Origin of the sequence: Massilia sp. S19_KUP03_FR1 (genome assembly GCF_036688685.1) — a bacterium.
GTDB lineage: Bacteria > Pseudomonadota > Gammaproteobacteria > Burkholderiales > Burkholderiaceae_D > JALYUM01.
Window position 1 is genome coordinate 1 of record NZ_JAQQPS010000016.1, and the last position, 57,671, is coordinate 57,671.

Here is a 57,671-nt window from a genome sequence, read left to right on the forward strand (position 1 = left end):
TCGACGGCCACCCTATTTTTGCATGCTGGATCGAGGTCGATGAAGCTGCGTAAAGAATCTGCAATTGCAAGGAAATGCGCCATGCCTGACACGGGTTATCTCTATTTGACGGTGGACGAATTGTGCGCCGGTGCACTGGTTCACCTGATTTCCGGCGTCGACGCGCAACACGGACTGGCCACTGCGCCTGGCGCAGTGGCCACCCACATCACCGGCTATACCGAGTGGGTCCGCGAGGGTGGGCGCTTGCTTACCATTGGCTGGGACTGGCAAATGACAGCCCATGGCGAGAGGGTTTGCCTGCAACGGATCGGCGCGCCCAGCAGCAACCTGATGCTGCAATCGCGGGCGCGGCGCGACCTGGGACACGCCCGAACTGTCGAGTTACTCAAGGAATACCTCGACGGGTTCAACTGGCAAGCAGCCACGCTGTGCCATATCAGTACGCGCTATGGCTGAAGGGAGGGTCGAAAAACCTGCCACAAAAAGTGGCAATTTCAGCGATAATAACGCCCTTGTGCTCACAGCGCGCAGCGGGGCACGCCCTGCCAGTCATCCATTCAAGCCAAGAAGGTCCCCATGTTTTCCGCCCTGTCCCACCCGAGCCTGCGCCATTGCCGCCGGCTGTTTCTGCGCAATTACGAAGTGATGATCAACATCGGCGTGCACGACTTTGAAAAGCTGGGCGAACAACGTTTGCTGATCAATGTCGATTTGTACATCCCGCTGGCCGAATCGACGCCGCGCATGGACCAGCTCGACGAAGTAGTCGATTACGATTTCATTCGCACCACCGTCGCCAGCCGCATGGCGCGCGGCCACGTACAGTTGCAGGAAACCCTGTGCGATGACCTGGTGGCCGCGATGCTGGCGCACCCGCGCGTGCGCGCCGTGCGCGTCTCGACCATGAAGCCGGACGTGTATCCCGACTGCGAAGGCGTCGGCGTGGAAGTTTTCCAGATCAAGGATGAAGCATGAACAATGCTGTCGCCATTGACACGCCGGTGAGCGCGCGCGTCAGCGAAAAAACCACGCTGGAAAACAACAAGCTGCACAAGCGCCTGTGCCGCCTGGTGGGCCAGGCCATCGGCGACTTCAACATGATCGAAGACGGCGACAAGGTCATGGTGTGCCTGTCCGGCGGCAAGGACAGCTACGCCCTGCTCGACATCCTGCTGACCCTGCGCGAACGCGCGCCGATCCACTTCGATATCATCGCCGTCAACCTCGACCAGAAGCAGCCGAATTTCCCGGCTGAAATCCTGCCTGCCTACCTGGAAAAACTGGGCGTCGATTTCCACATCGAAAACCAGGATACCTACAGCATCGTCAAGCGCCTGATCCCGGAAGGCAAGACCACCTGCTCGCTATGCTCGCGCCTGCGGCGCGGCATCTTGTACCGTGTCGCCGATGAACTCGGCTGCAACAAAATCGCCCTCGGCCACCACCGCGACGACATCCTGGAAACGTTCTTTTTGAATATGTTCTTCGGCGGCAAACTGAAAGCCATGCCGGCCAAGCTGGTCTCGGACGACGGCAAGCACATGGTGATCCGCCCGATGGCGTACGTGAAGGAAGAAGACAGCGAGCGCTACGCCGCCGTAAAAGGCTTCCCGATCATCCCGTGCGACCTGTGCGGCTCGCAGGAAAACCTGCAGAGAAAACAGATCAAGAACCTGATGCGCGAGTGGGAAAAGAAATATCCAGGACGCGTGGAGAGCATTTTCTCGTCGCTGTCGACCGTTGTGCCCTCGCATTTGATGGATCGCGACCTGTTCGGTTTCACGGATTTGAAAACCGATGGCGTGGCCAATCCGTTGGGCGACATCGCCTTCGACGAGGAACCGTGCTCGACGCCGGCGCCAGGCGTGTTCGCGATTCAACCGGTCGACTAATAATGCAGACGCTGCCGCTGCGCTTGACTCCCGGACAGGACCTGCGCCTGGCGATCGAGGCGGCGCTCGGCAGTCACACGGCTGCCTTTGTCCTGCAAGGCATCGGCAGCCTGTCGGTGGCGCAGTTGCGCTTTGCCGGTGTCGACCTGGTCACCGAACTGCGGGGCGACCTCGAAATCCTGACTCTGGCCGGTTCCATCTCGCCCGATGGCGCGCATCTGCACATGAGCGTCTCGGATGCGCAGGGCCGGGTCGTCGGCGGCCATGTGGCCGCGGGATGCATGGTGCGTACAACCGCCGAGCTTTTGCTGGCCATCTTGCCCGACCATGCGTTCAGCCGCGAAACCGACCCCGACGGATCGGGGTTTCGGGAACTGGTCGTGCGCTCCCGGCGCGCCTGAGCCTGGCGAAACAGGGACGGTCATGTGCTGCCGCAGGCCAAATATGCGACGAAATATTGTCAAAATATTTCGCAAATACAACATTCGATAGACTGAGGAAATCTATCGAACTATATTCAGGACTTACCCACCAAAAGAAATCAGGTAAGTCATGCAATGGTTTTACAACCTCAAGATAGGCAAAAAGCTGATCCTGGCTTTCTCCATATTGCTCGCAATGAGCTGTGGGCTGGGCGTCTTTTCCATCAGCCAGTTGGTCAAGGTCAGCCAGGCCTCAAGCGACATTGCCGAAAACTGGCTGCCGGCCGTGCGCCATCTCGGTCAGATACAAGCCTCGTTGGCGCGCTACCGTATTTCGGAAGGCAACCACATCCTGTCTTCCGAGGAAAGCGAGATGCAGGACGTCGACAAGTCCCTGGCCACGCGCCTGACCACGCTGGCCAAACAGCAGGCGGCGTACGAGAAGCTGATCTCCGAGGCCGAAGAAAAGCGCGTCTATGCCAGTTTGCAAACCGCCCTCAAGGATTACCTGGAGCACAGCCGCCAGGTCGCGGCCCTTTCGCACGCGGGCAAAAAAGACGAGGCGCGCGCCATGTTTCGCGGCGCCTCGAACAAGGTGTTTCGCCAACTAAATGAACAACTCGAAGCCCTGGCCAAGATCAACGATGACGGCAGCCAGGCCTCCGACGACTCGGCGCGCGCCACCTTTGGCACGGCACGCCAGCTGATTTTCGCCACCCTGCTCGGGCTGGTCGTGGTCGGACTGGGCCTGGCCCTGTTCGTGGCCCGCACCGTGGCCACGCCACTGCAGCAGGCGGTCGGTATCGCACAACGCGTTGCCGCAGGCGACCTGAGCACCAACATCGGGCCGGGCGGCGCCGACGAAACCGGACAGTTGATGACCGCGCTGGGCGCCATGAACGCCAGCCTGCTGCAGGTCGTTGGCAAGGTCCGCAGCGGCACCGACCTGATCGCCACCGCCTCCGCCGAGATTGCCACCGGCAATCTGGACCTGTCCAGCCGCACCGAAGAACAAGCCAGCTCGCTCGAGGAAACCGCGGCGGCCATGGAGCAGATTACCGCCACGGTCAAACAGAACGCCGACAATGCGCGCCAGGCCAAGGAGCTGGCCGAATCGGCATCGAGCGTGGCCGGGCATTGCGGCACCGTGGTCGGCCAGGTCATCACCACCATGGAATCGATCAGCGCCTCGTCGCGCAAGATCGTCGACATCATCAGCGTCATCGACGGCATCGCCTTCCAGACCAATATCCTGGCGCTGAATGCCGCCGTGGAGGCGGCCCGCGCGGGCGAACAGGGCCGCGGCTTTGCCGTGGTGGCCTCCGAAGTACGCAACCTGGCGCAGCGCAGCGCCGCCGCTGCCAAGGAAATCAAGACCCTGATCGACGATTCGGTGGTGCAAGTCGGGGCCGGTACCACCCAGGTGCAAAGTGCCGGCAAGACCATGGCCGACGTGGTCGACAGCGTGCGCCGCGTCACCGAGGTCGTGGCCGAGATTACCGCGGCCAGCAGTGAACAAAGTGTGGGCATCGATGAAGTCAACCGCGCCATCATCCAGATGGATTCGGTGACCCAGCAGAACGCCGCGCTGGTGGAGCAAGCGGCGGCGGCGGCGGCATCGATGGAAGAGCAGGCGGCGGCACTGGCTGAAGTGGTCAGTGTGTTTCAACTCGTACCACAAGAACGCATCACACAACGGAGACTCGCATGAACTACACCACCTTCGCCGGCGCCCTCGTGGCTACCCTGGCCGTCACTGGCCCGGTCCTGGCGCAATCAAACATCGCCATCTACGGCATCCTCGACAACGGCATCGAAAACCTGACCAATACGGCGCCGGGCAGCGGCGCGGTAACCCGTGTCAGCTCGGGCGGCATGAACAATTCGCGCTTCGGATTTCGCGGTACGGAGGACCTGGGCAACGGCTTGAAGGCGGTGTGGCAACTCGAAGGTGGCCTGCTCACCGACACCGGCAACTCCGATGGCGGCCTGTTCCGGCGCCAGGCGAATGTCGGCATCGAAGGCAGCTATGGCCGGCTGGTGGCGGGACGCTCGTTCACCACCACCTACGACTTCATGGTGCCGTTCGATCCGATGTCGTATGCGCCGTATTATTCGTGGGCGTCGGGCGGCAGCGCGTCGAACGTGAGCACCTACAGCATGACCACCAGCGCCGACAATTTACTCAAGTACGCGCTCGAGAAGGGCCCCTTCAAATTCGGCGCCAGTTATGCACTCGGCGAACAGTCCACTGGCACTGCCGACGGCGCCAAATACCAGGCTGGGGTCAGCTACAGCAACGGCGCCCTGTCGCTGGTGAGCACCGTTGAACGTGCCAACGGCAACAACGTGGCCGCCACGGCCCGTCACGACAAGGCCAGCGTATTTCATGTCGGCGCCATGTACAGCAGCGGTGCATTCAAGTGGCAGCTGGCCGGGCGCAGCTACAAGAATGAGCCGAACAACGCCACCCTGCGCGCCGTGCGCGCCAACCTGTACTGGGCCGGCCTGACCTGGCAAGCCATGCCGGCCCTGCTGCTGACCGGCGCCGTGTACGACCAGGACGTCAAGAACCTGGCCACCAACGCCGATGCCGACCCGGTCATGTACGTGGCACGCGCACGCTATGCCTTATCGAAACGCACCGACCTGTACCTGACCGCCGCCAAGGCCAAAGCCAAACACGGTAAAACCGTCAGCCTGTCGCGCAACGAGGCCGGCTTCGCCGACACCCAGCGCGGCATCATGACCGGTATCCAGCATCGTTTCTGACCGTTTCAATAAGCACTCGCCGTCGGCCGCACGATGATCTCGCTGACATCGACGTCCGCCGGCTGCCCCACCGCGAAACTGATGGCGCGGGCAATTGCCTCGGCCGGAATCGCTTCCTGGCGAAACGCGCGCATCGCGTCGCGCGCCACCGGATCAGAGATCGATTCGGCCAGGTCGGAGGTGGTCACGCCGGGCGAAATCACGCTGACCCGAATGTCGGCGCCCACTTCCTGGCGCAGCCCCTCGGAAATGGCGCCCACGGCAAACTTGGTGGCGCAGTAGACCGCGGCGGTCGGACTGACCGCATGACCGCCAATCGACGAAATATTGATGATCTGTCCGGCCCGCCGCGCCTGCATGCCCGGCAACACCGCGGCAATCCCGTGCAGCACGCCGCGGATGTTCACGTCGATCATCTGGTTCCATTCATCGACCTTTAACGCCTCGAGTTTCGACAGCGGCATCACGCCGGCATTGTTGATGATAACGTCGATGCGGCCGTGGATGTCTTCGGCGAACGCGGCGAACTCGCGCATGCTCTCCAGGCTGGTCACGTCGAGGGCGAAGCAATCGGCCGTGCCGCCGGCGGCACGCAGCTCGCTGACGATGGCCACCAGGCGCCCGGTGCGGCGCGCACCCAGCACGACGCGATGGCCTTCGCTGGCCAAATGGCGCGCCGTGGCTGCGCCAATGCCGCTGCTGGCGCCAGTAATCAGGATGACTTTGGATTGGATAGGGGAAGTCATGATGGCGTCCTTTGCATGGCTGGTGATGAAGGCACCGATCTTGAGGCCGGCGGCGCCACGCGGCCATACCCATTCCAATGCAGTTCTTGCCCGATCCTCTACACGACATCGGCAAAGGTGGCGCTGGCCCGCGCTTTCATGGATCATTCCTCTCATCGACGATGAGCAACAACGAGGAAGCACGATGAACCACATGGCCACCATGATTGCCCGGCTGGCGCCTGTCGCCGGCATGACACTGACCGCGCTGGACGGCGTCACGCTCATGCGCGCGAACGGAACGACCGCGAAAGCCCCGGCGCTGTACGATCCGTGCATCTGCATTGCCGTGCAGGGACGCAAGCGCTGCTATCTTGGCGACAGCGCCTTCGCTTTCGCTTTCGATGCCCAGCATTACATGGTGCTGTCGGTGCCGCTGCCATTCATGAGCGAAACCGAAGCGACTGCTGCCGAGCCCTTGCTGGGCCTGATGATCCGGATCGACTGCACCCTGCTGGCCGACCTGCTGGTCGCCATCGAGGGTGACGAGGCGCCGCAACAGGCCCCCGCCACCGTCATGACGACCCGGCTCGACGCACGCATGGAAGCGACCGTGCAGCGCCTGCTCGAAACGCTGGCCTCGCCGCTGGAAGCGCGCGTGCTGGGCCCGGGCCTGGTGCGCGAAATCTTCTACCACGTCCTGATGGGCGAGCAAGGCGGCGCCATGCGCGCGGCCTTGACCCACCAGGGGCACTTCGGCAAGATCGCGCGCGCCCTGCGCCGCATCCACCAGGACTACCAGAGCGATCTGAACGTGACCAGCCTGGCGTGCGAGGCGAACATGAGCGTGCCTGCCTTCCATGCCCACTTCAAAGCCGTCACGCAATGCTCGCCCATTCAGTATGTGAAAGCGGCGCGGCTGCACAAGGCCAGGCTGCTGATGGTGCGCGGCGGCGTGACGGCTGCCAGCGCCAGCGCCCTGGTCGGCTACGAAAGCGCGTCCCAGTTCTCGCGCGAATTCAAGCGCATGTTCGGCCGCAGCCCGGTGGCCGAAGCGCAGTTCATGAAGCACACGCTGGCCCTGATGCCGGCCGCAGAAGCGGGCCATGTGCGTGTAGAACTGGCAGCTTCATAGACAATAAATTCTATCGCATCCTCACACGAGAATGCAGGTTCAGGCCCGGCAACACAAATAAGTAGACAATTATGTCTATGTTGGTTACGCTTCTTTCAAAGGAGCGTGCCATGAACCCGACAACCACCATTCCGAAGCCCACCGCAGCCGAGCTGGATCTGCTGCAAACCCTGTGGCCGCTGGATGCCGCGACCGCCAAACAGGTGCACGCGGCCATGCAGGTCGAGCGCCCCGACGTCACCTATGCAACCGTGCTGCGGCTGATGCAGATCATGCACGGCAAAGGCATTCTGATTCGCGACGCAAGCGAGCGCGCGCACGTGTACGCGCCGGCCCAGGCCCAGGACAGCTTGCAGACTAACTTGCTCAAGGACCTGATCCAGAAGGCCTTCGCCGGTTCCGCCAAGGCACTCGTGCTGGCAGCTTTGCGCAGCGGACTGTCCAAAAAAGAACGCGCCGAAATCGAACGCCTGCTGAAAGATGAGCAGCCATGATGGCCACCCTGATCGGCCACCTGGGCGCGACCTTGCTGGACTTTATATGGCAGGGTGCCCTGATCGCCTGCGTGGCCGGGATCGGCATGGTGGCGCTGCGCAAGCGCCGGCCACAAGCACGCTATGCCCTCGCCTGCCTGGCGCTGCTGGCCTGCCTGGCCTGGCCTGTGGCGGACCTGCTTGCGCGCCTGCATGCCCCGGCCCTGGTCGACGGCACAGCGGGACTTGCCCTGCGTGCCGGCACCGGCGCGCTGTACGCCCTGGTGCCGCTGCACTGGCCGCAGGCGCATCCCGGCGCGATCGTGCTGGCGTGGGCAAGCTGCACTTGTGCGATGGCGCTGCGGATGCTCGCTGGCCTGTGGTGGATCGCCAGGGCCGCGCGCAGCCCATGCGGCGACGCTGCATGGCAGGCACGCATCACCAGCATGGCCGGCCGCTTCGGCATCCGCCGCACGGTGCGCCTGCGCGTGGTCGACGATATCGCCAGCCCGGTCACGGCCGGCTGGCTGCGCCCGGTCGTGCTGCTGCCCGCCAGCCTGCTTACCGGCATGCCGCCCGAGTTGCTGGAAGCCTTGCTCGCCCATGAACTAGGGCATGTCAAGCGCGCCGATTACGTCGTCAACCTGCTGCAGAACGTCATTGAAACGCTGTTGTTCTATCACCCTGCGGTGTGGTGGCTGTCGCGCTGCATCCGCATCGAGCGCGAACGGATCGCCGACGATCTGGCCGCGCAGCACGTTGGCGCGCACCGCCTGGCACGCGCCTTGTCCGAACTGGAAAAACGCCAGTTTTCACACCACGACCTGGCGCTGGCCGCCAATGGAGGAGAGCTCATGTTTCGTATCACCCGACTGCTGCGTCCCGCACCGCAAGGACTGAACTGGAAGGCGGCGCTGCCCGTCCTGGGATTGACTGCCGCCCTGATTGCCGGCTGCGCCCAGGTAGCGCCGGCACCGCCCGCCAGCGTGACAAGCGCCGCCACCCCCGCTGTCGTCCAGTTCGCCAGCTGCCCGGCGCCGGTGTATCCCGATCAGTCGCTGCGCGACCGGGACACCGGCACGGTCGCGCTGGACTTGCTGGTCGGCGCCGACGGCACAGTGCGCGACTCACGGGTCAACCGGTCCAGCGGCCACCTGCCGCTTGACGAAGCAGCGCGCCTGGCTATTGCCAAATGCAGCTTCAAACCCGCCATGGAAAACGGTCGCGCGGTGCAGAGCTGGGTACCGGTCGCGTACCTTTGGACCTTGCAATGAGGGGCGCAGCACTTTCCGCTGTCGTGGCGACCGCATGCGCACTGATGGCGGGCGCCGCGCCGGCCAGCGACCTGCCGCAGTTTCCGTTCGTGCATACCAGTGGCTCGGCCTATATCAACGCGCTGGCCGATATCGGTGAAATCGATATGGAACTGTCCTCGCCCGACCAGAACGCGGACGCGGCGTGGACTGCGTTGGAGAGCCGGCTGACCGAGGTGCGGGCGCTGCTCGCGCAACAGGGTCTGCCCGTTGCCGATGTCGACGTGCAAAGCATCGTGCGTGGCCCACGCAAGCAGGACGGCACGCCAGCGGCCAACCCGGCGAACTTCTACACCAGTTGTACACTGCACCTGACGGTGCGCGATGTATCGAAATGGGCCGGCCTGGTGGCGCCGCTGCTGAAGATGCCCGAGGTGACCCAGTTCAGCGTGACATTCTCGCGCAGCGATCGGCGCCAGATCGAAACCGAGCTGGTAGCCAGCGCACTGGCCGATGCGCGGCGCAAGGCGGACGACCTGGCGCGTGGTGCCGGCCGCCAGCTTGGCCAGGCAAACGGTGTCGCGCTGGCCCCGATCAGGAATTTGTCGGCGCTGTTCGGCTTTTCCAGCGCCGAAGGGTATCGCCAGCGCCGCCCCAGTATGGACGCAGGCGATTACACGCTGGTCGCGCCTGTCCGGCTGGTGCAGGATGTGGACGTGATCTACAAACTGAAATGATGGCGCCGCACTACCTCGGTCAGCATTCGGCACCGGCCTGACAACGAAAGCGCGTCGCAGTTCTCCCGCGAAGGCTTGTCAAAATTCCAGTATATTGCGGCATGCACCGCGTCGGATGCGGCGCGCCACCGTCAACCAGGAATGCAATGTCAGCCTTCGATAAAACGTCCCCGAAACCGCCCACGATTGCTTTCACCGGCTACCAGAAATTCGTCGCCGGCCTGCTCGCCTTCCTGCAATTTGCCGTCATCCTCGACTTCATGGTCATGTCGCCGCTGGGCGCCGTCATCATGCCGTCGCTGGGCATCTCGCCGGCCAAATTCGGCATCGTGGTGTCTGCCTATGCGTTCAGCGCCGGCCTGTCCGGCTTGCTGGCGGCGGGCTTTGCCGACCGCTTCGACCGCAAAAAATTGCTGCTGTTCTTTTATGTCGGCTTCCTGTGCGGCACCCTGTGGTGCGGCCTGGCGCGCTCATTCGAAGCGATGCTGGCGGCGCGCATCGTCACCGGCCTTTTTGGCGGCGTGATCGGCTCGGTGCTGCTGGCCATTGCCACTGACCTGTACGCACCCGCCCTGCGTGGCCGCGTGATGGGCATCATCCAGACCGCGTTTGCCGCCAGCCAGGTGATGGGCATTCCGGTCGCCCTGTACCTGTCGAACCATTTTGACTGGCACGCGCCGTTCTTCCTGATTGTCGGCGTCGGCGCGGTGGGCGGCATGCTGCTGGCCTGGAAACTGGAACCGGTCGATGCCCATTTAAAAGGGCAAACCAGCGCGAATGCCTTGCAGCACCTGGTCGCCACCGTGACCGACCGGCGCCACCTGCCCGCGCTGGCCACCACCTGCCTCCTGGCCACCGGCGGCTTCATGCTGATGCCGTTCAGCAGCGTCTTCACCGTGAACAACCTCGGCATTGGCATCGAAAAACTGCCGACGATTTATCTGATCACGGGCCTGTGCACGATTTTCGTTGGCCCGCTGATCGGCAAGCTGTCCGACCGATTCGGCAAGATGCCGGTGTTTTATTTCGGCAGCCTGGTGACCATCGTCATGGTGCTGACCTACACCCACCTGTCCATCGTGCCGCTGCCAGTGGTCATCGCCGTCAACGTCGTCATGTTCCTGGGTATTTTTTCGCGCATGATTCCCTACCAGGCGCTGGCGGCGGCGGTGCCGGAAGCGGGCATGCGCGGTTCCTTCAATGCGATCAGCGCATCGTTGCAGCAATTGTCGGGTGGACTGGCGGCGGTCATCGCGGGGCACCTGGTGAGCACCGGTGCGGACGGCAGGCTGCAGGGTTTCCCGCTGGTCGGCTATGTCGTGGTCGGCACGACGATCGTGGCGGGGTTTCTGGTGACACAAGTAAATAAGGAATTGCAATCGCGCGAGGCAGCGCCGGCCTGATGCTGCCGGCGCGCCTGGCGCGTCGCGTTAGCGGTTGGCGATGTACAGCGTGATTTCAAAGCCAAAACGCCAGTCGCTGCATTCAGGTTTGGTCCATTTCATGGTGGTCTCCTTGATTCGTGATGGGATGGGCGAGCAATTGCACAGAGTTACCTGCAATATCCGTGCCTCCCCAAGAGGCATAGCGGCGCACGCTGCGGACGTGGCGGCGCTGTGTCAAAAGTGAACAGGCAGCTGGCGACGATGGGACACTTGCACGCCGCGCGCCAGCCCGGGGCGCTCGACCAGCAGGTGCAGCACGCCTGCCACAACGAATGCCGCCAGCAACTTGAGCGCCAGCGCCGGCATGGCATCCAGGTCGGCGTGTGCATCCACCCAATAAAACACTTGCTTGTTGGTCAGGTAGAGGCAATACGCCAGCGTGGCCACCGCCCGCGCGCCAGGCCAGCGCCAGTGCGTCATGGCATCGCTGAGGACCGCGCCCAGCAGGCAGGCCAGACTGGCCGACAGCAGGGGAAAGCCCAGCATGGCGCCGGCAGCGCTGGTGAAGTCGAGCGCGAGGCTGGCCGCCATCCCGAGCGCGCCGAATAGCAACAACAGCCAGCCGCGCGCCATCAGCGCCGTCCACCAGCGTCCCCTGAACACGCGCACCGACGCCAGTACCACGCCCATCCATAAGCCGTCGAGCCGGTTCCAGGTCGGGTTATAGATGCGCTCGACATAGGCCAGCACCCCATCGCCGCCGGCGGCAATGGCGGGCGCCACGGCGTCGTACCAGGCCCAGCCACGCAGCACGATGCCGCCAATCAGCAAGAGGACGGCACACCCCGCGACCCGGCGCGCATCCGGCGCACGCGCAAGCAGCCACACTACGGCTGGCAGCAGCAGATAAAAATGCTCTTCGACACACAGCGACCACGCATGGGAAAACGCGCGCTGGCGGGCGTAGTCGGGCAACAGGTTGGTAGTGAATGTCAGGAATTGCCACAACGGCGCCATGGCGTCGCTTTCGCGCCAGGCCGGCACGGCCAAATAAAGTGCCAGCACGGCGAGATAGGCGGGCAGGATACGCCAGGCGCGGCGCTGGAAGAAAAGGCCCCAGTCGGGCTGTCGTCCGGCGCCATACGGGCGCAGCACTTGCAGCCCGATCAGGTAGCCGCTCAGCACAAAAAACAGGTCGACGCCCATCCAGCCGTGGTGCGTCCAGGCCGGCAAGCGCAGGTCGGAACCGTCGAGATGGTAAGCCATCACCCACAGAATGGCGACTGCGCGCAGGAAGTCGATGCCGGCGTGACGGTGGCTTATCGGCGTCCGGTTTTGGGCGTATTCTGTGTGATCAATCATACAAGGAGAACCGTCGTGGATCGTCATGTTACTTTGTTTCATGCACCCAATACCCGCTCGGCAGGCGCCCGGGTTTTATTGGAAGAACTGGGCGCCGATTACGCCCTGCATACGGTCAACTTCAAAAAAAACGAGCAGCGCGACGCGGCCTATCTGGCGGTCAATCCGATGGGCAAGGTGCCGGCCATTGCGCATGGTGACGCGCTGGTCACCGAGCAGCCCGCCATCTACATTTTTCTGGCCGACCTGTATGCCGACCGCGGCCTGGCGCCGGCGCTGGACGATCCCCTGCGCGGGCCCTATCTGCGCTGGATGGTGTTTTATGGTTCGAGCTTCGAGCCGGCGCTGATCGACAAGTCGCTCAAGCGCGAACCGGCACCGCCGTCGTTCTGTCCGTATGGCGACTACGACACCATGCTGGGCACCTTGACGGCGCAGTTGCGCAAGGGGCCGTATCTGCTGGGTGAGCGTTTTACGGCGGTCGATGTGCTGTGGGGGATGGCGCTGGGCTGGACCGTGGCGTTCAAGCTGGTGCCGGAGTTGCCCGAGATTGTCGCGTACGTGAAGCGGGTGAAGGAGCGGCCGGCGGCCATCAAGGCCGCCGCCCTGGATGCAGCCCTGGCGACGGAGCTGAGCGCGGTTTAGCACGCTCAGCATAGGCCCCGGCTTTCGCCGGGGTGACGGTTTTGCATTTAGTGGGTACTGCTCGGCGCCACGTCCATGCGCATCACCGGGTACAAATTCAAACGCTCGTCCCACGAGGTGTGGCGGCGGGCGAAGAATTCGAGGCGGGCATGCGGATTTTTCGCGAAGGCGGGGTCGGTGGCAACCTTGTTGCGGAACGCGGCAGCCAGCGCCGGGTCGGCCGCCATCTGTTCGCGCGCCACGTCTTCGGCCACGTACTCTTCCATGTATTCCTTCGGCTCGAAGGCATTGTTAAACAGCCCCCAGGCGAGCAAGGAATCGGGCGCCAGCGGCTCAAACATCGCCACCACGAGGCGCGCCTTCGGCTGCGCGACCGGCACGAACAGCGCACCTTTTGCCACCTTGCGCGACTCGGTTTTCCAGCTGCCCTTGAGCGCCAGGCGCTGGTGCGATTCCACCGATTTCACGCCAAACGTGGCGACGTCGGCGCGGAAGGTTTCGACCGGGGCCGCATCGATTGCCGCACCCAGGGTCCGGTACACGATGCCGTGCTGGGCCAGCTTGCGGCCAACCATGGCGGCGAACGCGGCCGGCACCAGGTAGCCGGCGCGCGGCGCGTTGACGACCAGGTCCGGCACCACCTCGTCGCGCAGCGGCACGTGCCAGACCTGCGGCGTGGTTTCGTCGTAGTGCGTCATCAGCATGCCGGACACATCCGACATGCTGCGCGTGTAGGCATAGCCCTTGAAGTCGACCATGGTGGTCTTGTCGGTGGTTTTGTAGGTCAGCGTGACCGGCTGGCCGCCCAGCGCCACGGCGCGTGCATCGGCCGCAGCGGCCATCTGCTGCCATTGTTTGCCATGCGCGGCAACCTGCTCGAGCACCGACACGAAGGCGTTGTGGGTAATCCGCACGCGGGTCGGGTAATCTTTCCACGAGTGGGTTTCGACCAGCATCGCCAGCCGGTTGCGCAGCTGAAAATAGCCGGTCGAGAAGCGCGGGTCGGACACGCCATCGACGAAGCCCGAGGCCGGATCGTCGGTGGTGGCGAACGACATGTAGTAGGCCTGCGGCATCGAGCCCTGCTTGCGGATGGTATCGATCACGCCGTCGCGCCAGGCGATGCCGGCCGCGCGCAATTGCGGGTCGCCCGAATACACCGGCTCGACCTGGATCGACACATCGTGCTGGAACTTGGCGCCGTCGGTGACGTGCAGGTCGACATAGGCGATCGGATCCCAGGCATTGACCAGCGCCAGCATGGCCTGCATTTCCGGCGCGTCGGCTTTGACGTAGTCACGGTTCAGATTGAAATTCTGCGCCGTGGTGCGCCAGCCCATCTCGACCGGGCCGCGCTGGTTCGGGCGGTTGTTTTTGGTAAAGCGCTCGTGGCCGTCGACGTTGAACACCGGCACGAAAATCAGCACCTGCTGGTCGAGTGCACCCTTGGCCAGTTTGCCCTCGAGCATTTCGCGCAGGGCCTGGAAGCCGGCGTCCTTGCCATCGATTTCACCGGCGTGGATGCCGCCCTGGATCAGCGTCACCGGCAAGCCGCGTTGCTTGGCGGCCTGCGCCGTGAACGCGCCGCTGCGCGTGGCGACCAGCGCCAGCATCGGCCGGTTTTCCGGCGTGCGGCCAAATTCGATGCAGCGTACGGCGCCTGGATATGCCTTCTGGAACGCCGCGCACAGTTGCTCGACTTCTGCATAGCGGCCGGTGGCGGTGAAGCCGGAGCGTTCGGACACGGTGCTCAACTCTGGCGCGGACAAGGCCAGGGGCGCGCCGGCCATCAGGACAAGCAATAAGGCGGGACGAATCATCGAACGGACTCCGGCAAAGTGACAAAGAGTTAAATTATAGTCGTTGCCGAATTAAAAATTGCCGAAAAAAAAGCCAGCTTGCGAGGCTGGCTTTGGCGGTGCTCAGAGCCCGCTTACCGGGCGCTGCGCACAATCGACAGGCCGGACACGAATGGTCGCACCATCTGCAGCGGCGTCGTTGCTTGTGCGGTGGCGCTGCTTGAGGCCACCGGGCAGACGCCGGTGGCGCGGTACTGCAGCGCCGCGGCCAATAAACCTTCGCTGGTGTCGCCCACGGCATGCTGTAAGTCGTCCGCCACCGTGCAGGTCGGCGCGAAGCCATCGGCATAGTCGCCGAAACCCTTCTGGTTGACGCCCTGGAACTGGATCGCGAAATAGGTCGTGCCGCAGTTGTCGACCGGGGTGAAGGCGTAGGGTTTGCCGCAGGTCTGGCCGCCGATCAGGTCAACTTGCACATCCACGCCGCGCAGGCTGTTGATGATCGATTCGCTGGCCGAGCAGGTGTCGCCCGTGGTGATCAAGGTCACGCGTTTCAGGTTCAGCGTCGGCAGTACCGTGCCGGCTGGCACCGTCGTCTGAAAGCCGTAGGCGGTCGAGCGGAACTCGTACGCTGGCTGGTCGGCGTAGCGGTCGTTGAAGATCGGCTTTTCGAACACCTTGCCTGACGTTTGCGCCGGGCCGGCGATCATGTAGGCCAGTTCGCTGGCGATGAACAGCAGGCCGCCGCCGTTGTAGCGCACGTCCAGCACCAGGTCGGTCACGCCGGCCGCTTTCAGGGTCGTGATCGAGTCGATCAGCGCACGCTCGGACACTTCGTTGTGGCTGTCGAACGTCAGGTAACCGACCTTACCGGTGGGCGTATCGATGGTTTTGGTGTTTTTCACCGGCGCCGATGTGACGGCCAGGGCCGTCAGGCTGACGTCGATGGTGGTGCCGTTGCGGTCGAGCGTGAGGCGGTGGATCTCGTTGGCTTTTTCCGGAAACAGGCCGGCGTTGATCTTGTCGACCGTGGCGGCGTCACTGCCGTTGACGAAATCGTAGCCGTCAACGGTCAACAGCTTGTCGCCGCGGCGCAGGCCGGCGGCCGCTGCCGGCGAGCCGGGTTCGACAACACTGGCAACCCAGGTGCGCGGAATATTGGCGCCGGTATTGCGCGACCAGCTGATGCCGTAGCCCAGTTCCACGCCCTGACCCGACAGGGCATTCCACTCGGCGGTGGTGTAGGTGAAATGGTATTTGTCCTTGGCCGCGCCGGACGCGGTCATCAAGGGTGTTTTCAGTGCGTTGAAGTAATCGATGGCGGTGCTGTAGTTCAGCGGGTTCAGGCTCGGCACTTCCTTGTACCAGAGATAGGTCTGGTCGATCCAGCCGCGCAGGAAGGTGCGCTCGTCGGTCAGGGTGCCTGCCTTGTCCGGGTAGCCCTTGCCAGTGAACGGGTCGATACCCGAGCGCGGCGCGGCGCAGAAATTCTGGCTGGCCAGGTATTTGGATGTATCCGGTGTCGGTGTCGTTGTCGACGGCGTTGGGGTGGGCGTCATGCTGGACGGCGTCGCGGACGACACCCCCGGGGAACCACCGCCACCGCCGCAACCGGCAAGCAGGGCCGCGAAGGCAATCGGGAGCAGGCAAAAGCGCGTGTTGGTCAATCGACCAGTGGGTTTGGCGGTTGGTTTCATTAGAGAATTATAGTCGTGGCCGTTCCAAAATAGGCGCTCCGGAAAGCAACTTCTGCGCGTTTTCGGGCAACTTTGTTGCTACCCCGCGTCACGAATTGCGTGACTTGTTGTAGTGGCATTCGGTTATGCTGACGAAGTGGCACTTTTACCAACACTGCAAGGAAAATCATGACAATCGAACTCACCCTGCTGGCATGGACGCTAGTGCTGGCGCTTGTACAAATCGGCCTGGCGGGCATGCTGCGCACGCAGGAAACCGGCACGGCCTACAACGTCGGCCCGCGCGACCAACCGGGCCCGCCCACGCGCCCGATCACCGGCCGCGTGCAGCGCGCCCAGGCCAATCTGTTCGAAACCCTGCCGCTGTTCATCGCAGCGGTGCTGATCGCCCACGTGGCCGACCGCGACGGCGCGCTGACGTTATGGGGTTGCTGGATGTATCTGATTGCCCGCGTTGTGTATCTGCCCCTGTACGCGTTCGGGATTCCCGTGGCGCGCACGCTGGTGTTCATGGTCGGGACGACAGGACTGGGGCTGGTATTGGCGGCGATTCTGGGCGGCGCATAATCGGCATAGCGGGCAGCTAAACGTAGCTGCCCCACTGCCACACCACCCGGCATGCGGGTCCGCACCGGGCGGTTCGAGTAGTTGAGGTCAAGTGAGGCGAGGCATGCCGAGGGCTCTGTCGCGTTGTTGATCAAACGGCGGAATTCCCCTGAACGGCACTGTGCCGCTCAAACTGGACGGATCATTCCTGCCAACGCAGAAAATTGGTCGGCGAATGACATGGCTTCGGCGCCTTTGATTGCGAACTGGCCCTTGCGGATCATGTGTATCAGTTCGATGCCGGCGAGCACAGAGCCGGCGGACCGGAACGATTTGAAGTTGAGCATCGGTCTGTTCACCCGCTTGATGGCGCGGTGATCCTGTTCGATGATGTTGTTGAGATATTTGACTTGGCGCACCAGGGTCGGCAGGGAGCGCCCAGCGTTGATGGCATCGAACGCCGCCTTGTTGGCGCCGCTCTTGTCCATCGCGACCCTTTCCGGATCGCCGTTCGCTCCCATGGCCTTGTCAAAGAAGCGCTTCGCCGCGGGCATGTCGCGCTTCGACGTCAGCAGGAAATCGACGGTCTTGCCTTGCTTGTCGACGGCGCGGTAGAGGTATTTCCAGACGCCCTTGACCTTGATGTACGTCTCGACCGGGCGCTTGTGTTTCCGGGCCATCTTCTCGATGAGCGGTAGGAAACGAATCGCCCATCGGTTGATCGACGAATGGTCGACCGACACGCCGCGCTCTTCCATCATTTCCTCGAGGTGCCGGTAGCTCAGCGGATAAGCGGCGTACCAGCGGATGCAGACCAGGATCACGTCGATCGGAAAGCGCATACCTTTGAAGTTGAGCATGTCGATCGTCCTGGATTTGGGCACCGCAGTTTACCCGAACGGCCTGCCGGCGTCCGCTAACGCGATACGCGACAGAACCCGAAAGAACCATTGCGCGTCACTGTTCGATCATGCATTTCACAAATGCAGTCAAACAGGTCGTTGTCATAAAAGATTTTTACTTTCGGTTATTCATGTAAATTTAACTAATTGACAACAACATTCTGTTTCTTTATGATCCGCCTCGTAGTAACTAACACAGTGAGAAGAATTGATCTTGCTGTAAATGTTGAAGTACGTTTGATTAAGGAGATGAAATGAATAAAAGAGGAATTTTGTTGGCTCTATTGCTGGCACTGTCTGGTTGTAGTTCTGGTAGCGGCGATCCAGATACTACTGCGACACCAGCACCCACCGCACCAGTTGATGCTGGCCTGTCAGTTTTTCATGGCATTACAGTTCCACCTGATCCAGGATCTGCTGCTGATACAACAATTGCAGGTGTCGACACTGATCGTAATGGTATTCGTGATGAGGTGGACAGGTACAATGCTCAAACGTATGGTGCTGATCCTGTGAAATATTCCGGTGCCCAGTTGGCTGCCAAGACTAAGCAAAATCTTCTTGTTACTTCTATCACAGACATTAATGCTGCGACCGCTGCTGTATATGCAGAAGCTGACTCTGGCGCGTGCCTGGTCGATAAATTCCCATCAGACAATGTAACTGCAATCCATATCAACGATGATATGGTTCTTCGAACATTTAATACGCAGCAACGACAGCAGCAAATTAAAAGTTTGATGTTCAAAGTAGGTCAATTTACGCGTAGCTCCCAAGGAGTGGTATGCAAATGATTTATTTTAAAAAAATACTGCGAATATTTCTTGTTTTTACAATGTTGTCCGCGCAATTAACTGCCTCTTTTGCGCAGACCGTCAATGTGTGCTCTCAGGGTGCGATCCTATACTATCTTAATGGTGTCAATAAGCCAATTCCATCACAAGTTGCTGTCGACTCTCGAATATTAGGCAGGGAAGTCAGTTTAAAAAACATGAGTGGGTACAAAGAGACAAGTTACCTATATAACCCATCAGATACTATCGTGATGGATGTGTTATGGGAACTGGCAAGTCAGATGACGGCTAGGCGTAACGCATCGATTGTCGACACCTTTGTGCAGGCAGGACTCAGTGCATGGGGTATGGTTACAGATATGACAGACGCAGAAAAGGAACAGGTCAGAAATAAGATAGCAACCGCTGTTCTCCAATACAATTTAAGTACTACCTTCACAGTTAATGGATCTAGCACCACTACTGCAGAATTAGTTAAAAGTTTTGAAAATACTGTGGCAGGACAACTGAGGAATGGAAATAAAGTTATTATTGTTTCTCATTCTCAGGGAAATATGTTTGCCAATGATGTTTATACAGCAATAAATGCAGATCTTAACCAAGACATTTCACGCGGATTAGCTGTTGTTAATGTTGGAAATGCAGCCGCTAAGGCATCTTCTGGCCTTTACGTCACAGGCACTCAAGATTTGGTTATTAATGTTGCAGCGCGAGCACTTGCTGCAACGATCGGGGCTCAGCAGCCGATGGCTGCGAATTTTGACGCTGCTGGTGCTTGGAGCATCGATAGTACGGGTCATGGGTTCACGGAGATATATCTCAGTCATGCCCTGCCATCAGGGACGTCTGATGCTAACTCACTAGCCTCTAAGACTTTATCACTTATCCAGCAAGCAATTAATGTTGCGATTGATCCTAAAAAATTAACTAGCGATGGGCCTATTACTGCAACGCTCACTTGGGCGAATTATGGCGACGTTGATTTGCACATTTATGAGCCCGGTGGTTCGCATGTGTGGTATAAAAATGCAATTGGGACGATGGGGAAACTTGATCTCGACAATACGCGTGGTTTTGGTCCAGAGCATTATTTTACATCTTGCTCACAAGAATTAGCAGTTGGGCACTATATATTTGCTGCGAATTATTATCAAAGTACTTTTGGCGTTGGTCCTCAGCAGGCCACAATAGAGATAAAAACATTGAAAGGCACACAAAAATCCATAATTACCCTTCCTTTGGCGCAAGGGGATTCAGGACTACCAACGAAAATGTTTGATGTGGAGGTTACGAAGAGCCAAACTGGCAGTTACAGTTTTGCCACTACACAACTTTAAATACATTTATTTTTATTAGACCCGCCTATTAAGGCGGGTTTTTTTCAATTTTAATTTTAAGATCAACAGCTTTTATGGGTGATGCCAGGAACAACCGGAAGCGGATCGGTTCTGTCGCATTAGCCCCCTCTGTCAGGAAAGATGTCGCGTCACTTGAATCACTTTAATCCATCCGGGGGCGGAGCGAAGACATGCAGTGAATCAGTATCCAGCAGAACGCAAGGAAGCTATTCTTCGTCAGATGCCGCCGCCGGAGAACAGGCCGGTATCGGCGGTTCTGTCGCATTAGCGAAGGTTCTGTCGCATTAATTTTTTTCGGCGCGGTTGGCATACGACATGTGGGCTTGGGCTCTGTCGCGTTGTTGATCAAACGCCGGAATTTCCCTGGAAGAGCAATGTCCCGCTCAAACTGGACGGACCATTTCTGCCAGCGTGCAAATTGGTCTGCGAACGACATCGCATCCGTGCCGTCAATCGCGAACTGGCCTTTGCGGATCAGGTGGACAAGCTCAATGCCGGCGAGAACGGAACCGGCGGCGCGGAATGATTTGAAGTTGAGCATCGGCCTGGTCACCCGCTTTATGGCGCGGTGATCCTGTTCAATGATGTTGTTGAGATATTTGACTTGGCGCACCAGGGTCGGCAGGGAGCGCCCAGCGTTGATGGCATCGAACGCCGCCTTGTTGGCGCCGCTCTTGTCCATCGCGACCTTTTCCGGAGCGCCGTTCGCTCCCATAGCCTTGTCGAAAAAGCGCTTCGCCGCGGCCATGTCGCGCTTCGCCGTCAGCAGGAAGTCGACAGTCTTGCCCTGCTTGTCGACTGCGCGGTAGAGGTATTTCCAGACGCCCTTGACCTTGATGTACGTCTCGTCCATGCGCCAGCTGCCGCCGACCGGGCGCTCGTGTTTCCGGGCCATCTTCTCGATGAGCGGCAGGAAACGAATCGCCCACCGGTTGATCGATGAGTGGTCGACCGACACGCCGCGCTCTTGCATCATCTCCTCCAAGTGACGATAACGCAGCGGGTAGGCCGCATACCAGATGCACACCAGAATCACGTCGATCGGAAAACGCATACCTTTTAAGATGACCATGTGGATTCGCCCTGGATTCGGGCACCGGAGTTTACTCGACCGGCCCGCGGGCGTTCGCTAATGCGACAGAACCGAAAAAACCCGCCAGGCGGCGGGTTCGGTTTTTATGCGGCGTGCGCGCCGGATGGCTCGCCCACCGGCGACGGCGAATGAAACGCCGCCAGCAGCGCCGCTTCCTTCTCTTTCGCCGTTTTCAAATGGCGTTCCTTGACGTGGCCATAGCCGCGGATATCTTCCGGGATACTGGCGATGGCTACGGCTTGCGCCAGGTTCTCGCCGTTCAGGCGGGTCAATAAACCGCCCACCGTGCGGCGGTAGTCGGCAATCAGCGCCCGCTCCATCTTGCGCTCGGCCGAATAGCCGAAGATATCCAGCGGCCCGCCACGCAAGCCCTTCATCTTCGCCATCAAACCAAACGCCTTCAGCATCCACGGGCCGAATTCCTGCTTCACCAGGTGCCCCTGTTTGTCCTTCTTCGCAAACAGCGGCGGCGCCAGATGGAATTTCAAGGTCACGTCGCCTTCAAACATGGTGGCGATTTTTTCCTTGAACGCACCATCGGTGTACAGGCGCGCGACTTCGTATTCGTCCTTATACGCCATCAGTTTGTAGAAATACCGCGCCACCGCTTCCGACAAACGCGTGCCCTGGTTCAGACGCGCTTCGGCCGTGCGCACTTCATGGACGAATGACAGGTATTGCTGCGCGTACGCCACATCCTGGTAGGCCGTCAGCAGTTCGACGCGGCGTTTCATCAAGTCGTCCAGGGTCTGCGTGCGCTTGAATTCGATGACTTTGGCTGGCGTCGTCATCTTCACCAGCGATGGCAAATCATGCGCGGCGGTGCGGCCCCAGTGGAACGAGGTTTTATTGAAGCCGACCGCCACGCCATTGAGTTCGATGGCGCGCAGGATCGACGCTTCGGCCAGGGGCACCTGCCCTTTTTGCCAGGCATAGCCGAGCATGAACATATTGGTGGCGATGGCGTCGCCCATCAGCGCGCTGGCGATCTGGCCGGCGTCGACGAATTCGACACGTTCGGCGCCGCAGGCCTTGACGATTTCAGCTTGCGCCGAAGCGCCCGGGAATTGCCAGTTCGGGTTGCGCACGAAGGCTGCCGTCGACGAGCCGGTGGAGTTGATGGCCGCAAAGGTGCGGCCTTCGCCCATGCGCGACAGGGCGTCGCGGCTGGCCGTGACGATCAGGTCGCAACCGATGACCAGGTTGGCGCTGCCGGTACCCACGCGTGTCGAGTGCAGGTCGGACTGGTGATCGGCAAGACGTACGTGCGACATGACCGGGCCACCCTTCTGGGCCAGGCCGCTCATGTCGAGCACGATGGCGCCCTTGCCTTCCACGTGCGCGGCCATCGCCAGAATCTGGCCGACGGTGACGACACCGGTGCCGCCGATGCCGGTGATCAAAATGCCGTACGGCTCGGCCGTGCCGGGCACGAGCGGGCTTGGCAACGCCGGCGGGGCCTTGGCGCCGGCCTCGGCCTTCTTCGGCTTTTTCAGTGCGCCACCTTCGACGGTGACAAAGCTCGGGCAAAAGCCAGTGGTGCAGGAAAAATCCTTGTTGCAGGAGGACTGGTTGATCTGGCGCTTGCGGCCCAGTTCGGTTTCCAGCGGTTCGACCGACAGGCAGTTCGATTGCACCGAGCAGTCACCGCAGCCTTCACACACAAGCTCGTTGATGACCGCGCGCTTGGCCGGGTCGGGGTACTCGCCCTTCTTCCGGCGCCGGCGTTTTTCGGAGGCACAGGTCTGGTCGTAGATCATGGCCGAGACGCCGGGCATGTCGCGCAGTTCGCGTTGCACGTCCATCAGTTCGGAACGGTGGCGCACGGTGACGCCGTCGGCCCATTTGTAGTCGTCCGGATACTTGTCCGGCTCATCGGTGACGACGATGATCGGGTGCACGCCTTCGGCCGCGATCTGGCGGCTGATCATGCCCGGATCGAGCGGCCCGTCGAATTCCTGGCCGCCGGTCATCGCCACCGCATCGTTGAACAGGATTTTATAGGTGATGTTGACCTTGGCCGAGACCGCCGCGCGGATCGCCAGGATGCCCGAGTGAAAATAGGTACCGTCACCCAGGTTAGTAAACACGTGTTTTTCGGTGGTGAACGGCGCCTGCCCGACCCAGGTAACGCCTTCCGCGCCCATGTGGGTAAACGTCGAGGTTTCGCGGTCCATCCACAGCACCATGTAGTGGCAACCGATGCCGGCCAGCGCGCGCGAGCCTTCCGGCACTTTGGTGGAAGAATTGTGCGGGCAGCCCGAACAGAAGTAGGGCGTGCGGTCGGTTTCCGGATTGGCTTTGGCCGGTACGGCCTTGAGCACCAGTTCCTTCGCTTCGAGGAAGGCGATGCGTTCCTTGACGCGCTGCTCGACCGGGTGGCCGGCGCAGTAGTGCGAGATGCGGCTGGCGATGGCGCGGGCAATTTGCGCCGGGTTCAGTTCATAGGTGGCCGGCAGCAACCAGTCGCCGTGGCCGGTGTGGGCGTGCTTGCCGTGCTTGCTCCACTCGCCGCTGTCGTCGAATTTACCCACCACGCGCGGACGCTCGCCGTCGGGCAGGTTGTATAACTCTTCCTTGAGGGCATATTCCAGCACCTGGCGCTTTTCTTCGACCACCAGGATTTCGTCGAGGCCACGCGCGAAATCGTGCACGCCGTCCGCCTCCAGCGGCCAGGTCATGCCGATTTTATACAGGCGGATGCCGATGTCGGCGGCAGCCTGCTCATCAATGCCGAGGTCGGCCAGCGCCTGGCGCGTATCGAGGTAACTCTTGCCGGCGGTGATGATGCCGATCTTCGGCTTGGGGCTGTCCCAGATGATCCTGTTCAGTTTATTCGCACGTGCATAGGCCAGCGCGGCATACCACTTATAGTTGTTCATCCGGACTTCCTGGTCCAGGATGGCGTCCGGCCAGCGGATGTTCAGGCCGTCAACAGGCAGCTCGAATTCGGTAGGGATCGTGATTTGCACGCGGTCCGGATCGAAGTCCACCACGGCGCCCGACTCGATGATGTCGGTCACGCATTTCATCGATACCCACAAGCCCGTGTAGCGGCTCATGGCCCACGCGTGCAGGCCGTAGTCGATGTATTCCTGCACCGACGACGGATACAGCACGGGAATGCCGCACGCGGTGAGGATGTGGTCCGACTGGTGCGCGGTGGAGGACGATTTGGCCGCATGGTCGTCGCCGGCCAGGATGACCACGCCGCCGAATTTGGAACTGCCGGCGTTGTTGCCGTGTTTAAAGACATCGCCGCAGCGGTCGACGCCGGGGCCCTTGCCGTACCACATCGAAAAGACGCCGTCGTACTTGGCATCCTTGAACAGATTGGTCTGCTGCGTGCCCCAGACCGCCGTGGCGGCAAGGTCTTCGTTCAGGCCCGGGTGGAAGTGCACGTGGTGCGCTTCCAGGTGTTTTTTGGCTTTCACCGCGGTCATGTCGACCGAGGTGACGGGCGAGCCGCGGTAGCCGGTGATGTAGCCAGCCGTGTTCAGGCCAGCCTTGAGATCGCGGTCGCGCTGCATCATCGGCAGGCGAATGAGGGCTTGCGTGCCGGTCATGAAGGCGCGGCCGCGCTCGAGCGTCCACTTGTCTTCCAGGGTGATGTCCTGCTCGGGCGGCGGCGCTAGCTTTGATAGATCCTGTGGTGCATTCATTGACGGTGTCTCCGTTATATTTTTTATGATTGCTCGATCAAGCGGCCGTCGCGGGGTCGGTGAGTACGCCCCGTTTTATCTGGTCCAGCTCGATAGATTCGAACAGCGCGCGGAAGTTCCCTTCACCAAAACCCTGGTCGCCCTTCCTCTGGATGATTTCGAAGAAGATCGGGCCGATCACGTTCTGCGTGAAAATTTGCAGCAGCAATTCGCGCGAGGTGTCGGTGGTGGTGCCGTCGACCAGGATGCGCAGGCGGCGCAGTTCGTCCAGGTTTTCGCCGTGGTTCGGCAGGCGCCGGTTGACCAGCTCGTAATAGGTTTCGATGGTGTCCTGGAAGGCGATGCCATCGTCCTTCATTTTCTGGATCGAGGCGTAGACGTCGTCGGTGCCCAGCGCGATGTGCTGGATGCCTTCGCCGTGGTATTCGTCGAGGTACTCGGCGATCTGCGATTTGTCGTCCGACGATTCATTGATCGGGATGCGGATTTTGCCGCACGGCGAAGTCATGGCTTTCGATTTCAGGCCAGTCAACTTGCCCTCGATATCGAAGTAGCGCACTTCGCGGAAATTGAACAGGTTCTCGTAGAAACCGGCCCATTCCTTCATGCGGCCGCGGTGCACATTGTGGGTCAGGTGGTCGATGTAGGTCAGGCCGCTGCCGACCGGATTGGCCACCGCGCCGGGGATGGCCACGAAGTCGACGTCGTAGATGCTGATGTCGCCGATGGCGTTGGCCGGCTGGCCCTTGGCCGCGCCCTTGCCGCGCCAGCGGTCGACCAGGTACAGCAGCGAATCACCGACACCCTTGATGGCGGGAACGTTCAGTTCCATCGGGCCGTTTTTATTGTCGAAACCCCAGGCGCCCAGCTCCAGCGCGCGTTGATAGGCAAACGCGGCGTCGTCAACGCGGATGGCGATGGCGCACACGCACGGGCCGTGGGTGCGGGCAAAACGCTGCGCGAACGAATCCTGCTCGGCGTTGATGATGAAATTGATCTCGCCCTGGCGATACAGGGTGACGTCCTTGTGGCGGTGCCGCGCGATGGCCGTAAAACCCATGCGTTCGAACAAAGCGCCCATGGCTTTGGGATCGGGGGCGGCGAACTCGACGAACTCGAAGCCGTCGGTGCCCATCGGATTGTCCCAGGGTTGGAATTGCATGCGCTGTCTCCTTGATTTTTGTCGAACAAGTATAGCCCTGCGCATCCGGCATAAAATGCCAAACGATTCCCCCACCTGCGCGAGAAGCGCAATAAAATTGCGGGATAAGTTCAATAGTGGAGCAAATATGTCAAAAATCGAACTAGATAAAACCGACCGCAAAATCCTTGCCATATTGCAGGAAGATGGTCGCCTGTCGAACCAGGACGTGGCCGAGAAAGTGAGCCTGTCGCCGTCGCCCTGCCTGCGCCGCGTCAAGCGGCTGGAAGAAGCGGGCGTGATTCGCCAGTACGTGGCGCTGCTCGATGCCGACAAGATCGGACTCGGTTTGCTGGCGTACGTGAATGTGCGGCTGGAAAAGCACAGCGATCCGCAAGGGAACAGCCGCATCCACCCGACCAGCCCGCGCAACGATTTTGCCTTGTCGGTGGCGAACTGGCCGGAGGTGGTGGCGTGCTATGCGATGACCGGCGAGATGGATTTTTTACTGCGCGTGCACGTGGAGGACATGGACCACTTTTCGCGGTTCATGATGGCAACCTTGCTGCGCCATCCGGCGGTGCTGGATGTGAAGTCGAGTTTTGCGTTACAGAAGATCAAGGAGACGACGGCGTTGCCATTGGTGTGAGCAAGCGCCTGCCGTTGGCTGCCGTGCAGACTGCTTATTTGCTGCGGTTGTTGGTCGGAATGCGCGCTTTCAGGGCGGCGATGCTGTTCACTTGCGCCGCGCAGTAAGTGGCGTTCGTTTTGGGATCACCGGGAATATTGCCGATATTTGTATAGCGCAGAAGGAGCGCTGGGATGGCGCTGGTATCGGCGCAAGCCCTGACGTAGTAGAAGTAATAAAGCAAATCCCATTGCAAGGTGCCTTCTGGAATGTCGGTGATGAGTTTGCCATCGGTGCCGCGTTGCATCGTGCCGTCACTATTCTTGCGTGCAGTGAGTTCATCGAGCGTCAGGGGCTGCGTTTCGTCAAAAATGCCATTCACCCATTGGCCCACATTGATCGGAACGCCACTGCCGTCCACACCGGCAGGCGGCGCGTTATTTTCGGCATGCGCCGCAAAGAGACGGATGACGACACTCGAAGGCAAATCGTAGCGCACGCCAAACCACTCAAAACTGGACAGGACATCCTGGTAGGTACTGCGTGTATCGTCGACCGATCCGGGGACGGTTTTCAGCAAGTTAATGCCCGCGAATGCGTCGTCAACCAGGAGTTTGTTGTTTGTCGCGAGAGACATCAACGAACCAAAGCTGTTGATATATGACGTGACCAGGTCGCTACCCGCTTTGGCGTTATACGACACCAGGTGCGAAACATAGTGCGTTGCTGGCGTAATGACAAAGAAGTTCAGGTCAGTCGTGACGAAGGGCGTTACCAGTTCCGTTGCGGTGTTGGCCTGCTTGGAGCCGTCAGCCTCGGAGATGAACGAGCCGCCAGTCGCCACGAAGCGAACCATGCCAGTGGGCGTACTGGTCAACTGCATCGTGAATTTTCCATCGGCGCCCGTCGCGGACGACACCCCGAGTACGCCGCCATTCGAGCCGTTCGGCAGGATCGCATACGCCTTGACAGTGGCGCCAACGGTGATGTTGCTGACGACCATGCCGGACACCATCGTCGTCGCGCTACCACTGGCTGGCTGACCGGTGTAGGGGTTGAGCGGGTTGACTGCACCCGGCACCGGAGCCGGGGCCGGGACGGGCTCAGTTGGTGTCGTGGGCGTCGCTGGGGTCGCCGGTGTTGTTGGCGTCGTTGCGGGTGTTGTGGGCGTGACCGGCGCGGTCGTCGCAGCAGGCGTGGCGGTCGAGGTACCACCACCACCACCGCCGCCGCAGCCGGAAAGCGCCACGATAGCGACCAGCGTCGCGATTACAGAATGCATCTTCATTGTTGTTCCTTGTAGGCGATCTGACTGACGGTATCGCCAGGACGACTACCGTGTGTCTAAAACTGACCGTCCATTATAGAAGTCAATTTCCACAAGGAAACTAAGATGTCGCTATTTTTGTGATTTTCCACAACACTTTGATTCTACCTGACGCGTGAAAAATCACGAAAATCGATGCGCAGGGGCGCGAATATCTATGCGTCTCCAGCGTCGCGGGGACGGGTTTTCTTCGGCTCGAACCACTTCACCGCCGCCCGGGCATTCGCCTTGAGCGTGTAATCGATCATCGCAAACTGCTCCTCGAGCGCCTCCTGCAACACGCTGCCCGGATTCGGCGGCGGCAGCTGCAGATACGCATCGGCCTCGCCATACTCGCGCTTGATCTCCATCCCCGCCTTTTTGGCGATGTGCATCATCACCCGGTTAGACGACAGGCACTGCATGTACAGCGTATCGACATCCTGGTTGCGGCAATGCATGGCGGCCCGTTCGAACAGGCGCGAACCGATACCCAGGCCGCGTGCCGACTTCGACACCGATACCCCGAACTCGGCCACGCGTTCCTTCTCGGTCGCCTCGGTCTTCGGCGCAAACGCCAGGTGGCCCACGGCGACCAATTTAAAAACGTTGTTGTAGACGCCCAGCACCACGTCGCGCGAAAAATCGATTTTGTTGACGTACTTGATGACTTGCTCATCGGGCAGGACGGTGCCGAAGCGCAGCAGGCGGTCGCTGTTGTCGAGGCCCATGAAGTGTTTCAGCATGCGGCGGCGGTCGCGCTCCTGCAATTGCTTGACAATGACAAGGGCGCGGCGCTTGCGGTTCCACCAACGGCTAAACACGCTGCCTGAGACTGGGACTGGGACTGGAACGGGAGGGGATTCGGGCTTGTCGGCCATGACTTGCAACCTGTCTTGTGCGCTGCGCCAAAGAACCTATTCTAGCGTACTTGTTTGCCAGTTAGCGCCAGCTCGCCTTCACCGCGCTCACACGCGCCTGGTAGACGGCGTCGGGAATGCGCTGCTTGTTGTCACCGCACTGCGCAGCAATCGCGCCCGCATCGACACCGCGTGCCGCCGCCAGCGCAGCGAGCAGATAAGCCGCCTGCGGATACGGCTTGGTACGGAAATCGTGCCCGCCCCCGACCCGCCCGCGCGCGTCGCACTCGGCGGCCAGCAGCATCTGGCCGAAGCGCTCCGGTTTGCGAAAGCCATCGCAGCGCGTGAACAGTGTGACCACCGTGGTGGCATTGAGTTCCAACGCGCGGTGCAAGTTACCGTGTTCGCGCGCCGTCATGACTGCCAGGTCGCGGCACTCCGTCGGCACGCGCAGGCGCGCACAGACCGCTTCGACCAGCGCCACACCCAGTCCCTCGTGGCCGTGGTGGCGCGGCCATTCTTGCGCTGGCGTGACGCCTTTGCCCAGGTCGTGCATCAGCGCGGCGAAGCGTACCGGCAGCGCGTAATCACAAGCGGCGGCGTAGTCGAGCACCTGCATCACGTGCACGCCGGTATCAATTTCCGGGTGGTGCGCCACCGGCTGCGGCACACCCCACAACGCATCCAGTTCGGGCAGGATGCGCACCAGCGCGCCGCAGTCGCGCAGCACGGCGAACATGCGCGACGGCCGCTTCTCCATCAGCCCGCGTGCCAGCTCTTGCCAGACGCGCTCGGCCACCAGCGCATCGACTTCGCCGTCGTCGACCATACGGCGCATCAGGATATTGGTTTCGGGTGCCACGTCGAAATCGGCAAAGCGCGCGGCAAAGCGCGCCAGGCGCAGAATACGCACCGGATCTTCTGTAAAGGCGTTCGAGACGTGCCGGAAAATGCGGTTGGCGATATCCTTCTGGCCGCCGTAGGGGTCGACCAGCACGCCGTCGTCACCCTGGGCGATGGCGTTGATGGTGAGATCGCGACGCACCAGGTCGTCTTCCAGCGTGACATCGGGCGCGGCGTGAACCGCGAAGCCGCTGTAGCCGGGCGCGGTCTTGCGTTCGGTGCGCGCCAGCGCATATTCTTCGTGCGTGTGCGGGTGCAGGAACACCGGAAAATCCTTGCCCACCGGTTTGTAACCGGCGGCCAGCATGGCTTCCGGGGTGGCGCCGACAACGACGTGGTCGCGGTCCTTGATAGGCAAGCCGAGCAAGGCGTCGCGCACGGCGCCGCCGACAATGTAGGTCTTGAATGCGGTCTTCACGTCGGCAAATCGTCTTCGTGGAAACTCGCCTTCTCGGTTTCGGCCATCGCTTCGCGCACCCAGCGCGCCACGGCCGGATGGGCCTGGACGCGCTCGCAATACGCTTGCAGCGCCGGCGCCAGCGACACGCCATAGGTTTTGAAGCGCATCACCACCGGCGCAAAAAACGCGTCGGCAATCGAGAAATCGCCGAACAGGAAGGCATGATGGCCGTAGGTAGCCAGGCAATCTTCCCAGATTTCGCAGATGCGGCCGATATCACCCTGGGCTTCATTGCTGCGTCCACGGCCCGGCAAGGACGCCTGGATATTCATCGACATGGCGCTGCGCAAGCCGGTAAAACCGCTGTGCATCTCGGCCGTGATGGAGCGCGCCAGCGCGCGCGCCGCCACATCGCGTGGCCACATGTGCAGGTCGGGAAATTGTTCGGCCAGGTATTCGCAGATGGCCAGGCTGTCCCAGACGCTGATCTCGCCGGCCACCAGCACGGGCACCCGTCCGGCATGCGTAAAGCGCGCGATGATGGCGGCCGTTTCCGGCTGGTCGAGCAGAATGCGCACTTCATTGAACGGGATGCCGAAGGCGACCGCGGCCACCCACGGCCGCATCGACCAGGATGAGTAATTCTTGTTGCCAATGACAAGGGTCAAGCCGGGCTGGCGCGCGCGGTCGAGGGCATTGGACAGCGTGGGGTCAAGTTCTGTGCTCTGCATGACGGCTCCCTGATGGAATTTGATTAACGGCCGGCGCGGGCGCGGAACTGGTCGAGCCGATCGAGCGTGGACAGGTAGCGCGGCGCCACCGCTTCCAGTGCGGTCGGCTTGATGCCCAGCGCCACGGCAGTGGTTTCCTGGATGGCGGGGTCGATGACGTTGTCGACCTTCATCGAATCGAGGTTATCGCGCGTCATCATCGGCGTGCCCGGCAAAATTTCAAACAGCATCGCCTGCAGGCGCCCCAGCGCCGCCGGCAGCCCGAACACTGGGCGCACATGGCCGCTGTAGTGGCCGGCCAGGCGCACCAGCTCGGCCAGGCTGTAGATTTGCGGGCCGCCCAGCTGAAACACCTGGTGGCGGGTTTTCGGGTCGCGCAGCGCGTGCACGAAGGCGTCGGCCACGTCGCCCACGTACACCGGCTGGAAGTCGGCGTCGGCGCAGGCCAGCGGCATGAACGGCAGCATGCTTTGCAGGCGCGCGAACATGTTCAAAAAACTGTCGCCCGGGCCAAACACGACCGAAGGACGGAAAATGGTCGCCGCCACTTCCGGGTGCGCGCGCGCCGCTTCTTCGCCGGCTGCCTTCGAGCGCTGGTACATCGACGGGCCATCGACGGCCGCGCCCAGTGCGCTCATGTGCAGGTAGCGCGCCACGCCGGCCCTGGCGCAGGCGTCGACGATGCGGCGCGGCAGGTCCACGTGCGCGCGCTTGAATTCGGGGCCGTAGGGCGTGCCGCGGCGCGAATGCAGCACGCCAACCAGGTTGATGGCCGCGTCACAACCGGCCACCAGCCGGGCCAGCGCGGCATCGTCGTGGATATCCGCCTCGACGATGGTCACGCGCGGCAAAAACACCAGGTGCTGCGCGTGTAGGGCGCGGCGCGTGGCGACCGTTACGGCGACGCCCTCCTGCACCAGGCGCGCCACCAGGTGGCTGCCGATGAAACCGGTCGCGCCAAAAACAACAACGTTCATATCTCGCATCATGTTCTTTTTCTGTGAAAGTCAGGGCAGGCCGGCGGCGGCGCCGCGCGGCGTGATGGTGCCGATCCGGGCTTTGAGCGATTGCGGCTTCTTCTCGAACAGCGCGGCGTAATTGGTCGCATTACTCATCACGTTGCGCACATAGCCACGCGTTTCGGTGAATGGAATCGATTCGATGAAGATGGCCCCTTCCATCGGCTGGTCGAGCGTGGCGCGCCAGGTGCGCGAGCGCCCCGGGCCGGCGTTGTAAGCGGCGGTGGCCAGCACCTGGGAGCCGTCGGCGTTGGCCAGCACCATGTTCATGTAGTTGGCGCCGAGCGTGATATTGGTGCGCAGATCGTTGAGCATGCCGTGCACGAAATCGGTCAGCCCGATCTTGGCGGCCACGAATTTACCGGTGGCCGGCATCACCTGCATCAGGCCCGAGGCACCGACGCCCGACTGGGCATCGACGATGAAGCGCGACTCTTGCCGGATCAGCCCGTACACCCAGGCTTTATCCAGGTTCAGGCTTTGCGCGGTCGGGTGCACCAGATCGTTGTGCGGCGCCGGGAAACGCTGGCTGTAGTCGAACTCGGTACGGGTGCGCTCGGACGTGTTCACCATGCGGTCGAGGATATTGTTCTGGCGCGCGAATTCCGCGCTGGCCAGCAGTTGACGCTCGCTCATCCCGCGCAGCGCCCAGTTCCATTCGCGCGTGCCTTCGAAACGCAGCCGCATGCCGAAAAATTTCAGCGCGCGGCGCAGGTCGGGGTTGGCGGACACCTGCGCCAGTTCGGCTGCGCTCGGCGTCATTGCCGCCGGTGGAATGCTGATCAATTGCCCCAGCTCTTCCATGGCCAACTGGCCATAAAAACTGTTTTGCTCGGCGATGCGGGAGAACAACGGCCGGGCCGCCTCGCGCCCGTCCGCCGTACTGGCCAGCGATCGGGCCAGCCAGTAGGTCCAGGTGTTCTCGGCGCGCAGAATGGGCGGCATCGCTTCGATGGTGGCGCGCACCATTTTCCAGTCGCCATGGCGCAGCGCGATGCGGGTTTTCCACATCGCCTGGTCGTTCGACAGCGCGGCGCCGGTCGTACGGCGCCAGTCATCGTATGCCTCGGGCGCGAGCTTCATCGATGCCGCCAGCGCGATGCTGGCCCAGCCGAGCGCGACTTCGTCGGGCGTCAGGCGTGGCGTGTTCTTGTCCAGCGCCACCTTCGCCAACGGCAGGCTGGTGCGCGCCATGCGGCCGACGGCGACCAGATAGATTTCATGCTCGGCCCGGCTATCGCCAATACCGCGCGCCATTGCCAGCGCCGGCACGTCGACGGCCTGCGCCGCGCGCGTGTCGGACGCACCCAGCAGCACGGCGATGCGTTTCGCCGGACCCGTGGCATGCTGTTCGCCGGCCAGACGCAATTGCGTCAACAAATCGTTCTGGCTGAACTGGTTAGCCTGGGCGAGTTGCGCAATCAGGCCGCCGCAACCGTCGCCATAACCCGGTGGGCTGAGCAACAGCGCACGCGCATCCGCTGCCACGTTTTCTCCCTTGGCAAGGCGCGATTGCAGCGCGTAACACTTCACCTGCGTGTCGTCCTTTAATACGAACAGGGGAAATTCGCGGTCAAAATTGGCCCAGTCGCCCTGACGGCCCAGTTCCAGCAGCCAGTCGTTGCGCATGCGGTCGGCAATCGCCATGCCTTGGTATCTGGCGAGGTAGGCCATGACTTCGGGGGCGCTGGCGTCCTTCAGGCGCGGTTTGAGCCGATAATAGTCGACGTAGCCGGGAATGGCGTAATTCGGCAGGCGCGCCGCCAGTGCCGCGGCTTTATTGGTATCGTTCTGGCGTACCGCGTCGCGCAGTTGCAGAAATACGTCATCGTCCGCGTTGCTATTGGGCGAACTCGGCAACACTGCAGGGGCCGTGGCGGCGTCCTGCACCGGGCGGTACAGCGCCGCCGAGTCGGGCTCGGGCAAATCGGTCGTCTGGGCCAGTGCAGTACAGGATGCGGCCGCCACCAGCGCGCCCACTAACATTTTCAACGGAACCATCGATGCAACTCTCACTCAGTGCTTCAGTTAAACCATGACTGGCGAGTCAAGAATACCACGCGCCCCAACGGCGCCGCCAGCCTTGAATCGGGACGACCAGGATACGGCCGCGCTGGCCAAGCAGGCGCTGCGCCTGGCGCTCAGGCAGGCACGCGCCGCTGTCGCGCCCGCTACCCGGGTGCAATGGGACGCCACCATCGGCGCCCAGTTGCTGGCCTGGTGGCGTTTGCGTCAGTTCCCCGCCATCGGTGTGTATTGGCCGTTGGCGGGGGAACCCGACTTGCGGGCAGCCTACGCGGAATTGGCCGATGCAGGCGTACGGCTGGCCTTGCCGGTGGTACTGGCGCGCGATCACGCGCTCGCTTTCGCCGAGTGGACGCCCGGTGAAGCGATGGCCAAAGACCTGATGGGCATGACGGTGCCGGCCCGCTTGCGCATGCTGGAACGCCCCCCGGCACTGGTGATTCCCTGCCTGGGTTACTCGGACGAAGGCTACCGGGTGGGCTATGGCGGCGGCTTTTATGACCGCACGCTTGCCGACGCAATTCGGCCGGCCACGGTCGGCGTGGCGTACAGTGGGCAGCGCGCGGTGTTCAGCCCGGCGCCGTTCGACGTCGCGCTGGACGTCATCTTTACGGAAAAAACATGAAAACCGCCGTCTTCAGTGCACGCCGCTACGACCAGACCCTGCTCACGGCAGCCAATACCGGCAAGCGCCATGAACTTTCCTTCCTGCAGGACCGCCTGACGCTGGACACGGTCGCGCTGGCCAAGGGCTGCGCCGCCGTCTGCGTGTTCGTCAACGACACCGTCGACGCCGCCGTGCTGACCGCGCTGGCCGCCCAGGGCACAAAACTGGTCGCCACCCGCTCCACCGGCTTTAACCATATCGATACGGTCGCCGCCGACAAGCTTGGCATCGCCGTGGTGCGCGTCACCGAGTACTCGCCGTATTCCGTTGCCGAGTTCGCCGTGGGCCTGCTGCTGGCCGTGAACCGCAAGATTGCACGCGCCAGCACGCGCACGCGCGACGGCAATTTCGAGCTGGACGGCTTGATGGGTTTCGACTTGCACGGCAAGACGGTGGGGGTGGTCGGCACCGGCAAGATCGGCCTGATTTTTGCGCAGATCATGCGCGGCTTCGGCTGTACCGTGGTCGGCCACGATCCATACCCCGCGCCAGCCTTTGAAGCGCTGGGCGGACGTTACCTGCCGATCGCGGAACTGCTGGCGTGCAGCGACGTGGTGTCGCTGCACTGCCCGCTGACAGAAGCGAATCGCCATATCATCAACGCCACTGCACTGGCTGACATGAAGCGCGGCTGCATCCTGGTGAATACCAGCCGCGGCGGACTGGTCGATACGGAAGCGGCCGTGGAAGCGCTGAAAACCGCCCAGCTGGGCGGGCTGGCCCTGGACGTCTACGAGCAGGAAGCCAGTCTGTTTTTCCAGGATTTATCGTCGACCATCATCACCGACGATGTGATCCAGCGCCTGGTGTCGTTCCCGAACGTGATCGTCACCGGCCACCAGGCGTTTTTCACCGAAGAGGCCATCGGCCAGATCATGGCCACCACCATCGAGAGCATCAGTGCTTTTGAAGATGGCGCGCCGTTGTCAAACCGGGTACCGCTGCCGGCGTGATCGCTACTGGCTGGCTGGTCGCGCGGCGGGCTTTGCGCTTGCGCGCCCAGATCAGCACGCCCGTCACGCTGAGCATGGCGACCAGCGCGCCCATGATGGAAATGAACACGCGCCCGGCCACGCCGAGAATGCGGCCCGAGTGCAGTGGAAACTGGGCTTGCAGGAAGATGTCGCCGGCGCTGCCGGTGCCGGGCAGGAAAGCGCCTGCGGGCGCACCGCTGCGGCCATCGACATACAGCCAATTATTGCCCAGGCCGCCATCGCCGTGGTCATTGCCTGGCGCAAAAAAGCCGATGCCGTACACGCCGAACAAGGGCGCATAGAACAAGCCGCCCACGGGCGTGGTCCAGCCGCGTTTATCGGCTTCTGCCTGGGCCAGCGCGATGGCTTGATCGCGCGAAAGCAGCGGCTCGATGGGCTGGTCGAGCGGGCGCGGGGTCATGGTGTCGAAGGCGGTGGGCGTGAGCGTGGAAAACTGCGCCACCAGCGGGCGCATCACCTGTGTCGTCAAATTCATCGAGACCGACGTGATGGCCAGCACCAGCAGCAACAGCCAGACCCAGACCGCACCCGAGCGGTGCAAATCGAAATTGAGTTTATGGCCGCCGGCTTTCCAGCGGAACGCGAACGACTTCCTCCACCCCTTCCAGCTTGGAAACGACAACCACAAGGCAATGCCGCAGTCGAGCACCCACGCCATCGCAATCAAACCCATCAGCCAGATGCCCAGCTCGATGCCGCCGGCTTCCGGCAAGTGCATCGTGTAATGCAATTTGTACAGGAAGGGCAGCAGGTTTTCGCGGCTGAGCGAAATTTCTCCCCATTGCCGCTTGCCCTGGATCTGCGCCGTGGCAGGGTCGATGGCGACCTGGTTGAAGCCGAGCTCGAACGGCTTGCCGGTGGCCGGATCGATGCGCCCTTCCACCGACATCAGCGAGGTATGGCCCGGCTCAACGGTGGTGAGCATGTAGGTGACGCGCAGGCGCGGATCCTGCTGCTCGAGGCGAGAGGCAAGCAAGGTGCCGGGCAACTCGGGTGCGCTGGTTTTGGCCTGGAACAGCGCGGGATTGAGCGCGGCGTCGAGTTCGTGGTCCCACGAAATGAAGGCGCCGGTGACACCCGAGATAAATAGAAAGATGGCGGCAGCGAGACCGAACCAGCGGTGCCAGATGACGAACAGGGGGCGCAGTGCAAACATGGGAACCTTGAAGTTGGGTGACACGCACCAGGACGCACGCCAATGAGAATGATTCTCATTATAGAAAAAGTACCGGGAGTTAGCAAGCGCCGTGCGCTTACTGCCTTCCGGTTGCTGTATGTACGTACATTCATGAGCCATTTTCATAGCTGCATGCGATGCCCGGTGCTTATCGCGGAGTGCTACTTTCGGTACACTCACCGCTTACCTCTTTGGAGTCCTGTCCATGCTGCTTGGTGCTGTCCGCGTCGCCTTACGCCGGCCCTATACATTTGTCGTGCTGGCGCTCATGCTGGTCATCATCGGTCCGCTGGCCGCGCTGCGCACGCCGACCGATATTTTTCCCGACATCCGCATCCCCGTCATCGCCGTCGCCTGGCAATACACCGGCTTGCCGCCCGACCAGATGGCCGGCCGCATTTCGACGCTGTTCCAGCGCACCCTGACCACCACCGTCAACGATGTCGAACACATCGAAGCGAATACCTATCCGGGCATCAGCGTCGTCAAGATTTTCTTTCAGCCGGGCGTGAACATTGCGACCGCGAATGCGCAGGTCACGGCCATCTCGCAGGTTGCCCTGCGCCAGATGCCAGCCGGCACCACGCCACCGCTGATCATCAACTACAACGCGGCCACGGTGCCGATCCTGCAGCTGGCCCTGTCCGGCGCCGGCCTGAACGAACAGCAGCTGTTCGACCTGGGTTTTAATACCGTGAGAACGCCGCTGGTGACCGTGAATGGCGCCGCCATCCCCTTGCCGTACGGCGGCAAGCAGCGCCAGGTGCAGATCGACCTGAAACCGGATGCGCTGCAGGCGCGCGGCCTGTCGGCGCAGGACGTGGCCAATGCGCTGGCCACGCAAAACGTGCTGGTGCCGATCGGCACCCAAAAGATCGGCAGCTTTGAATACACGCTGCAACTCAATAGCGCGCCGTCGGCCATCGCCGACCTGGGCCGGCTGCCTGTCAAGGTGGTCAACGGCACCACGATTTTGATGCGCGACGTGGCCGACGTCCATGACGGCAATGCGCCGCAAACGAATATCGTCCACGTCGACGGCAAGCGCTCGGTGCTCATGTCGGTGCTGAAAAACGGCACCGCGTCGACCCTGGCCATCGTCGACGGCGTGCGCGCCAAACTGGAGACGCTGAAACCGGGCTGGCCGGAGGTGCTGCGGGTCACGCCGATCAACGACCAGTCGCTGTTCGTGCGCGCGGCCGTGAAAGGCGTGGCGCTCGAAGGCGTAATTGCCGCGCTGCTGACCAGCATCATGATCCTGCTGTTCCTGGGCAGCTGGCGCTCCACCGTCATCATCGCGATCTCGATTCCGCTGTCGATTCTCGGCTCTATCATCGCGCTGGCCGCGTTTGGCGAAACCCTGAATTTGATGACGCTGGGCGGCCTGGCGCTGGCGGTCGGCATCCTGGTCGACGACGCCACCGTCACCATCGAAAACATCAACTGGCACCTCGAGCAAGGGAAAGAAGTCGAGCAATCGATTCTGGATGGCGCGACCCAGATCGTCACGCCGGCACTGGTCTCGCTGCTGTGCATCTGCATTGTGTTCATTCCGATGTTTTTCCTCGAAGGCGTGTCGCGCTTCCTGTTCGTGCCGATGGCCGAAGCGGTGATTTTTGCCATGGTCTGCTCGTTCATCCTGTCGCGTACGCTGGTGCCGACGATGGCCAACTTCCTGCTGCAAAAACACGCAGCGCACGGCACCGCCCGCTCGACCAATCCGCTGGCCCGCTTCCAGCGCGGTTTTGAAGCCCGCTTCGAGCACTTGCGCGGCGGCTACAAGAACGTTTTACATAGCGCCATCACGCGCCGCAGTTTGTTCCTGCCGGTGTTCGCCGTCGCCGTGCTGGCCTCGTTCGCCTTGGTCCCTTTTATTGGCAGCAATTTCTTCCCCTCCGTCGATTCCGGCCAGGTGCTGATGCACGTGCGCGTACCGGTCGGCACCCGCGTCGAAGAGACGGCCGTGCGCTTCGCCGCCATCGACCAGGCCATCCGGCGCGTGATTCCCTCCGCCGAAATCGAGACCATGGTCGACAACATCGGCCTGCCGGCATCCAGCATCAACCTCACCTACAACAACACCGGCGTGATGGGTTCGCAGGATGGCGACTTCCAGGTGTCGCTCAAGGAAGGCCATGGCCCGACGGCCGATTACGTGCGCAGGCTGCGCGAGGAATTGCCACGCGCGTTTCCCGACACCACGTTTTCCTTCCCGCCGGCGGACATCGTCAGCCAGATTTTGAACTTTGGTGCGCCGGCCCCGATCGACATCCAGGTGCGCGGCCGCGACGTTGCCGGCAACTACGCCTACGCGCAAATGTTGCTGAAAAAAGTGCGCGCGATTCCCGGCGTGGCCGACCCGCGCATCCAGCAATCGGCCAGTGCGCCAACCTTCAACATCGACGTCAACCGCACCCAGGCCCAGCAACTCGGCTTGACGACGCGCGACGTGACCAACAGCCTGGTGGTCAACCTGGCCGGCAGCAGCCAGGTTGCGCCGACCTTCTGGCTGAACCCCGCCAACGGCGTCAGCTATTCCATCGTCATGCAGACGCCGCAATATCAACTCGACTCGCTGGAATCCTTGTCGAACCTGCCGATCGGGACCGGCACCGCGGCCGGCAACGCGACGCTGGGCGCCGTGGCCAGTTTCAATCGCGGCCGCAGCAGCGCCCTGATCAGCCAGTACGACATCCAGCCGATGGTGCAACTGCACGCCGCCACCCAGGACCGCGACCTGGGCGCCGTCGCGGCCGACATCCGGCGCGTGCTGGCCGAGACCAAAGCGCAGTTGCCGAAAGGTTCCAGCGTCGAGATGTTGGGCCAGGTGCGCACGATGGAGCGCGCCTTTTCCGGCCTGCTGTTCGGTCTGTTAGGTGCGATCGTGCTGATTTATTTGCTGATCGTGGTGAATTTTCAGTCGTGGAGCGACCCGGCCGTGATCGTCGGCGCGCTGCCGGCCGCGCTGGCCGGCATCGTCTGGATGCTGTTTGCCACCGGCACCACGCTGTCCGTGCCGGCGCTCACCGGCGCCATCATGTGCATGGGCGTGGCTACCGCCAACAGCGTGCTGGTCATTACCTTTGCGCGCGAACGCTTGCCGGAACTGGGCGATGCATCGGCCGCGGCTCTGGATGCAGGGTTCGTGCGCTTCCGCCCGGTGTTGATGACGGCGCTGGCGATGATCATCGGCATGCTGCCGATGGCGCTGGGCCTGGGCGAAGGCGGCGAACAGAATGCGCCGCTGGGCCGCGCCGTGATCGGTGGCCTGCTGTTTTCGACAATTGCCACGCTGGTGTTCGTGCCAGTGTTGTTCAGCCTGGTACACGACCGCAAGGCGCGCAAGCGCACCGTTACCTCCCCTCTTCCTGGAGTGCCTGTTCATGCCCACTAATTTCCTGCGCTCGCGCACGTCCCGCGCAGTCACCGGCATCGTCGTCGTGGCCGGTATCGTCGTCGTGGCCGGCGCCGTCAGCCGCCATTCGCAGGCCGAGCGCCTGCACGCTTCCGCCACTGCGCGTAGCGTCCCCACCGTGAAATTGATCGCGCCGACCAGTGGCGCCGTCTCCGCGCTGGAATTGCCGGCGCGGGTGGAAGCCTGGGCCCGCGCGCCCATCTACGCGCGCGTGTCCGGCTACCTGCAAAACTACAAGGTCGACATCGGTGCGCCGGTCAAAGCCGGGCAGGTGCTGGCCACCATCGAGACGCCCGACGTCGACCAGCAACTGCTGCAGGCGCAGGGCGAACTGGCCGTGGCGCGCAGCACCCTGGCGCTGGCCGACACCACGTCGGCGCGCTGGAAAACGCTGCGCGCCGTGAATGCCGTGTCGGCCCAGGAAGCCGACGACAAGCTGGGCGACTCTAGCGCCAAGCGGGCGCAGGTGCAGGCTTTATCGGCCAACGTCGAGCGCATGCAGCAGATGCAGCGCTACGCGAAACTGGTGGCGCCGTTCGATGGCGTCGTCACGGCGCGCAACACCGATGTGGGCGCGCTGATCAATGCCGGCGGCACGGTCGGGAGCGAGCTGTTCGTCGTGTCCGACATCAGCCGCCTGCGCGTGTACGTGAACGTGCCGCAGCGCCAGGTGGCACTGATCAAGGCCGGCGACAAGGCCATGCTGACAGTACCGGAACGCGATGGCAAAACGTATGCGGCGGTGGTGCAGTCGCTGGCACGCTCGATCAATACCGGGTCGGGCGCGATGCTGGTGCAGCTGACGGTGGACAACACGGCGGGCGATTTACTGCCGGGGGCGTTTGCCAATGTGCGCTTCGATTTGCCGGGGGCGACGGGCGGGCTGAGTGTGCCGCCGGGGGCGCTGATTTACGGGAAGGATGGGGTGCGCGTGGCGACTGTCGACGCGAACAATCGGGTGCTGCTGAAACCGGTAGCGGTGGGGCGGGATCTGGGGACGGTGGTGGAGGTGGCCAGCGGGATTGCGCAAGGCGAGCGGGTGATTGATAGTCCGCCGGATGGGATTGCAACGGGGGATCAGGTGCAGATGGCGGCGAGGTAACGGTTTTTGATGCTAAGTATGGGTACCGGCTTTCGCCGGTATGACGGTTTTTTGGCCGCTGACTTCAAGACCGTCACCCCGGCGCAGGCCGGGGCCCATGCTGATTGCGCGCTTAACGCGAAACCAGGCGCTCCCAAACAGCCATGGTCGGCACCGCCTGGTTCATGCTATAAAAATGCAAACCCGGCGCGCCACCGGCTATCAGCCGTTCGCACAGCGCGGTCACCACATCGACGCCAAACGCCTTGATCGACGCCGAATCATCCCCGAAGCTGGCCAGTTTCAAACGCACCCAGCGTGGAATCTCCGCGCCGCACATGTCCGAAAACCGCATCAGCTGCGTGTAATTCGTGATCGGCATGATGCCGGCCACGATCGGCACATCCACACCCACCTTGCGCGCCGCGTCCCGGAACTGGAAATACGCGTCGGCATTGTAGAAATACTGGGTGATGGCGGCATTCGCCCCGGCCTGCACCTTGCGCGCAAAGTTCTGCAAGTCGTCCTGCGGGGAACGGGCCTGCGGGTGCACTTCCGGATACGCTGCCACCTCGATATGGAACCAGTCGCCCGTCTCGGCACGAATGAATTCCACCAGTTCGTTGGCGTAGCGCAGTTCGCCCGCGCCGCCGTAGCCGCTCGGTAAATCACCACGCAAGGCGACGATGCGCTTGATGCCCTGCTGCTTGAACTCCTGCAGGATGGTGCGAACCGAGGCACGCGTACCGCCCACGCACGAAAGGTGCGGTGCGGCGGCGTGGCCCTCGGCCTGGATTTCCAGGACGGTGTCGAGTGTGCCCTGCTGGGTGGTGCCGCCGGCGCCGAAGGTCACCGAAAAATACTTCGGGTGCAATGCCGCCAGCTTGGCGCGCGCAATGCGCAGTTTATCGACGCCTTCCGGCGTCTTGGGCGGGAAAAACTCGATGCTGAAATTAGCTGTTTCCATCTTTTCGCAGAAGTAAGGTCGACAGCGCCCACGAGATCACGCTGTACAAAATGGCGGCCAGGAATGCAGACCAGAAGCCGGCGACATGGAAACCATCGACCATCGTCGCCACCAGCCAGAACAGCAAGGCATTGATCACCAGCACAAACAGCCCCAGCGACAGGAAGGTCACAGGCAAGGTCAGCAGCACCAGCACCGGGCGGATCAGCGTGTTGACCAGCGCCAGCACCAGCGCGGCGATCAGCGCAGTGCCAATGTTGGTGACAGTGACGGAATGCATCAGGTAAGGCAGGGCCAGCAGGGCGGCGGCGTTGATCAGCCAGGTCAGGATCAGGCGCATCGAGTCTCTCGTAGGTTGTCGAAAAAATGATTAAAAAAAGGGCACGGCGTACCGTGCCCTGTCTCTGCTAATTAATAGCGGTAGTGGTCAGGCTTGTATGGGCCTTCCTTGCTGACCGAAATGTAGGCGGCTTGTTCTTCCGTCAGTTCGGTCAGTTGCGCATTGAGCTTTTTGAGCTGCAGGCGGGCGACTTTTTCGTCCAGGTGTTTTGGCAGCACGTACACGCCAACCGGGTAATTCGCCGTGTTGGCGAACAGTTCGATCTGGGCGATCACCTGGTTCGCGAAAGACGAGCTCATCACGTACGACGGGTGACCCGTGCCGCAACCCAGGTTCACCAGGCGGCCTTCGGCCAGCAGGATGATGCGCTTGCCGCTTGGGAAAATGACGTGGTCGACCTGTGGCTTGATGTTTTCCCACTGGTATTTCTTGATCGCAGCGATATCGATTTCGTTGTCGAAGTGACCGATGTTGCAGACGATGGCCTGGTCCTTCATGGCCAGCATATGGGCTTCGGTCAGGATGTGATAGTTGCCGGTGCAAGTGACGAAGATGTCGCCGTGTTCGGCGGCGTAATCCATGGTGACGACGCGGTAGCCTTCCATCGCGGCCTGCAAGGCGCAGATCGGGTCGATTTCGGTGACCCATACTTGCGCCGACAGGGCGCGCATGGCTTGCGCCGAACCTTTGCCCACATCGCCATAACCGGCGATGACGGCAACTTTACCGGCGATCATCACGTCGGTGGCGCGCTTGATGCCGTCGACCAGCGATTCGCGGCAACCGTACAGGTTGTCGAATTTCGACTTGGTGACGGAGTCGTTGACGTTAATGGCCGGGAACGACAGCTTGCCGTCCTTGTGCATCTGGTACAGGCGGTGCACGCCGGTGGTGGTCTCTTCGGTGACGCCGAGGATGTGCGGCAGGCGCTTCGAGTACCAGTTAGCATCGACGGCCAGGTGCGCCTTGATCGAGTTGAACAGGCAGACTTCTTCGTCCGAACCCGGCTTGTCCAGCACCGAGATATCGGTCTCGGCGCGCTGGCCCAGGTGCAGCAACAGGGTGGCGTCGCCGCCGTCGTCGAGAATCATGTTCGAATACACCGGGCCCGATGCATCGGCTGGCCATTCAAAGATGCGGTGGGTGTAGTCCCAGTATTCATCGAGGGTTTCGCCCTTGACGGCGAACACTGGCGTGCCGGCAGCAGCGATAGCGGCAGCGGCGTGGTCCTGCGTCGAATAGATGTTGCACGAAGCCCAGCGGACCTTGGCGCCCAGCGCTTCGAGCGTCTGGATCAGCACGGCGGTCTGAATGGTCATGTGGATCGAACCGGTGATACGGGCGCCCTTCAATGGCTGGGCGGCGGCGTATTCTTCACGGATCATCATCAGGCCCGGCATCTCGGTTTCAGCGATGCGGATTTCCTTGTCGCCCCAGGCGGCCAGGGAAATGTCGGCGATGTGGTAGTCGTTGGTTACAGCGTGCGGGGTTTGGAAAACGGCGTTCATCACGCCCTCCTTTCAATGGTTGAAAAAGGTACGTGAGCGCAGTGTTGATGTCCGAGCCTGGCGAATGAATTCGTCGCAGCGCTCCCCGGAAGCATCGAGTTTATCACGGATTATTCGCCGGCTTACTCAACAAATAGCGCCAGGTCGCGTCCGCTGACCGCTGCGAGCCCTCCGTAGTCAGCCGCATAGATGCGTAAAATATAATTCCCAGGTGCAAGAGAAGCAACTTTCCAGCTGCCGGCCGTGGCCACGCCATTCTTCAGAGTGTTGTTGATGACATAGGCGAAATGGGTGGCGCGGCTGCCGTACGCGGGGATGCCGCTGTTGGCAGCGTACAACAATTTGACGGCTTCGCGCTCGCGTGGCAAGCGGTCATAGACTTGCGTGATCAAGGGCTGGTCAAACCCGGGCAAGGGCGTGCCGTCTTCGTGCAGCAATTGGTAGCCCAGCTTGTAAATGCCCAGGCGGCGGCGCGCCAGGTTGCCGTCCATCTGGTCCCAGGCATCGGCCACGATGGACAGGTCACCTTCGCCGCGCGGCACCAGCAGGCGGCCTTTCTCCTTTTTCACCAGGCGCCGGCCGCTGGCATTGTCGTACAGGGCAATGCTGTTAATCTGCGGCGGCACGGTGTCGACCAGGCCCACAAACGGCAAGGTCATCGGGTTCGTGCTCGGGCCGCCCGGGTAGTAATCGAGGTGCACGTGCGACATCGCGTTGACGGTGCCGAGCGCCTCGCCGGCGTCGAAGCGGGTGCCGCGCGGTACCCGCACGCGCTCGGGCTTGCCCTTGGCGCCGCGCAGCACGATGAAGCGCGGATCGAGCGCGCGGCCGTCCGGCTCACGCCCCACGCGCATGTGCACGTACGATAGCGCGCCGATGGTCAAGCCTTCGGTAAGCGAGCCAAAACCCCAGTTGGCGTAGGGGTCGGTGACCTTGGCCGTGGTCACGGCCAGCACGTGTTCACCAATGTCGGCGCGCACATCCAGCCCGCCATGAAAATGGTCGCGCGCTTCGCCGTCGTAGCTGCCGCGCACTTCGCCCATCAAGCCCACCACTTCATGGCTGCCGAACTGGGGCGCGATCGGCCATGGCATCAAGCCCTTGACGGGCGGCTGGACTGCGGCGGCAAGCTGCGGCGGTGGCGGCGCCCCATTTTTGGGCGCAAACAGGCGCTGGACGCGCAGCGCCTGGGCGTCGGCCACCAGCAGGGTGCCGTCCGGCTCGACGGCGATGCCGCGCGGACCGAACAGGCGCAATGCACGGTCGTCGCTGATGGCGTCGATATTGTCGAGCGCACGGTAGGTGCCGTCTTTGGCAAACTGCAGGATGCGGCCACCGCTGCTGGCGCTCACGTACAACACGCCATCATGGGTCACGGTAATGCCGACCGGCCGTTTTAATAGCGGCCGGCGCTCGCCCTCGGCTGGCGCAGCCAGGGTCGAGACCAGGCCTGTCGGCGCAATGGCACGCACCGCGTCGTTGCCGGTGTCGGCGATGTACAGCGTGCCATCTTTCGCCACCGCGACGCCGCTGGGGGTGTCGAAGGCGGCGGTGCTGGCGGCGCCGTCGGCGTCGCCCGGGGCGCCATTGCCCGCCACCGTGGTCACCGTGCCATCGGGCGCGATACGGCGGATGCGGTCGTTATAGGTATCGGCAACGAACACATTGCCGGCCTTGTCGAGCGCCAGGCCAACCGGTCCGTTGAACTGGGCAGCGCTGCCGGTGCCGTCCAGGTAACCGGCGTGGCCGCTGCCGGCCAGCGTGCTCACCACGCCAGCGGGCGTGATTTTGCGGATCGTGTGGTTGCCCGTGTCGGCCACGTACAGGTTGCCGCGCCGGTCGAACGCCAGCGCCGACGGCGTGTCGAACCCGGTGGCGAAGGTGGAAACAATGCCCTCGGGCGTGACGCGGCGAATGCGGTCGCCGTCGGCCACCAGCACGTTGCCGAGCAGGTCGATGGCGACCCCGAACGGATCGCTGAACTGGCTGGCCGCCGCGGCGCCGTCGATGGTGCCGGCCACGCCGCTGCCGGCCAGCGGCGCCAGGCGCGCCTGCCAGTCGATTTTGGTGGGTGCGTCGGCCTGGCGCAGCACGGCCACGTGGCCAGGTCTGGCGACGCGCGCCGTCGTGCCGATCCAACCCGAAAAATACAGCAGGGTACCTATCCCCGCGATGCCCACCGAGGCAGCTGCCAATAATGTTCGTTTCACCTGAAGCGCCTGCCTGAGTTACCCAAGCCGTCAGCTTAGCAAAACGTTGCCCGATCTGCAGTTCAGCGTCACATGCGCTCGAACTGTTTTACGCGCCAGTCGGTCAGGATGGCGGTCAAGGTGTCGGCTGGCAGCGCCGGGTAGCGCAGCGCGGCGAAGCGCACCCAGCTATCGCGGTAGGCCAGCCACAGGCGCTGGGCAGCGCGCACGTCGCGCTTGGTGACGGTGCTTCCCGCCAGCTGGTCCGGCTGCGCCGGGTCTGTCGCCGGTGCGCTCATCAGCCTTTTGTAGGCGCGATTGAGTTCGGCATCGACCACGGTGAGCGGCTGCGGCGCCGCCTTGAACGTCCCTTTTTCGAAAGCGTACAAGTGTTCGCGCAGCCATTCCTTTTCGCGCGCCTCGGCCTGCACGACCAGCATGCCGCGCGCCGTCCCTGACACGTCGGTTTCGTCACCGCGGGCTTTGGCAAAGGCGTTGGTGGCCGCAACGAGCTGGTCGAATGCGGCCACCTGCGCCTTTGGCAGCTGGGTCCGCAAGCGGGCAATATAGGCGTTGCGGATTTTATCAGCCTGGCCATCGCCGATACTGGCGCAGATGCCCATCATGTATCCGCTGGTGATATCGTCGCACTGATCGTACGACGTGCCGGGCGGGCTGGTTTGCAATGCCTGCAAATGTTCGATCCGGCCCTGCACTTCCATGTACGCGCCGCCGGCGCGGCAGGCGTACAGGGTCGCCACATCGAGATTGCGCACGACACCCAGTCCATTCGCGTACAACATTGCCAATACGCCGTTGTCGCTGGCCGCGACGGCGCACGCCCGCACGCCGCTCCACTCGGCCGCGCTGGTGGCCGCTTGCCCTCGCTTGGTATAGTAGTCGAACGCCTTGCAGGACGCCGGCGCGGCTGTTGCTGCAGTCGGCTGGGCGTTTTTCACGCGCAGGCATTCTTGGTACCACGGCGTCTTCGGATCGACGGCGCTGCCGAAGCCTTCGGTATTCGGATACGGCGTGGCCGCGTGCGCCGTGCCGGCCAGTCCCACTACCAAAGCAAGTACTGCCTGATTCAACGTTGCCATCTAGCCTCCTGTGCAAGAGCCCGATTGTAGACCGCTGGCGAAGCTTGAATGGTTCCCGAGGAGAAACTAAAAATGCGCAAACAACGCATCGCCTTGCCAGCCGCCAGCCGTGGCTGACGCGCCACGGGTACCGTTTCGTGAAGGCCAAATAAAAAACCGGCGCCGCCACAAGGGCGCGCGCCGGTTCTTCCTGACTGCGGACCGGGATTACTTCAGGCCGGCTGCCTCGCGCAGGATCGCGGCCTTGTCGGTGCGTTCCCACGTGAATTCCGGCTCTTCGCGGCCGAAGTGGCCGTAGGCGGCGGTTTTCTGGTAAATCGGGCGCAACAGGTCGAGCATTTGCACGATGCCTTTCGGACGCAAGTCGAAATGCGCCATCACCAGCTCGGCGATTTTCTCGTCCGGAATCACGCCGGTACCTTCGGTGTAGACGGTAATGTTGATCGGACGCGCCACGCCGATGGCGTAGCTGACCTGCACCTGGCACTGGCGCGCGAGACCCGCAGCCACCACGTTTTTGGCGACGTAACGGGCGGCATACGCTGCCGAACGGTCGACCTTGGTAGGATCCTTGCCCGAAAACGCGCCGCCGCCGTGCGGTGCTGCGCCGCCGTAGGTGTCGACAATGATTTTACGGCCGGTCAGGCCGCAATCGCCCTGTGGGCCGCCGATGACGAAACGGCCGGTCGGGTTGACCAGGTATTTCGTGTTGGTCAGCCATTCGCGCGGCAGGACTTGTTTGATGATTTCCTCGATCACCGCTTCTTCGATCTGCGAGTGGCTCACTTCCGGTGCGTGCTGGGTCGAGAGCACGACGGTGTCGACCGAGACCGGGCGGCCATCGACGTAGCGCAGCGTGACTTGCGATTTGGCATCCGGGCGCAGCCATGGCAAGCGGCCATCCTTGCGCAGTTGCGACTGGCGCTCGACCAGGCGGTGCGCGTAGTGAATCGCAGCCGGCATGAGTTCCGCCGTTTCGTCGCAGGCATAACCGAACATCAAGCCCTGGTCGCCCGCGCCCTGATCGAGGTCGATGCCGGCGCCTTCGTTAACGCCCTGGGCGATGTCAGGCGACTGCTTGTCATAGCAGACCATGACCGCACAACCTTTGTAGTCGATACCGAAGTCGGTATTGTCGTAGCCAATGCGGCGGATGGTTTCGCGCGCGACCTGGATGTAGTCGACATTGGCGAAGGTGGTGATTTCACCAGCCAGAACCACGAGACCGGTATTGCACAAGGTCTCGGCTGCAACGCGCGCACGCGGGTCCTGCTCGAGGATGGCATCGAGGATCGCGTCGGAAATCTGGTCCGCGACTTTGTCGGGGTGGCCTTCCGAGACGGATTCGGAAGTAAAGAGGTAATCGTTCGACATCTGGAGCTCCTGTTACTGATCTAGAAAGGGTTTCTGTCGCAGTAGCACATGCTCCGCGACGCTTTAGCGACATTTATATTCCGCTTCGCAAGTTGTCTATTAACTCGGCGGATCCTGCATTCAGTGGTATTTTACGCTCCTTACGAAATTTTGCGCAGGCAACACGCTTGTTCACGAACTCAGGTTGGTTTTATGTTAGTTCTTCTCTTCCGTTTTTTATCAATCTTTCCCCTGCGTCAATTGCACTCCCTGGGTGCCGGACTGGGCTGGCTGGTGTATGCCGTCTCTCCCTCGCACCGCAAGCGGCTGCGCGACAATCTGGAGAACGCCGGCTATGGCGAGCACCTCCACGCGGCCATTGCCGAAGCCGGTAAAGCGATCGTCGAACTGGCCTTTGTCTGGTGCGCCAAACCGGCGCGGGTGGCCCGCCACGCCACGGTGGAAAACTGGGAACACGTGCAAGCTGCGCTCGACGCCGGCCGTGGCATTGTATTTTTAACGCCACACTTGGGCTGCTTCGAGATGACGGCCCAGCAAATCGCACTGCACACGCCCCTGACCGTCATGTACCGCCCGCCGCGCCAGGCTGCGCTCAAACCGCTGGTGGAAGGCGCGCGCGCGCGCCACAACCTGCACCTGGCACCGGCCAACATGTCCGGCGTGCGCATCCTGGCCAAGACACTGCGCCGCGGCGAACCGATCGGCGTGCTGCCGGACCAGGTGCCGCAGGAAGGCGAAGGCGTCTGGGCGCCGTTCTTCGGCCGCTCCGCCTATTCGATGACCTTGCCGGCCAAGCTGGCGACCATGGCCAAGGCGGAAGTGATCCTGGTCTACGCCGAGCGCTTGCCGAACGGCCGCGGCTTCGTCGTCCGCTTCGTGCCATTCGAAGGCACGCTGGCGGGCGACGCTGCGGCCCAGGCCACTGCCATCAACCGCGCCATGGAACAATTGATCGCCCGTTGCCCGGCGCAGTATTTCTGGAGCTACAACCGCTATAAGAAACCGCACGGCGTCGCGGCCCCCGAAGCGCAACAGGCGGGCGCATGAGGGTCCTGCTGTTCTTCCTGTGGCTGGCGCACTTCCTGCCGTTGCCAATTCTGGGACGCATCGGCAATGCCATCGGCAGCCTGATGTATTACGCGATCCCGAAGCGGCGCAAGATTGCGCTGATCAACCTGCGCCTGTGCATGCCAGAACTGTCGGAACAAGAACGGGTGGCGCTGGCGCGGCGTCACTTCCAGGCTTATTCGCGCAGCATCGTCGAACGCTGCCTGATCTGGTGGCTGCCGATTCCGCGCATGTACGACCTGATCCATATCGACGGCGAGGTGCCGGAAGCGCTGATGAAAAGTGGCCCGACCATCCTGTTTTGCCCGCACTTCGTTTGCCTCGACGTGGGTGGCGTGGCGGCGCGCGTGATGCCGCTGTCGAGCATGTATGCGCAACAAAAGAATAAAGCCTTCGACGCCATGATGCGCTACGGCCGCGAACGCTACGGCCCGGTGCGCCTGTTCACGCGCGAGCAAGGCATCAAGCCGATCCTGCGCGCGCTGCGCGAAGGCCTCCCCTATTTCATGTTGCCGGACATGGATTTCGGCGCAAAAGATGCGGCCTTTGTCCCCTTCTTTGGCGTCGAAGCCGCGACGCTGACGGCGATGGGACGCATTGCCGCCACGACCGGCGCCAGGGTGATTCCGGTGGTCGCCACTTTCTTGCCGGACTACAAAGGATATAAGGTAAAGTTCTATCCACCACTGGAAGATTTCCCCGGCACCGACATGGTGGCGGCCGCGCGCCGCATGAATGCATTCATCGAGGACCGCGTGCGCGAAACGCCGGCCGAATATTTGTGGACCCATAAACGCTTCAAGACGCGACCGCCGGGTGAACCATCCCTGTACGATGGCTTATAAATTATGAACCTTAAATTCACCAAGATGCACGGCGCCGGCAACGATTTCATCGTCATCGATGCCACCCGAACCCCCGCCGATTTCACGCCCCAACAGTGGGCGCAGCTGGCCGACCGCCGCTTCGGCATTGGCGCAGACCAGATCCTGGTGGTGGAGCAGCCGACGGTTGCCGGCGCCGATTTCCGCTACCGCATCTATAACAATGACGGCGGCGAAGTCGAGCAATGCGGCAATGGTGCGCGCGCCTTTGCCCGCTTCGTGCGCGACCAGGGCCTCTCGACGGCTGACACCATTCGGGTGCAAACCATGGCGGGCATCATCGCGCCGCGCCTGGAAAGCGATGGCAGTATCACCGTGGACATGGGCGCACCGGTGCTCGATCCGGTCGCCGTGCCGTTCGACGCGGCCGGACTGGATGGCGTGGCGCAGGGTGTGGACAGGTTGTGGCCATTACAGATCGGCCCTGATGTTGTCCTGTTTTCCGTCGTGTCGATGGGCAATCCGCATGCGGTGCAAGTTGTCGACGATGTCGACACTGCGCCGGTGGAAGCGACGGGTGCGCTGATCGAAACGCATGTGCGTTTCCCGCGCCGGGTTAATGCGGGCTTCATGCAGATTGTGGATCGCCAGCAAATCAAGCTGCGGGTATTTGAACGCGGCGCTGGTGAGACGCTCGCCTGCGGCACTGGCGCGTGCGCGGCAGTGGTGGCCGGCATCCGCCGCGGCTTGCTCGACTCGCCGGTAAAAGTCGCCGCGCGCGGTGGCAATTTGTCGATTGCGTGGGCCGGCCCCGGGCATCCGGTCTATCTGAGCGGTCCCGCCGTCACGGTGTTCAAAGGTGAAATCACGCTTTAGACGACGGCAGGCGATGCACCGATTGTTCGTCGCTCGCCCCGCTGAAAAAGCAGGTGAGTACGGTTGTTGGATGCCTTACGCCGCCATGTCGAGTTCGGCCGCAGCTTCCGGAATGGAGGTGCGCAGGCGATACAGGCGCTGGCGATAATTTCCTTCGGGGCCAGTCGGGCCGGTATCGATATTGCCAAACACGCTGAGAATCTGGTCGAAGCGCTGACGCTGCACCGGGTTGATTTGCACCAGGCGGCGCTTGCTGCGGCCGTAGCTGGCGCGGATATCGACCACCAGGCAGTGGCCACGGTCGGCCGCCTTGATATCCAACAGTAACGCTTCGGCACGCGTCAGCTGGAACAGGGCGGCCAGTGCCAGACGCGCCGCCAGCAAGGGTTGCACGGTCGACAGATCGCGCCGCGCCGCCAGCGCACCGGTTTCAGTGAATAGCGGACCGTCGCAGCGCGGGGCGATCTTGTCGAGCATGGCCGTGGCCTGGTCGCACCCTTGGGCGGCGGCTTTTTGCAGCCAGAACACGGCCAATACGTCGTTGCCCGCATGGTCGCGCCGTGCGCGCCAGGCCAGGTTGCCGCATTCAAACTGCGCTTCGCGATAACCCATGACGGCGGCGCGCTCCAGGAAACCCTGGGCATCGGCGATATTGCGCTGCGAAAATTCCGGCTTCATATAGATACGCGACAGGGCGAACCAGGCTTGCGCCAGGCCCTGCTCGCCCGCCTGCTCCAGCCAGCGGATGGCTTTTTTGAAGTTGGCGGCGCCGGCCAGCGCGTCGTCGCGGCGGCCGTCGACACCCATGCGCGCCCACCACAAACCGAGCGCCAGTTGGGCATGTGCGTCCTGCTCGGTAGCAGCCAGTTCCCACAGGCGGTGTACTTCGTCGGGGCCGGTGCTGCCGGCAGCGTCGACGGCGACACCCTCGGACAGCAGGCGCGCGCAGCGCGACACCATGGTCACCTCGGCCGGGGCCAGACGCGGCGCGGCCCGGCCCAGCTTGTGCGCCGCTTCCAGCAACGCGCGCGCCGCCGGCAGGCTGCGCGCCAGATACAGGGGCCATTCCTGTGCAGCCCACGCCTCTTCGAACAGCGCAAAACGAGCCTCGGCCACGCCACTCTCGGCGGCGCGCTGCAGCCAGGGACTGGCTGCGCTGGCGGCGGGCGCCACGGCAGTACCGGCGCCGGGCGCCACGGCGGCATGGGCCTGGCGCTGCGCCAGCATCCACTGGGCCTCGGGAAATCCGGCTTGCGCGGCAGTCTCGAGCGCGCGCACCACATCGCTGGCGTCGGCGCCGCTGGGCGCGGCCGGGCAGCGCGGCCCCAACGCGAGCTGGGCATAGACCAGGCCCGCGCGCGCTACGCCGGCGCGCCAGGCCCGTTCGTACCACTGCAATACCGGACCGGGACTCTGGCGCGCCAGTTCCAGCGGTACATGGTTACCGATGAGTTCCCACGCCGATGCGCAATCCTGGCGCGCCGCGCGATCGAGCCAATGCAGCGCAGTGGGCAAACTGCGCGGCAATCCGGAACTGCCGAACAAATAGCGTTCGCCCAATGTCAGCTGCGCCGCTGCATTGCCGGAACGTGCACCGCGGATGATCGCCAGCTCTTCTCGGTTAGCCATGATGGATTGTCAAAGTGAGTAGGAATGATACAACGGGGCAGCTACAGTTGCCAAGAAACAACACTAACGCTGCGTTGCGATGCTTTACGCACCGATGTGGGGCCAGTCTAAGCCAGCGCGCCGCGCAGGCCGGACGGAACGTGCCATCCTTTGATGCGGCGCAAGGTTGGTAACTGATACTCTGTGGCAACATCATCCATGTCTTGGTTTCGTTTTGGCACACTTTTGGTGCAGTGTTCGACCTTTAGTCACCAAAATACAACAGCCGAAAGCGAATTATTGGCTTTCGACTAAGAGCACCGTTCATAATTGACCAATCCGGTAATCTTGACGCAACAAGCATTTAAGGTTCACCTAACAGAGCATTCAGCAACGACTCGATGCCTCCCTGGGAATACTGATTCAATTTAAGGACATCACTACAATGAAAAAATCACTGTTGGCAGTAGCACTGCTGGGCGCATTCGCCGGCATCGCTCAAGCCCAATCCAACGTCCAGATCTACGGCACCATCGACGCAGGTTTCGTCAAACGCAGCGACCAGACCTTGGCCATTGGCAAGCGCGCTTCGAACACCCTGGGTTTCAAGGGCAGCGAAGACCTCGGCAACGGCCTGAAAGCCATCTTCCAACTGGAAATGCGCTACGAGCCAGACACGGGCACCGTCGAAACCAATGCTGCTGGCACTGCTCAGCGTCCATTGTTCCAGGGCCAATCGCGCGTCGGCCTGCAAGGTGATTTCGGTATGGTCCGCATCGGTCGCGGCCTGACCCCGATGCAGGAAACCATCATGGCCTTCGAGCCATTCCACGGCCTGCCATCGCCAGCCGGTTTCTATACCGACCTGAGCGTCGCTGGCTACACCTCGGATCCACTGAGCGCTACCGGTAACTCCGGCAACCGCTGGTCGAACGCCATTTGGTACAACACCCCGAATTTCAGCGGCTTCCAGTTCAACAGCGCCGTCGGCACCAAAGAAGCCAACAGTGGCCCGATCATCATCGGCCGCGGCACCGCCACGCTGCCGCAGTACGCTGCCAACGCGCAGGCCAGCAGCAACCCGTTCTCGCTGAACGGTACCTACAGCAACGGCCCGCTGGGCGCGATGCTGGCCTACGAACGTAACGCCGTCGAAACCAAAATGTACGTGGTTGGCGCATCGTTCCTGGTCATGCCGGAACTGAAACTGATGGGTACCTACACCCACCAGGACCGTGACCACACGGCTTCAGTGAACCCGGAAGTCAAAGCTTGGGTACTGGGCGCGAACTACACGATGGGTGCGGGCAAGCTGCTGGCCGGTTATGGCCGCAAAACACCTGACGGCCAGCCAGTGACCAAGCAAATGTCGCTCGGTTACGAGTACAGCCTGTCGAAGCGCACCTACATCTACCTCGATGCAGCACGTAAAGAAGCCGCCGTCGGCACCACGACCGTCTCGTCGACGGTCAACCACTACGACGTCGGTGTCAGCCACTCGTTCTGATTGTTGAAGCCGTAAGGTAGTCAAGAAGGGCGAATCCGGGCAACCGGGTTCGCCCTTCTTCATTGTGTGTCGTTGTTAATCGACAACGTATCATGCAACCGGCGATGAAGCCGCCGTTCTGGCTGTACAGCCCTGCGAATCGATGGCATATTCGCTTCAGCAGTGCATACAAAAAACAACGGAGACTTCATGAAAATTCGCACCCTCGCCGCGCTGATCGGCGCCGTATTCGCTTGCCCTGTTATGGCGCAATCGAACGTCACCATCTACGGTATCGCCGATGCCGGCGTCATGTTTCAAAAAGACGGCCCAACCCGCATTGCCAGCGGCATCGCCGATGGCTCGCGCATCGGCTTCAAAGGCACCGAGGACATGGGCAACGGCTACAAGGCCGTGTTCAACCTCGAAGCGCGGATCGAGCTCGATACCGGCACCCAGACCCCAGCACTGATCAACGACAACCAGGGCCTGTACCTGACCCGCGGCATGGGCGCCATTCCGGCCGCCGTCGTGCAGCGCCTGCGCAGCGCGTTCCAGGTGCCCGGCGCACCGGCCGTCAATCCCGAAAAGGCCCTGTTCGACCGCACCTCCATGGTGGGACTGATTACCCCGATGGGCGCGGTGCTGATTGGACGCATGTACACGCCAAGCTATGAAGTGTTCGCCGCCGCCGATGCGTTCGAATCGGGCACGGCCGGCACCTGGGGCGGCATCACCGGCGGCACCGCAGGCTTCACGGCGCTGGGCGCGGACATCCGCTCGCAAGAATCGATCCAGTACCGCATTTCCCTGCCCAACGGCCTGGGCGGTTCGCTGATGTACGGCGCCAAAAACTCGGGCTACCTGGGCCGCTACAACAAGTTCCGCGCCGGCGCGATGACCTATAAAGCCAACGCGTTCGACGTGGGCATTGGCTACAACCACGGCTACGACCAGCAGGACCGTCCAAGTCTGCGCACCATCACTGTCGGCGGCTCGTACACGCTGGACGCCTGGAAATTCTTTGCCGGCTACCATAGCCAGCGCAACACCCACTCCGTGCTGGTGGCCGATTACATTGCTGGCTGGGATGGCACCGTCGCGCCCTTGCTGGCCCCGCTCGGCGCACCCACCGCAGCTGCCCTGCGCAATGTCTTCGTCACCAATATCAATTTAAACACCCAGCAGGACTCCGCCAGTTACCAGCTCGGTCTGCACTATCGCATCGGCGCCGGACGCATCATGGCCTCGTATGCGCTCCAGGATGACCGCACCAGCTCGAACAGCGATGCCAAACTGTTCGCCCTCGGCTACGACTACAACCTGTCCAAGCGCACCGACATCTATACCGTCGTTGCGCAGATCAACAACCAGAACGACGGCCAGTACGCGCCGGGCACGGCCGGCGCGCCGGGAGGCTTCCTGAAAACGCCTGGCGACACCGGGCGCGCCCTGCAAGTCGGTATCCGCCACCGCTTCTGATCCATGAAAGACGCCCGCGGGCGTCTTTTTCGCGGATGGGGCCGTCCATGCACGGCCCCTCGGTTAAAATTGCAGTCACTTATTTAATCATGATTGCATCCGATGACCGCAACACTGGATTCCGCCACCGTCGCCGCCTATCTGGCCGACCATCCTGCTTTTTTTGACGAGCACGTGGCGCTGCTGGGGCAAGTCAAGCTGACCAGTCCGCTGACCGGCAAGACCGTGTCACTGCAAGAACGGCAGATGGAAGTGATGCGTTCAAAATATGCCGCACTCGAATTGCGCATGAGCGAGCTGACCCGCATCGCCGAAGACAACGCGGCCATCGCCAATCGTTTCCACGGCTGGACCCAGGATCTGTTGCGCGCCCACGACGCCGGCGACATGCCGCGCGCCCTGCTGGCCGGCCTGCAATCGAATTTCAATGTCCCACAAGCGACTTTGCGCCTGTGGGAAGTGGCCGACGGCCACAGCACCAACTGGTTCGCCCAGGGTGTCTCGGACGATGCCCGCATCTTCGCCAACAGCCTGCGCGCGCCCTACTGCGGCAGCAACCACGATTTTGAAGCCGTGCGCTGGCTCGAAGATGCGTCCGTCGTGCGCTCGACCGTGATCCTGCCACTGACGGCCGGCGGCCACGCCTTTGGCCTGCTGATCCTCGGCTCGCCCGATCCCGAGCGTTTTACGGGCGACATGGGCACCGACTTCCTGACCCATATCGGTGAAACCGCCAGCGTCGCGCTGGCCGGCCTGCGCAGCTGATGTCGAGCGAGCTGGACTGGCCCGCGCGCTACCTGGCGCAACTGGCCACCCAGCGCCGCCTGTCGCCCCATACCGTGGCGGCCTACCGCCGCGACCTGGCCGTGCTGGCGCGCCTGTGCGAGCCGGCCGCGATCGAGACGGTCGAGCACGCCATGATCCGCCGCTACGCCGCCAAATTGCACGGTGAAGGCATGTCGCCGCGCACCATTGCGCGCCTGCTGTCCGGCTGGCGTGGCTTTTTCGCTTATCTGGCCGAGCACGCTGGCCTGGCTGCCAACCCGGTCGACGGCGTGCGCGCCCCGCGCCGCGCCAAAGGTTTGCCGAAAGCCCTGTCGGTGGACGCCGCGGTGCAACTGATGACCGCCAACACCCATGGCCACCCCGAGCCGGCCGAACTGTGCAACCGCGCCATGTTTGAACTGTTGTATTCAAGTGGCCTGCGCGTGTCGGAACTGACCAGCCTGGACCTGGCCTGGACCGACGCCAAGTCGCTCAGCTGGTACGACTTGGCCGGCGGCGACGTCGTGGTCACCGGTAAAGGCAACAAGATGCGCCGGGTGCCGGTCGGTGCACCGGCCCGGGCGGCACTGGCCGCCTGGCTGGCCGTGCGCCCGCCGGCGCAGGACGGCAGCGCGGCGCTGTTTTTGACGGCGCGCGGCGCCCGCATGACGCCGCGCGCCGTCCAGCAGCGCCTGAAACAGCACGCGATCCTTTCCGGCAGCCCGGTGCACGTCCACCCGCACGTGCTGCGCCACTCGTTTGCGTCGCACCTGCTGCAGTCGTCGGGCGACTTGCGCGCCGTGCAGGAACTATTGGGCCACGCCAGCATCACCTCGACCCAGGTCTACACGGCGCTCGATTTCCAACATCTGGCCGCCGTTTACGACCAGGCGCACCCGCGCGCGAAAAGTAAATAACTACCCAGTACGCATGATTTGCATCAAGCCCACGCGGACGGGATGAAGCACGCTGTGAATTCCGGCATAATCGCTGGTTCTAAAAGCCGCGTTTGGCTTCACCCGATTTGACTGGCACTCCATGGCATTGATACCTAGCACCATCCTGACCGGCTTTCTTGGCG

The 57,671-nt window shown here is 62.3% G+C and carries 50 protein-coding genes, 1 pseudogene and 1 riboswitch (1 of these 52 running past the window's edge); of the genes and pseudogenes, 28 read left to right on the forward strand and 23 right to left on the reverse strand.

All coding sequences use genetic code 11. The features are described from left to right. Positions 1-81: 81 nt before the first annotated feature. The 6 genes from V6M87_RS17780 to V6M87_RS17805 all read left to right on the forward strand — a co-directional run bounded on the left by V6M87_RS17780 (position 82) and on the right by V6M87_RS17805 (position 5,089). Positions 82-459, forward strand: coding sequence for a DUF4902 domain-containing protein (locus V6M87_RS17780; RefSeq protein WP_332877990.1), 378 nt, complete (start codon positions 82-84; stop codon positions 457-459). 120 nt (positions 460-579) lie between these two features. Then, entirely contained in the window at positions 580-978 is a 399-nt protein-coding gene (locus tag V6M87_RS17785; protein ID WP_332877991.1) for a dihydroneopterin aldolase, read from the forward strand. Further along, complete coding sequence (gene ttcA / locus V6M87_RS17790) at positions 975-1,895, forward strand: tRNA 2-thiocytidine(32) synthetase TtcA (protein ID WP_332877992.1); 921 nt, start codon at positions 975-977, stop codon at positions 1,893-1,895. The genes V6M87_RS17785 and ttcA overlap by 4 nt, the downstream gene beginning before the upstream one ends. Positions 1,896-1,897: 2 nt before the next feature. Further along, the gene (locus V6M87_RS17795; protein WP_332877993.1) at positions 1,898-2,296 is read left to right on the forward strand and encodes a PPC domain-containing DNA-binding protein; all 399 of its coding nucleotides are present in this window, start codon (positions 1,898-1,900) and stop codon (positions 2,294-2,296) included. Between the two features lie 151 nt (positions 2,297-2,447). Continuing rightward, complete coding sequence (locus tag V6M87_RS17800) at positions 2,448-4,028, forward strand: methyl-accepting chemotaxis protein (protein ID WP_332877994.1); 1,581 nt, start codon at positions 2,448-2,450, stop codon at positions 4,026-4,028. After that, positions 4,025-5,089, forward strand: coding sequence for a porin (locus V6M87_RS17805; RefSeq protein ID WP_332877995.1), 1,065 nt, complete (start codon positions 4,025-4,027; stop codon positions 5,087-5,089). The genes V6M87_RS17800 and V6M87_RS17805 overlap by 4 nt, the downstream gene beginning before the upstream one ends. A 5-nt stretch (positions 5,090-5,094) precedes the next feature. Here V6M87_RS17805 and V6M87_RS17810 read toward each other — a convergent pair whose 3' ends face one another. Continuing rightward, positions 5,095-5,835 (reverse strand): SDR family oxidoreductase, encoded by a 741-nt coding sequence (locus V6M87_RS17810; RefSeq protein WP_332877996.1) that lies wholly within the window; start codon positions 5,833-5,835, stop codon positions 5,095-5,097. Positions 5,836-6,028: 193 nt separating this feature from the next. On the opposite strand from V6M87_RS17810, the gene V6M87_RS17815 reads away from it, so the two are divergent. The 5 genes from V6M87_RS17815 (at position 6,029) to V6M87_RS17835 (ending at position 10,815) form a co-directional block, all read left to right on the forward strand. Beyond that, positions 6,029-6,949, forward strand: a complete 921-nt coding sequence (locus V6M87_RS17815; RefSeq protein ID WP_332878131.1) for an AraC family transcriptional regulator — start codon at positions 6,029-6,031, stop codon at positions 6,947-6,949. A 110-nt stretch (positions 6,950-7,059) separates the two neighbouring features. After that, entirely contained in the window at positions 7,060-7,443 is a 384-nt protein-coding gene (locus tag V6M87_RS17820) for a BlaI/MecI/CopY family transcriptional regulator (RefSeq protein ID WP_332877997.1), read from the forward strand. After that, positions 7,440-8,696 carry a M56 family metallopeptidase gene (locus V6M87_RS17825; protein ID WP_332877998.1) on the forward strand — a complete coding sequence of 419 codons (1,257 nt, stop codon included), beginning with the start codon at positions 7,440-7,442 and terminating at the stop codon, positions 8,694-8,696. The genes V6M87_RS17820 and V6M87_RS17825 overlap by 4 nt, the downstream gene beginning before the upstream one ends. Further along, positions 8,693-9,412, forward strand: coding sequence for an SIMPL domain-containing protein (locus V6M87_RS17830; protein WP_332877999.1), 720 nt, complete (start codon positions 8,693-8,695; stop codon positions 9,410-9,412). Before V6M87_RS17825 ends, V6M87_RS17830 begins: the two co-directional genes overlap by 4 nt. Positions 9,413-9,558: 146 nt before the next feature. Next, positions 9,559-10,815, forward strand: coding sequence for an MFS transporter (locus V6M87_RS17835; protein WP_332878000.1), 1,257 nt, complete (start codon positions 9,559-9,561; stop codon positions 10,813-10,815). Between the two features lie 27 nt (positions 10,816-10,842). Here the strand turns inward: V6M87_RS17835 and pqqA are convergent, their stop codons facing one another. Together pqqA and V6M87_RS17840 are read right to left on the reverse strand one after the other, a co-directional pair. Then, a complete protein-coding gene (gene pqqA, locus V6M87_RS27280; protein WP_442920611.1) occupies positions 10,843-10,998 on the reverse strand; it encodes a pyrroloquinoline quinone precursor peptide PqqA in 156 nt (51 codons plus the stop codon). A 33-nt stretch (positions 10,999-11,031) separates the two neighbouring features. Further along, positions 11,032-12,159, reverse strand: coding sequence for an acyltransferase family protein (locus V6M87_RS17840; RefSeq protein ID WP_332878001.1), 1,128 nt, complete (start codon positions 12,157-12,159; stop codon positions 11,032-11,034). Positions 12,160-12,174: 15 nt separating this feature from the next. Between V6M87_RS17840 and V6M87_RS17845 the strand changes: the two genes are divergently transcribed. Then, positions 12,175-12,804, forward strand: coding sequence for a glutathione S-transferase family protein (locus V6M87_RS17845; RefSeq protein ID WP_332878002.1), 630 nt, complete (start codon positions 12,175-12,177; stop codon positions 12,802-12,804). 47 nt (positions 12,805-12,851) lie between these two features. Here V6M87_RS17845 and V6M87_RS17850 read toward each other — a convergent pair whose 3' ends face one another. Together V6M87_RS17850 and V6M87_RS17855 are read right to left on the reverse strand one after the other, a co-directional pair. Beyond that, positions 12,852-14,624 carry a M14 family metallopeptidase gene (locus V6M87_RS17850; RefSeq protein WP_332878003.1) on the reverse strand — a complete coding sequence of 591 codons (1,773 nt, stop codon included), beginning with the start codon at positions 14,622-14,624 and terminating at the stop codon, positions 12,852-12,854. Between the two features lie 113 nt (positions 14,625-14,737). Then, positions 14,738-16,300, reverse strand: a complete 1,563-nt coding sequence (locus V6M87_RS17855) for a S41 family peptidase (RefSeq protein ID WP_332878004.1) — start codon at positions 16,298-16,300, stop codon at positions 14,738-14,740. A 168-nt stretch (positions 16,301-16,468) separates the two neighbouring features. Here V6M87_RS17855 and V6M87_RS17860 point away from each other — a divergent pair, with 168 nt between their 5' ends. Further along, positions 16,469-16,867: an MAPEG family protein gene (locus tag V6M87_RS17860; RefSeq protein ID WP_332878005.1), complete on the forward strand. Its 399-nt coding sequence runs from the start codon at positions 16,469-16,471 to the stop codon at positions 16,865-16,867. 167 nt (positions 16,868-17,034) lie between these two features. On the opposite strand, the gene V6M87_RS17865 is transcribed toward V6M87_RS17860, so the two are convergent. Beyond that, on the reverse strand, positions 17,035-17,706 hold the full coding sequence (locus V6M87_RS17865) for an IS6 family transposase (protein ID WP_332878006.1): 672 nt from the start codon (positions 17,704-17,706) through the stop codon (positions 17,035-17,037). A 296-nt stretch (positions 17,707-18,002) separates the two neighbouring features. Here V6M87_RS17865 and V6M87_RS17870 point away from each other — a divergent pair, with 296 nt between their 5' ends. Together V6M87_RS17870 and V6M87_RS17875 are read left to right on the forward strand one after the other, a co-directional pair. After that, on the forward strand, positions 18,003-18,542 hold the full coding sequence (locus V6M87_RS17870) for a hypothetical protein (RefSeq protein ID WP_332878007.1): 540 nt from the start codon (positions 18,003-18,005) through the stop codon (positions 18,540-18,542). Continuing rightward, entirely contained in the window at positions 18,533-19,879 is a 1,347-nt protein-coding gene (locus V6M87_RS17875; protein ID WP_332878008.1) for a YfaP family protein, read from the forward strand. Before V6M87_RS17870 ends, V6M87_RS17875 begins: the two co-directional genes overlap by 10 nt. A gap of 436 nt (positions 19,880-20,315) precedes the next feature. Here the strand turns inward: V6M87_RS17875 and V6M87_RS17880 are convergent. The 3 genes and pseudogenes from V6M87_RS17880 to hppD form a co-directional block, all read right to left on the reverse strand. Next, positions 20,316-20,972: pseudogene (locus tag V6M87_RS17880) on the reverse strand (IS6 family transposase); the annotation flags it as partial. Between the two features lie 104 nt (positions 20,973-21,076). Further along, positions 21,077-24,655, reverse strand: coding sequence for an indolepyruvate ferredoxin oxidoreductase family protein (locus V6M87_RS17885; RefSeq protein WP_332878009.1), 3,579 nt, complete (start codon positions 24,653-24,655; stop codon positions 21,077-21,079). Positions 24,656-24,692: 37 nt separating this feature from the next. Then, entirely contained in the window at positions 24,693-25,817 is a 1,125-nt protein-coding gene (hppD, locus tag V6M87_RS17890) for a 4-hydroxyphenylpyruvate dioxygenase (protein ID WP_332878010.1), read from the reverse strand. A gap of 127 nt (positions 25,818-25,944) precedes the next feature. Between hppD and V6M87_RS17895 the strand changes: the two genes are divergently transcribed. Continuing rightward, positions 25,945-26,445, forward strand: coding sequence for an Lrp/AsnC family transcriptional regulator (locus V6M87_RS17895; protein WP_332878011.1), 501 nt, complete (start codon positions 25,945-25,947; stop codon positions 26,443-26,445). A 34-nt stretch (positions 26,446-26,479) separates the two neighbouring features. Here the strand turns inward: V6M87_RS17895 and V6M87_RS17900 are convergent, their stop codons facing one another. The 6 genes from V6M87_RS17900 to V6M87_RS17925 all read right to left on the reverse strand — a co-directional run bounded on the left by V6M87_RS17900 (position 26,480) and on the right by V6M87_RS17925 (position 33,629). Continuing rightward, a complete protein-coding gene (locus V6M87_RS17900) occupies positions 26,480-27,712 on the reverse strand; it encodes a hypothetical protein (protein ID WP_332878012.1) in 1,233 nt (410 codons plus the stop codon). A 194-nt stretch (positions 27,713-27,906) separates the two neighbouring features. Next, positions 27,907-28,554, reverse strand: coding sequence for a GNAT family N-acetyltransferase (locus V6M87_RS17905; RefSeq protein ID WP_332878013.1), 648 nt, complete (start codon positions 28,552-28,554; stop codon positions 27,907-27,909). A gap of 118 nt (positions 28,555-28,672) precedes the next feature. Then, the gene (locus V6M87_RS17910; protein ID WP_332878014.1) at positions 28,673-29,911 is read right to left on the reverse strand and encodes a multifunctional CCA addition/repair protein; all 1,239 of its coding nucleotides are present in this window, start codon (positions 29,909-29,911) and stop codon (positions 28,673-28,675) included. After that, complete coding sequence (locus tag V6M87_RS17915; protein WP_332878015.1) at positions 29,908-30,624, reverse strand: glutathione S-transferase family protein; 717 nt, start codon at positions 30,622-30,624, stop codon at positions 29,908-29,910. Before V6M87_RS17915 ends, V6M87_RS17910 begins: the two co-directional genes overlap by 4 nt. A 23-nt stretch (positions 30,625-30,647) precedes the next feature. Beyond that, positions 30,648-31,610 (reverse strand): complex I NDUFA9 subunit family protein, encoded by a 963-nt coding sequence (locus tag V6M87_RS17920; RefSeq protein WP_332878132.1) that lies wholly within the window; start codon positions 31,608-31,610, stop codon positions 30,648-30,650. Positions 31,611-31,631: 21 nt separating this feature from the next. Further along, positions 31,632-33,629 (reverse strand): transglycosylase SLT domain-containing protein, encoded by a 1,998-nt coding sequence (locus V6M87_RS17925; protein ID WP_442920613.1) that lies wholly within the window; start codon positions 33,627-33,629, stop codon positions 31,632-31,634. A gap of 97 nt (positions 33,630-33,726) precedes the next feature. Between V6M87_RS17925 and V6M87_RS17930 the strand changes: the two genes are divergently transcribed. Then, a complete protein-coding gene (locus V6M87_RS17930) occupies positions 33,727-34,293 on the forward strand; it encodes a 5-formyltetrahydrofolate cyclo-ligase (RefSeq protein WP_332878017.1) in 567 nt (188 codons plus the stop codon). Beyond that, positions 34,290-35,288, forward strand: a complete 999-nt coding sequence (locus V6M87_RS17935) for a 2-hydroxyacid dehydrogenase (protein WP_332878018.1) — start codon at positions 34,290-34,292, stop codon at positions 35,286-35,288. The genes V6M87_RS17930 and V6M87_RS17935 overlap by 4 nt, the downstream gene beginning before the upstream one ends. Here V6M87_RS17935 and V6M87_RS17940 read toward each other — a convergent pair. Further along, on the reverse strand, positions 35,233-36,477 hold the full coding sequence (locus tag V6M87_RS17940; protein ID WP_332878133.1) for a PepSY-associated TM helix domain-containing protein: 1,245 nt from the start codon (positions 36,475-36,477) through the stop codon (positions 35,233-35,235). The genes V6M87_RS17935 and V6M87_RS17940 overlap by 56 nt on opposite strands. Positions 36,478-36,715: 238 nt before the next feature. Between V6M87_RS17940 and V6M87_RS17945 the strand changes: the two genes are divergently transcribed. Both V6M87_RS17945 and V6M87_RS17950 read left to right on the forward strand, forming a co-directional pair. Further along, a complete protein-coding gene (locus V6M87_RS17945; RefSeq protein ID WP_332878134.1) occupies positions 36,716-39,901 on the forward strand; it encodes an efflux RND transporter permease subunit in 3,186 nt (1,061 codons plus the stop codon). Next, complete coding sequence (locus V6M87_RS17950) at positions 39,891-41,024, forward strand: efflux RND transporter periplasmic adaptor subunit (RefSeq protein ID WP_332878019.1); 1,134 nt, start codon at positions 39,891-39,893, stop codon at positions 41,022-41,024. The genes V6M87_RS17945 and V6M87_RS17950 overlap by 11 nt, the downstream gene beginning before the upstream one ends. 112 nt (positions 41,025-41,136) lie before the next feature. On the opposite strand, the gene metF is transcribed toward V6M87_RS17950, so the two are convergent. The 6 genes from metF to metK form a co-directional block, all read right to left on the reverse strand. After that, entirely contained in the window at positions 41,137-41,970 is an 834-nt protein-coding gene (gene metF, locus V6M87_RS17955) for a methylenetetrahydrofolate reductase [NAD(P)H] (protein WP_332878020.1), read from the reverse strand. Beyond that, positions 41,957-42,310 carry a phage holin family protein gene (locus V6M87_RS17960; RefSeq protein WP_332878021.1) on the reverse strand — a complete coding sequence of 118 codons (354 nt, stop codon included), beginning with the start codon at positions 42,308-42,310 and terminating at the stop codon, positions 41,957-41,959. Before V6M87_RS17960 ends, metF begins: the two co-directional genes overlap by 14 nt. A gap of 71 nt (positions 42,311-42,381) precedes the next feature. Further along, complete coding sequence (gene ahcY, locus V6M87_RS17965; RefSeq protein WP_332878022.1) at positions 42,382-43,818, reverse strand: adenosylhomocysteinase; 1,437 nt, start codon at positions 43,816-43,818, stop codon at positions 42,382-42,384. A gap of 27 nt (positions 43,819-43,845) precedes the next feature. After that, positions 43,846-43,911, reverse strand: a riboswitch (S-adenosyl-L-homocysteine riboswitch). 29 nt (positions 43,912-43,940) lie between these two features. Beyond that, positions 43,941-46,028: an NHL repeat-containing protein gene (locus V6M87_RS17970; RefSeq protein WP_332878023.1), complete on the reverse strand. Its 2,088-nt coding sequence runs from the start codon at positions 46,026-46,028 to the stop codon at positions 43,941-43,943. A gap of 68 nt (positions 46,029-46,096) precedes the next feature. Beyond that, the gene (locus tag V6M87_RS17975; RefSeq protein WP_332878024.1) at positions 46,097-47,107 is read right to left on the reverse strand and encodes a lysozyme inhibitor LprI family protein; all 1,011 of its coding nucleotides are present in this window, start codon (positions 47,105-47,107) and stop codon (positions 46,097-46,099) included. Between the two features lie 207 nt (positions 47,108-47,314). Further along, on the reverse strand, positions 47,315-48,481 hold the full coding sequence (gene metK / locus V6M87_RS17980) for a methionine adenosyltransferase (RefSeq protein WP_332878025.1): 1,167 nt from the start codon (positions 48,479-48,481) through the stop codon (positions 47,315-47,317). Positions 48,482-48,673: 192 nt separating this feature from the next. Here metK and V6M87_RS17985 point away from each other — a divergent pair, with 192 nt between their 5' ends. From V6M87_RS17985 to dapF, 3 genes are read left to right on the forward strand one after another with little or no spacing between them, the layout of a single operon-like run. Beyond that, a complete protein-coding gene (locus V6M87_RS17985; RefSeq protein WP_332878026.1) occupies positions 48,674-49,528 on the forward strand; it encodes a lysophospholipid acyltransferase family protein in 855 nt (284 codons plus the stop codon). Further along, positions 49,525-50,394, forward strand: coding sequence for a lysophospholipid acyltransferase family protein (locus V6M87_RS17990; protein WP_332878027.1), 870 nt, complete (start codon positions 49,525-49,527; stop codon positions 50,392-50,394). Before V6M87_RS17985 ends, V6M87_RS17990 begins: the two co-directional genes overlap by 4 nt. 3 nt (positions 50,395-50,397) lie before the next feature. Beyond that, positions 50,398-51,249 carry a diaminopimelate epimerase gene (gene dapF / locus V6M87_RS17995; protein WP_332878028.1) on the forward strand — a complete coding sequence of 284 codons (852 nt, stop codon included), beginning with the start codon at positions 50,398-50,400 and terminating at the stop codon, positions 51,247-51,249. A gap of 75 nt (positions 51,250-51,324) precedes the next feature. Here dapF and V6M87_RS18000 read toward each other — a convergent pair whose 3' ends face one another. Beyond that, the gene (locus V6M87_RS18000) at positions 51,325-52,878 is read right to left on the reverse strand and encodes a tetratricopeptide repeat protein (protein WP_332878029.1); all 1,554 of its coding nucleotides are present in this window, start codon (positions 52,876-52,878) and stop codon (positions 51,325-51,327) included. Between the two features lie 424 nt (positions 52,879-53,302). On the opposite strand from V6M87_RS18000, the gene V6M87_RS18005 reads away from it, so the two are divergent. The 5 genes from V6M87_RS18005 to V6M87_RS18025 all read left to right on the forward strand — a co-directional run. Next, positions 53,303-54,364, forward strand: coding sequence for a porin (locus V6M87_RS18005; RefSeq protein WP_332878030.1), 1,062 nt, complete (start codon positions 53,303-53,305; stop codon positions 54,362-54,364). A gap of 189 nt (positions 54,365-54,553) precedes the next feature. Beyond that, positions 54,554-55,825 carry a porin gene (locus tag V6M87_RS18010; RefSeq protein ID WP_332878031.1) on the forward strand — a complete coding sequence of 424 codons (1,272 nt, stop codon included), beginning with the start codon at positions 54,554-54,556 and terminating at the stop codon, positions 55,823-55,825. Positions 55,826-55,927: 102 nt separating this feature from the next. Further along, positions 55,928-56,590 (forward strand): DUF484 family protein, encoded by a 663-nt coding sequence (locus tag V6M87_RS18015; RefSeq protein WP_332878032.1) that lies wholly within the window; start codon positions 55,928-55,930, stop codon positions 56,588-56,590. After that, complete coding sequence (locus tag V6M87_RS18020) at positions 56,590-57,507, forward strand: tyrosine recombinase XerC (RefSeq protein WP_332878033.1); 918 nt, start codon at positions 56,590-56,592, stop codon at positions 57,505-57,507. Before V6M87_RS18015 ends, V6M87_RS18020 begins: the two co-directional genes overlap by 1 nt. A 121-nt stretch (positions 57,508-57,628) precedes the next feature. Then, a protein-coding gene (locus V6M87_RS18025) for a CobW family GTP-binding protein (RefSeq protein ID WP_332878034.1) crosses the window boundary here: on the forward strand, positions 57,629-57,671 show its beginning. 1,010 nt of this gene lie beyond the right edge of the window; only the first 43 of its 1,053 coding nucleotides appear in the window; it begins with the start codon at positions 57,629-57,631; its stop codon lies beyond the right edge, outside the window.

Excerpts from the sequence above, each read along its gene's own strand:
- metF (WP_332878020.1), bottom strand. The coding sequence starts at position 41,970 with ATGGAAACAGCTAATTTCAGCATCGAGTTTTTCCCGCCCAAGACGCCG.
- V6M87_RS18010 (WP_332878031.1), top strand. The coding sequence starts at position 54,554 with ATGAAAATTCGCACCCTCGCCGCGCTGATCGGCGCCGTATTCGCTTGC.
- metK (WP_332878025.1), bottom strand. The coding sequence starts at position 48,481 with ATGTCGAACGATTACCTCTTTACTTCCGAATCCGTCTCGGAAGGCCAC.
- V6M87_RS17800 (WP_332877994.1), top strand. The coding sequence starts at position 2,448 with ATGCAATGGTTTTACAACCTCAAGATAGGCAAAAAGCTGATCCTGGCT.
- V6M87_RS17925 (WP_442920613.1), bottom strand. The coding sequence starts at position 33,629 with ATGTTAGTGGGCGCGCTGGTGGCGGCCGCATCCTGTACTGCACTGGCC.
- V6M87_RS17860 (WP_332878005.1), top strand. The coding sequence starts at position 16,469 with ATGACAATCGAACTCACCCTGCTGGCATGGACGCTAGTGCTGGCGCTT.
- V6M87_RS18005 (WP_332878030.1), top strand. The coding sequence starts at position 53,303 with ATGAAAAAATCACTGTTGGCAGTAGCACTGCTGGGCGCATTCGCCGGC.
- V6M87_RS18020 (WP_332878033.1), top strand. The coding sequence starts at position 56,590 with ATGTCGAGCGAGCTGGACTGGCCCGCGCGCTACCTGGCGCAACTGGCC.
- V6M87_RS17950 (WP_332878019.1), top strand. The coding sequence starts at position 39,891 with ATGCCCACTAATTTCCTGCGCTCGCGCACGTCCCGCGCAGTCACCGGC.
- V6M87_RS17900 (WP_332878012.1), bottom strand. The coding sequence starts at position 27,712 with ATGAAGATGCATTCTGTAATCGCGACGCTGGTCGCTATCGTGGCGCTT.
- V6M87_RS17935 (WP_332878018.1), top strand. The coding sequence starts at position 34,290 with ATGAAAACCGCCGTCTTCAGTGCACGCCGCTACGACCAGACCCTGCTC.
- V6M87_RS17795 (WP_332877993.1), top strand. The coding sequence starts at position 1,898 with ATGCAGACGCTGCCGCTGCGCTTGACTCCCGGACAGGACCTGCGCCTG.
- hppD (WP_332878010.1), bottom strand. The coding sequence starts at position 25,817 with ATGCAATTCCAACCCTGGGACAATCCGATGGGCACCGACGGCTTCGAG.
- V6M87_RS17920 (WP_332878132.1), bottom strand. The coding sequence starts at position 31,610 with ATGCGAGATATGAACGTTGTTGTTTTTGGCGCGACCGGTTTCATCGGC.
- V6M87_RS17990 (WP_332878027.1), top strand. The coding sequence starts at position 49,525 with ATGAGGGTCCTGCTGTTCTTCCTGTGGCTGGCGCACTTCCTGCCGTTG.
- ahcY (WP_332878022.1), bottom strand. The coding sequence starts at position 43,818 with ATGAACGCCGTTTTCCAAACCCCGCACGCTGTAACCAACGACTACCAC.
- V6M87_RS17805 (WP_332877995.1), top strand. The coding sequence starts at position 4,025 with ATGAACTACACCACCTTCGCCGGCGCCCTCGTGGCTACCCTGGCCGTC.
- V6M87_RS18000 (WP_332878029.1), bottom strand. The coding sequence starts at position 52,878 with ATGGCTAACCGAGAAGAGCTGGCGATCATCCGCGGTGCACGTTCCGGC.
- V6M87_RS17840 (WP_332878001.1), bottom strand. The coding sequence starts at position 12,159 with ATGATTGATCACACAGAATACGCCCAAAACCGGACGCCGATAAGCCAC.
- V6M87_RS17825 (WP_332877998.1), top strand. The coding sequence starts at position 7,440 with ATGATGGCCACCCTGATCGGCCACCTGGGCGCGACCTTGCTGGACTTT.
- V6M87_RS17830 (WP_332877999.1), top strand. The coding sequence starts at position 8,693 with ATGAGGGGCGCAGCACTTTCCGCTGTCGTGGCGACCGCATGCGCACTG.
- V6M87_RS17975 (WP_332878024.1), bottom strand. The coding sequence starts at position 47,107 with ATGGCAACGTTGAATCAGGCAGTACTTGCTTTGGTAGTGGGACTGGCC.
- V6M87_RS17885 (WP_332878009.1), bottom strand. The coding sequence starts at position 24,655 with ATGAATGCACCACAGGATCTATCAAAGCTAGCGCCGCCGCCCGAGCAG.
- V6M87_RS17915 (WP_332878015.1), bottom strand. The coding sequence starts at position 30,624 with ATGCAGAGCACAGAACTTGACCCCACGCTGTCCAATGCCCTCGACCGC.
- V6M87_RS18015 (WP_332878032.1), top strand. The coding sequence starts at position 55,928 with ATGACCGCAACACTGGATTCCGCCACCGTCGCCGCCTATCTGGCCGAC.
- V6M87_RS17875 (WP_332878008.1), top strand. The coding sequence starts at position 18,533 with ATGCAAATGATTTATTTTAAAAAAATACTGCGAATATTTCTTGTTTTT.
- pqqA (WP_442920611.1), bottom strand. The coding sequence starts at position 10,998 with ATGCCTCTTGGGGAGGCACGGATATTGCAGGTAACTCTGTGCAATTGC.
- V6M87_RS17835 (WP_332878000.1), top strand. The coding sequence starts at position 9,559 with ATGTCAGCCTTCGATAAAACGTCCCCGAAACCGCCCACGATTGCTTTC.
- V6M87_RS17855 (WP_332878004.1), bottom strand. The coding sequence starts at position 16,300 with ATGAAACCAACCGCCAAACCCACTGGTCGATTGACCAACACGCGCTTT.
- V6M87_RS17895 (WP_332878011.1), top strand. The coding sequence starts at position 25,945 with ATGTCAAAAATCGAACTAGATAAAACCGACCGCAAAATCCTTGCCATA.
- V6M87_RS17985 (WP_332878026.1), top strand. The coding sequence starts at position 48,674 with ATGTTAGTTCTTCTCTTCCGTTTTTTATCAATCTTTCCCCTGCGTCAA.
- V6M87_RS17810 (WP_332877996.1), bottom strand. The coding sequence starts at position 5,835 with ATGACTTCCCCTATCCAATCCAAAGTCATCCTGATTACTGGCGCCAGC.
- V6M87_RS17815 (WP_332878131.1), top strand. The coding sequence starts at position 6,029 with ATGGCCACCATGATTGCCCGGCTGGCGCCTGTCGCCGGCATGACACTG.
- ttcA (WP_332877992.1), top strand. The coding sequence starts at position 975 with ATGAACAATGCTGTCGCCATTGACACGCCGGTGAGCGCGCGCGTCAGC.
- V6M87_RS17865 (WP_332878006.1), bottom strand. The coding sequence starts at position 17,706 with ATGCTCAACTTCAAAGGTATGCGCTTTCCGATCGACGTGATCCTGGTC.
- dapF (WP_332878028.1), top strand. The coding sequence starts at position 50,398 with ATGAACCTTAAATTCACCAAGATGCACGGCGCCGGCAACGATTTCATC.
- V6M87_RS17850 (WP_332878003.1), bottom strand. The coding sequence starts at position 14,624 with ATGATTCGTCCCGCCTTATTGCTTGTCCTGATGGCCGGCGCGCCCCTG.
- V6M87_RS17960 (WP_332878021.1), bottom strand. The coding sequence starts at position 42,310 with ATGCGCCTGATCCTGACCTGGCTGATCAACGCCGCCGCCCTGCTGGCC.
- V6M87_RS17870 (WP_332878007.1), top strand. The coding sequence starts at position 18,003 with ATGAATAAAAGAGGAATTTTGTTGGCTCTATTGCTGGCACTGTCTGGT.
- V6M87_RS17820 (WP_332877997.1), top strand. The coding sequence starts at position 7,060 with ATGAACCCGACAACCACCATTCCGAAGCCCACCGCAGCCGAGCTGGAT.
- V6M87_RS17785 (WP_332877991.1), top strand. The coding sequence starts at position 580 with ATGTTTTCCGCCCTGTCCCACCCGAGCCTGCGCCATTGCCGCCGGCTG.
- V6M87_RS17780 (WP_332877990.1), top strand. The coding sequence starts at position 82 with ATGCCTGACACGGGTTATCTCTATTTGACGGTGGACGAATTGTGCGCC.